The organism is Roseomonas acroporae, assembly GCF_023223525.1.
In the GTDB taxonomy this organism is placed as follows: Bacteria; Pseudomonadota; Alphaproteobacteria; order Acetobacterales; family Acetobacteraceae; genus Roseomonas_E; species Roseomonas_E acroporae.
In genome coordinates, this window is record NZ_JALPRX010000103.1 from 1 (window position 1) to 56,879 (window position 56,879).

General features: G+C 74.0%; 47 protein-coding genes and 1 pseudogene (1 of these 48 running past the window's edge). 23 read left to right on the plus strand and 25 right to left on the minus strand.

Annotated features, from left to right (window positions below; all coding sequences use genetic code 11):
• Positions 1-53 precede the first annotated feature (53 nt).
• Genes M0638_RS21685 through acnA form a run of 3 tightly spaced genes read right to left on the minus strand, consistent with a single transcriptional unit; the run spans position 54 to position 6,146 of the window.
• The gene (locus tag M0638_RS21685; protein ID WP_248669045.1) at positions 54-1,025 is read right to left on the minus strand and encodes a tripartite tricarboxylate transporter substrate-binding protein; all 972 of its coding nucleotides are present in this window, start codon (positions 1,023-1,025) and stop codon (positions 54-56) included.
• 26 nt (positions 1,026-1,051) lie between these two features.
• Positions 1,052-3,451 (minus strand): transketolase, encoded by a 2,400-nt coding sequence (locus M0638_RS21690; protein ID WP_248669046.1) that lies wholly within the window; start codon positions 3,449-3,451, stop codon positions 1,052-1,054.
• Positions 3,452-3,491: 40 nt separating this feature from the next.
• Positions 3,492-6,146, minus strand: a complete 2,655-nt coding sequence (gene acnA / locus M0638_RS21695; protein ID WP_248669047.1) for an aconitate hydratase AcnA — start codon at positions 6,144-6,146, stop codon at positions 3,492-3,494.
• An 86-nt stretch (positions 6,147-6,232) separates the two neighbouring features.
• On the opposite strand from acnA, the gene M0638_RS21700 reads away from it, so the two are divergent.
• On the plus strand, positions 6,233-6,919 hold the full coding sequence (locus M0638_RS21700) for a GntR family transcriptional regulator (protein ID WP_248669048.1): 687 nt from the start codon (positions 6,233-6,235) through the stop codon (positions 6,917-6,919).
• A gap of 257 nt (positions 6,920-7,176) precedes the next feature.
• On the plus strand, positions 7,177-7,590 hold the full coding sequence (locus M0638_RS21705; RefSeq protein WP_248669049.1) for a cupin domain-containing protein: 414 nt from the start codon (positions 7,177-7,179) through the stop codon (positions 7,588-7,590).
• 426 nt (positions 7,591-8,016) lie between these two features.
• Here the strand turns inward: M0638_RS21705 and M0638_RS21710 are convergent, their stop codons facing one another.
• Positions 8,017-8,352, minus strand: coding sequence for a hypothetical protein (locus M0638_RS21710; RefSeq protein WP_248669050.1), 336 nt, complete (start codon positions 8,350-8,352; stop codon positions 8,017-8,019).
• A 1,145-nt stretch (positions 8,353-9,497) separates the two neighbouring features.
• On the opposite strand from M0638_RS21710, the gene M0638_RS21715 reads away from it, so the two are divergent.
• From M0638_RS21715 to M0638_RS21740, 6 genes are all read left to right on the plus strand, one after another.
• Positions 9,498-9,764: a hypothetical protein gene (locus M0638_RS21715; protein ID WP_248669051.1), complete on the plus strand. Its 267-nt coding sequence runs from the start codon at positions 9,498-9,500 to the stop codon at positions 9,762-9,764.
• Entirely contained in the window at positions 9,761-10,549 is a 789-nt protein-coding gene (locus M0638_RS21720) for an ABC transporter ATP-binding protein (RefSeq protein WP_248669052.1), read from the plus strand. Before M0638_RS21715 ends, M0638_RS21720 begins: the two co-directional genes overlap by 4 nt.
• An 88-nt stretch (positions 10,550-10,637) precedes the next feature.
• Positions 10,638-11,729, plus strand: coding sequence for an ABC transporter substrate-binding protein (locus M0638_RS21725; protein WP_248669053.1), 1,092 nt, complete (start codon positions 10,638-10,640; stop codon positions 11,727-11,729).
• Positions 11,726-12,574: an ABC transporter permease gene (locus M0638_RS21730; protein ID WP_248669054.1), complete on the plus strand. Its 849-nt coding sequence runs from the start codon at positions 11,726-11,728 to the stop codon at positions 12,572-12,574. The genes M0638_RS21725 and M0638_RS21730 overlap by 4 nt, the downstream gene beginning before the upstream one ends.
• On the plus strand, positions 12,571-13,365 hold the full coding sequence (locus M0638_RS21735) for an ABC transporter permease (protein ID WP_248669055.1): 795 nt from the start codon (positions 12,571-12,573) through the stop codon (positions 13,363-13,365). Before M0638_RS21730 ends, M0638_RS21735 begins: the two co-directional genes overlap by 4 nt.
• 33 nt (positions 13,366-13,398) lie before the next feature.
• On the plus strand, positions 13,399-14,229 hold the full coding sequence (locus M0638_RS21740) for a TauD/TfdA dioxygenase family protein (RefSeq protein ID WP_248669056.1): 831 nt from the start codon (positions 13,399-13,401) through the stop codon (positions 14,227-14,229).
• Positions 14,230-14,398: 169 nt separating this feature from the next.
• Here M0638_RS21740 and M0638_RS21745 read toward each other — a convergent pair whose 3' ends face one another.
• From M0638_RS21745 to M0638_RS21785, 9 genes are all read right to left on the minus strand, one after another.
• Positions 14,399-15,883 (minus strand): FAD/NAD(P)-binding protein, encoded by a 1,485-nt coding sequence (locus M0638_RS21745; protein ID WP_248669057.1) that lies wholly within the window; start codon positions 15,881-15,883, stop codon positions 14,399-14,401.
• A gap of 340 nt (positions 15,884-16,223) precedes the next feature.
• Positions 16,224-17,105: an HpcH/HpaI aldolase/citrate lyase family protein gene (locus M0638_RS21750; RefSeq protein ID WP_248669058.1), complete on the minus strand. Its 882-nt coding sequence runs from the start codon at positions 17,103-17,105 to the stop codon at positions 16,224-16,226.
• A 214-nt stretch (positions 17,106-17,319) separates the two neighbouring features.
• The gene (gene prpC, locus M0638_RS21755; protein ID WP_248669059.1) at positions 17,320-18,477 is read right to left on the minus strand and encodes a bifunctional 2-methylcitrate synthase/citrate synthase; all 1,158 of its coding nucleotides are present in this window, start codon (positions 18,475-18,477) and stop codon (positions 17,320-17,322) included.
• 170 nt (positions 18,478-18,647) lie between these two features.
• Positions 18,648-20,162, minus strand: coding sequence for an MmgE/PrpD family protein (locus M0638_RS21760; protein WP_248669060.1), 1,515 nt, complete (start codon positions 20,160-20,162; stop codon positions 18,648-18,650).
• A gap of 381 nt (positions 20,163-20,543) precedes the next feature.
• Positions 20,544-21,785, minus strand: a complete 1,242-nt coding sequence (locus tag M0638_RS21765; protein WP_248669061.1) for an ABC transporter substrate-binding protein — start codon at positions 21,783-21,785, stop codon at positions 20,544-20,546.
• 255 nt (positions 21,786-22,040) lie between these two features.
• Entirely contained in the window at positions 22,041-23,390 is a 1,350-nt protein-coding gene (locus M0638_RS21770) for a dipeptidase (protein WP_248669062.1), read from the minus strand.
• Between the two features lie 174 nt (positions 23,391-23,564).
• Positions 23,565-24,872: an aminotransferase class III-fold pyridoxal phosphate-dependent enzyme gene (locus M0638_RS21775; RefSeq protein ID WP_248669063.1), complete on the minus strand. Its 1,308-nt coding sequence runs from the start codon at positions 24,870-24,872 to the stop codon at positions 23,565-23,567.
• Positions 24,873-24,894: 22 nt separating this feature from the next.
• Positions 24,895-26,595 (minus strand): hydantoinase B/oxoprolinase family protein, encoded by a 1,701-nt coding sequence (locus tag M0638_RS21780; RefSeq protein ID WP_248669064.1) that lies wholly within the window; start codon positions 26,593-26,595, stop codon positions 24,895-24,897.
• A complete protein-coding gene (locus M0638_RS21785; RefSeq protein WP_248669065.1) occupies positions 26,592-28,628 on the minus strand; it encodes a hydantoinase/oxoprolinase family protein in 2,037 nt (678 codons plus the stop codon). Before M0638_RS21785 ends, M0638_RS21780 begins: the two co-directional genes overlap by 4 nt.
• 260 nt (positions 28,629-28,888) lie before the next feature.
• Between M0638_RS21785 and M0638_RS21790 the strand changes: the two genes are divergently transcribed.
• The 5 genes and pseudogenes from M0638_RS21790 (at position 28,889) to M0638_RS21805 (ending at position 33,222) form a co-directional block, all read left to right on the plus strand.
• Positions 28,889-29,743, plus strand: coding sequence for an NAD(P)-dependent oxidoreductase (locus tag M0638_RS21790; RefSeq protein WP_248669066.1), 855 nt, complete (start codon positions 28,889-28,891; stop codon positions 29,741-29,743).
• Positions 29,744-29,748: 5 nt separating this feature from the next.
• On the plus strand, positions 29,749-30,042 hold the full coding sequence (locus tag M0638_RS21795; protein WP_248669067.1) for a YciI family protein: 294 nt from the start codon (positions 29,749-29,751) through the stop codon (positions 30,040-30,042).
• Between the two features lie 118 nt (positions 30,043-30,160).
• Positions 30,161-31,264 carry a maleylacetate reductase gene (locus tag M0638_RS21800; protein WP_248669068.1) on the plus strand — a complete coding sequence of 368 codons (1,104 nt, stop codon included), beginning with the start codon at positions 30,161-30,163 and terminating at the stop codon, positions 31,262-31,264.
• A gap of 514 nt (positions 31,265-31,778) precedes the next feature.
• Positions 31,779-31,952, plus strand: a pseudogene (locus tag M0638_RS29270) (GntR family transcriptional regulator); the annotation flags it as partial.
• A gap of 535 nt (positions 31,953-32,487) precedes the next feature.
• Positions 32,488-33,222: an aminotransferase-like domain-containing protein gene (locus tag M0638_RS21805; RefSeq protein ID WP_248669069.1), complete on the plus strand. Its 735-nt coding sequence runs from the start codon at positions 32,488-32,490 to the stop codon at positions 33,220-33,222.
• Positions 33,223-33,294: 72 nt separating this feature from the next.
• Here the strand turns inward: M0638_RS21805 and M0638_RS21810 are convergent, their stop codons facing one another.
• The 3 genes from M0638_RS21810 to tauA form a co-directional block, all read right to left on the minus strand.
• The gene (locus M0638_RS21810) at positions 33,295-34,050 is read right to left on the minus strand and encodes an ABC transporter permease subunit (RefSeq protein ID WP_248669070.1); all 756 of its coding nucleotides are present in this window, start codon (positions 34,048-34,050) and stop codon (positions 33,295-33,297) included.
• Positions 34,051-34,317: 267 nt separating this feature from the next.
• Positions 34,318-35,103 (minus strand): taurine ABC transporter ATP-binding protein, encoded by a 786-nt coding sequence (locus M0638_RS21815; protein WP_248669071.1) that lies wholly within the window; start codon positions 35,101-35,103, stop codon positions 34,318-34,320.
• Between the two features lie 10 nt (positions 35,104-35,113).
• Positions 35,114-36,130: a taurine ABC transporter substrate-binding protein gene (gene tauA / locus M0638_RS21820; RefSeq protein WP_248669072.1), complete on the minus strand. Its 1,017-nt coding sequence runs from the start codon at positions 36,128-36,130 to the stop codon at positions 35,114-35,116.
• 309 nt (positions 36,131-36,439) lie between these two features.
• On the opposite strand from tauA, the gene M0638_RS21825 reads away from it, so the two are divergent.
• The 9 genes from M0638_RS21825 (at position 36,440) to M0638_RS21865 (ending at position 46,223) form a co-directional block, all read left to right on the plus strand.
• A complete protein-coding gene (locus M0638_RS21825; RefSeq protein WP_248669073.1) occupies positions 36,440-36,850 on the plus strand; it encodes a nuclear transport factor 2 family protein in 411 nt (136 codons plus the stop codon).
• A 24-nt stretch (positions 36,851-36,874) separates the two neighbouring features.
• Complete coding sequence (locus tag M0638_RS21830; RefSeq protein ID WP_248669074.1) at positions 36,875-38,269, plus strand: NAD(P)/FAD-dependent oxidoreductase; 1,395 nt, start codon at positions 36,875-36,877, stop codon at positions 38,267-38,269.
• Entirely contained in the window at positions 38,266-39,030 is a 765-nt protein-coding gene (locus M0638_RS21835; protein WP_248669075.1) for a sulfite exporter TauE/SafE family protein, read from the plus strand. The genes M0638_RS21830 and M0638_RS21835 overlap by 4 nt, the downstream gene beginning before the upstream one ends.
• Positions 39,031-39,118: 88 nt before the next feature.
• Entirely contained in the window at positions 39,119-39,394 is a 276-nt protein-coding gene (locus tag M0638_RS21840) for a hypothetical protein (RefSeq protein WP_248669076.1), read from the plus strand.
• 106 nt (positions 39,395-39,500) lie between these two features.
• Entirely contained in the window at positions 39,501-41,171 is a 1,671-nt protein-coding gene (locus tag M0638_RS21845) for a hydantoinase B/oxoprolinase family protein (protein WP_248669077.1), read from the plus strand.
• On the plus strand, positions 41,168-43,237 hold the full coding sequence (locus M0638_RS21850; protein WP_248669078.1) for a hydantoinase/oxoprolinase family protein: 2,070 nt from the start codon (positions 41,168-41,170) through the stop codon (positions 43,235-43,237). Before M0638_RS21845 ends, M0638_RS21850 begins: the two co-directional genes overlap by 4 nt.
• Before the next feature lie 136 nt (positions 43,238-43,373).
• A complete protein-coding gene (locus tag M0638_RS21855) occupies positions 43,374-45,218 on the plus strand; it encodes a short-chain fatty acyl-CoA regulator family protein (protein WP_248669079.1) in 1,845 nt (614 codons plus the stop codon).
• Positions 45,219-45,299: 81 nt separating this feature from the next.
• On the plus strand, positions 45,300-45,584 hold the full coding sequence (locus M0638_RS21860; protein ID WP_248669080.1) for a hypothetical protein: 285 nt from the start codon (positions 45,300-45,302) through the stop codon (positions 45,582-45,584).
• Between the two features lie 174 nt (positions 45,585-45,758).
• Positions 45,759-46,223 carry a DoxX family protein gene (locus M0638_RS21865; protein ID WP_248669081.1) on the plus strand — a complete coding sequence of 155 codons (465 nt, stop codon included), beginning with the start codon at positions 45,759-45,761 and terminating at the stop codon, positions 46,221-46,223.
• Between the two features lie 298 nt (positions 46,224-46,521).
• On the opposite strand, the gene M0638_RS21870 is transcribed toward M0638_RS21865, so the two are convergent.
• From M0638_RS21870 to M0638_RS21885, 4 genes are all read right to left on the minus strand, one after another.
• Complete coding sequence (locus M0638_RS21870; protein ID WP_248669082.1) at positions 46,522-47,064, minus strand: hypothetical protein; 543 nt, start codon at positions 47,062-47,064, stop codon at positions 46,522-46,524.
• A gap of 467 nt (positions 47,065-47,531) precedes the next feature.
• A complete protein-coding gene (locus M0638_RS21875; protein ID WP_248669083.1) occupies positions 47,532-47,843 on the minus strand; it encodes a putative quinol monooxygenase in 312 nt (103 codons plus the stop codon).
• Between the two features lie 317 nt (positions 47,844-48,160).
• Positions 48,161-49,654, minus strand: a complete 1,494-nt coding sequence (locus tag M0638_RS21880) for an ATP-binding protein (protein ID WP_248669084.1) — start codon at positions 49,652-49,654, stop codon at positions 48,161-48,163.
• A 533-nt stretch (positions 49,655-50,187) separates the two neighbouring features.
• Positions 50,188-50,370 carry a hypothetical protein gene (locus M0638_RS21885; RefSeq protein WP_248669085.1) on the minus strand — a complete coding sequence of 61 codons (183 nt, stop codon included), beginning with the start codon at positions 50,368-50,370 and terminating at the stop codon, positions 50,188-50,190.
• Here M0638_RS21885 and M0638_RS21890 point away from each other — a divergent pair.
• Positions 50,360-50,614, plus strand: a complete 255-nt coding sequence (locus M0638_RS21890) for a hypothetical protein (RefSeq protein ID WP_248669086.1) — start codon at positions 50,360-50,362, stop codon at positions 50,612-50,614. The genes M0638_RS21885 and M0638_RS21890 overlap by 11 nt on opposite strands.
• 174 nt (positions 50,615-50,788) lie before the next feature.
• Here M0638_RS21890 and M0638_RS21895 read toward each other — a convergent pair whose 3' ends face one another.
• The 5 genes from M0638_RS21895 to M0638_RS21915 form a co-directional block, all read right to left on the minus strand.
• A complete protein-coding gene (locus tag M0638_RS21895) occupies positions 50,789-52,321 on the minus strand; it encodes a UxaA family hydrolase (RefSeq protein ID WP_248669087.1) in 1,533 nt (510 codons plus the stop codon).
• Positions 52,322-52,519: 198 nt separating this feature from the next.
• Positions 52,520-53,443 (minus strand): cell envelope integrity EipB family protein, encoded by a 924-nt coding sequence (locus M0638_RS21900; RefSeq protein ID WP_248669088.1) that lies wholly within the window; start codon positions 53,441-53,443, stop codon positions 52,520-52,522.
• Positions 53,444-55,312 (minus strand): aspartate--tRNA ligase, encoded by a 1,869-nt coding sequence (gene aspS, locus M0638_RS21905; RefSeq protein WP_248669089.1) that lies wholly within the window; start codon positions 55,310-55,312, stop codon positions 53,444-53,446.
• A 214-nt stretch (positions 55,313-55,526) separates the two neighbouring features.
• Positions 55,527-56,243 carry a hypothetical protein gene (locus M0638_RS21910; RefSeq protein WP_248669090.1) on the minus strand — a complete coding sequence of 239 codons (717 nt, stop codon included), beginning with the start codon at positions 56,241-56,243 and terminating at the stop codon, positions 55,527-55,529.
• A gap of 269 nt (positions 56,244-56,512) precedes the next feature.
• A protein-coding gene (locus M0638_RS21915) for a hypothetical protein (protein WP_248669091.1) crosses the window boundary here: on the minus strand, positions 56,513-56,879 show its 3' portion. Its footprint extends 404 nt past the window's final position; the window shows 367 of its 771 coding nt (coding positions 405-771); its start codon lies beyond the right edge, outside the window; the stop codon is at positions 56,513-56,515.

Here is a 56,879-nt window from a genome sequence, read left to right on the forward strand (position 1 = left end):
CGGCCGGTTCGGTCGGCAGGTCGGATCCGATGACGTAGGGCATGCTCTCGCTCCTATTGCGCGGTGATGTGACGTTCGCGGACGACCCGCGTCCAGATCGCGGCCTGCTCCTGCAGGAAGCGGCCGAAGGCTTCCGGGGAGGAGGCCACGACGGTGCAACCCTGGCTTTCCAGCGGCTGGCGCACCGCCGGTGCCGCGAGCGCCGAGGCCAGCGCCGCGTTGAAGCGGGCGACCACGGCGTCCGGCACGCCCGACGGCGCGCAGAACCCCCAGAATGCCTCGGAGGCGACACCGGGGATGCCGGCCTCCGCGATGGTCGGGATGTCGGGCCGCATGGGCGAGCGCGTAGCGCCCGACTGCGCCAGCGGGCGCAGCGACGTGCCGACCTGCCCGCCCAGCCCCACCACGCTCGCCACGGCGAGGTCGATCTCCCCGGCCATCGCCGCCGTGCTCATCGGCCCGCCGCCGCGATAGGGGATGTGGATCATCTGCGTGCCCGTCACCTGCTGCAGCCGCTCCATGGTCAGGTGCGCCAGGCTGCCGACACCCACGGTGCCGAAGCTGATCCGGTCCGCCCCCGCCTTCGCCGCCGTCACCACCTCGGCCAGGGTGCGGTACGGCTTGGCGACGGGCGTGGTGACCAGCATCGGGGCGGTCGCCACCAGCATCACCGCCCGGAGATCCTTCTCCGGGTCGAAGCCGAGGGTCGGGTTGAGCGCGGGGTTCACGACGTGGCTGTCGAAGACCAGCACGAAGCTCTGCCCGTCCGCCGGGCCGCGCGCCACGACGGCGGTGCCGAGCGCGCCGCTGGCACCGGGACGGTTCTCGATCACGATCGGCACGCCCAGCGAGGCCTGCAGCGGCGCCTGCACCAGCCGGCAGATCAGGTCGGCGCTGCCGCCCGGCGGAAAGGGCGCGACGAGGCGGATCGGGCCGTTCGGCCAGGAAGGCTGCGCGCGCGCGATCGCCGGGGCGGCCAGCGCGGCGGCGCCGAGCACGAGGCCGCGGCGAGGGATTCCACTCATGTCGTTGCCCCCTTCATCGGCGCCGCCTACCCGGCGGCCCGCAGATGCCGCACCGGCCGGCCCGCCGAGACGGCCTGCGCGGCGCGCAGGATGGCCTGGGCATCGATCCCGTGCAGGCGGTGCAGGTCGGCGATGCTGCCGGTCTGGCCGAAATGCTCCACCCCCAGCGACCGGGTGCGGTGCCCCGCCACCGCGCCCAGCCAGCCCAGCGTCGCGGGGTGCCCGTCCAGCACGGTGCACAGGCCGCAATGGGGCGGCAGCTCCGCCATCAGCCGCTCGACATGACTGACGGCGTGCGCCGTGCCGGCCTCCCGCGCGCGCTGCGCCGCGGTCCAGCCGGCGTAGAGCCGGTCGGCGGAGGTGACGGCCAGCAGGCCGATGTCGCGCCGGTCCTCGCCCAGCAGCCCCGCCGCCTCGATCGCCTCGGGCGCCACCGCACCGGCATAGGCGATGACGGCCTGCGCGTTCGGGCCGGGCCGGCGCAGCCAGTAGGCGCCGCGGACCACGTCGGCGGCCAGCGCGGCGTCCATGTCGCGGCGCGGCTGCTCCAGCGCGCGGGTGCTGAGCCGCAGGTAGAGCGAGCCGCCGCGCCCGTCCGGCAGCCAGGTGGCGGGGTCGGGGGTGGCGTCCCCTTCCCGCTGCATGTGCGCGAAGCCCCAGCGCATGATCACGGCGAGCTCGTCGAGGAAGGCCGGCTCGAAGCTCGCCAGCCCGTCCTGGGCCATGCCGATCAGCGGCGTGGCGATGGACTGGTGCGCGCCGCCCTCGGGGGCGAGGGTGACGCCGGAGGGCGTCGCCACCAGCATGAAGCGCGCATCCTGGTAGCAGGCGTAGTTCAGCGCATCGAGGCCGCGCTCGATGAAGGGGTCGTAGAGCGTGCCGACCGGCAGCAGGCGCTCGCCGAAGAGGCTGTGCGACAGGCCGAGCGCGGAGAGCATGGTGAAGAGGTTCATCTCCGCGATGCCCAGCTCCAGGTGCTGGCCGGCGGGCGAGAAGCTCCAGTTGAAGGTCGAGGGGATGCGCTCGGCCCGGAAGGTGTCGGCCAGCTCCTCGCGCGCGAACAGGCCGCGGCGGTTCACCCAGGCGCCGAGATTGGTGGAGACGGTGACGTCGGGGCTCGTGGTGACGATGCGCGCGGCGAACTCGTCGTCGCGCCGGGAGATCCCGTGCATGATCAGCCCGAACCCGGCCTGGGTCGAGACCGCGCCGGCGCGCGGCGGCAGGTCCAGCGCCGGCGGCACCGTCACGGCCGGCGACCGGTAGCGCCGCGTCCCCCGCTGGACGAACGGCACGGCGTCGAGGAAGGCGCGCAGCGATTCCGCCGGCAGGTCCGGCCCCTCGAAGGGTTCCCATTCGTGCCCTTCGCGCACGCCCATGGCCTGCCGCAGGGTCGCCACCTGGGCCGGGTTCATCAGGCCGGCGTGGTTGTCCTTGTGCCCGGCCAGCGGCAGGCCGGAGCCCTTGATGGTGTAGGCGATGAAGCAGACCGGGCGGTCGTGCGTCCGCGCCGTCGCGAAGGCCGCCAGCAGCGAGGGCAGGTCGTGGCCGCCGAGATTGCCCATCAGCGCCGCCAGCTCCGCGTCCGAGCGGCGCTCGATAAGGGCGGAGACGGGCCCCTGGTCGCCCAGCTCCTCGGTCAGTCGCCGCCGCCAGGCGGCGCCGCCCTGGAAGGCGAGGGCGGAGTAGAGCTGGTTCGGGCAGGCCTCGATCCATTCGCGCAGCCGCTCGCCGCCCGGCTCGGCGAAGGCCGCCTGCTGCAGGACGCCGTGGCGCAGCACGACGACGTCCCAGCCGAAGTTGCGGAACATCGCCTCGAACTTCGCCCAGAGCCCTTCCCGCACCACGGCGTCCAGGCTCTGGCGGTTGTAGTCCACCACCCACCAGCAATTCCGCAGCCCGTGCTTCCAGCCTTCCAGCAGGGCCTCGAAGATGTTGCCCTCGTCCATCTCGGCGTCGCCGACCAGGGCGATCATCTTCCCCTCGGGCCGCTCCCCGCCCAGGCCGCGGGCGCGCAGGAAATCCTGCACCAGCGCCGAGAACAGCGTCTGCGCGACGCCGAGCCCGACCGAGCCGGTGGAGAAGTCCACGTCGTCCGCGTCCTTGGTGCGGGACGGGTAGGACTGCGCGCCGCCGAGGCCGCGGAAATTCTCCAGCTTCTCCCGCGTCTGCCGGCCCAGCAGGTATTGCAGCGCGTGGAAGACCGGGCTGGCGTGCGGCTTCACCGCGACGCGGTCCTCCGGCCGCAGCGCCTCGAGGTAGAGCGCCGTCAGGATCGTCGCCATGGAGGCGGAGGAGGACTGGTGGCCGCCCACCTTCAGGTCGTCGGCGGCCGGCCGCAGGTGGTTGGCGTTGTGGATCATCCAGGTGGAGAGCCAGAGCGCCTTGCGCTCCAGGGCCCGGAGAATCGCCAGCCTGTCCGGTTGCATCGGGATGTTTCCTGCCGTGGGCCCCGCGAGGGGCGGTGCGTCAGGCATGCGCCGCCTCGGTGGCGAGCGCGTGCAGGACGAAGGGTAGGATGCCGCCGTGGCGGACCCAGCCGGCCTCCCGCGCCGTGTCCACGCGGCAGCGCAGCGGCAGCGCGAAGCCGGTGCCGTCCGGCCGCCGGAGGGTGGCGGTCACGGTCGAGCCGGGCACCGGCGTATCGGGAAGGTCGGGCAGGTCCACCAGTTCCTCGCCGGTCAGGCCGAGGCTTTCCCGGGTCGTGCCGGGAAGCATCTGCAGGGGCAGCACGCCCATGCCGACGAGGTTGGAGCGGTGGATGCGCTCGAAGCTTTCGGCGATGACGGCGCGGACCCCGAGCAGGCGCGTGCCCTTGGCGGCCCAGTCGCGCGAGGAGCCGTTGCCGTAGTTGCGCCCGGCGACGACGACCAGCGGCACGCCCGCCGCCGCGTAGCGCGTGGCGGCCTCGTGCACGGTGACGGCCTCGCCCCCCGGCCAGTGCCGCGTCACGCCGCCCTCCCGCCCCGGCAGCATCAGGTTGCGCAGGCGCGTGCCGGCGAAGGTGCCGCGGATCATCACCTCGTGGTTGGCGCGGCGGGCGATGTAGCTGCTGAAGTCGCGCGGCGCGACGCCCTGCCCGATCAGGTACCGCCCCGCCGGGCCGTCGGCCGGGATGTCGCCGCCCGGGGAGATGTGGTCGGTGGTGACGTCGTCGCCCAGCAGCAGCAGGATGCGGGCGCCGGTCACGGGCCCCGTCGCCGGCGCCGCGTCGAGGAAGGGCGGCCGCCGGATGTAGCGGCTGTCGGGATCCCAGGCGAAGCGCGCGCCGTCGCCGGCGGGCAGGGCCTGCCAGCCCGCGCCGCCATCGGACGGCGCGCCGTAGCAGTCCCGGAACAGCTCCGGGCCGAGTGCCGCCATGGCGCTCTCCACCTCGTCCGGGCCGGGCCAGACGTCCCGCAGCAGGACCGGCCGGCCCGCCGCGTCGTGGCCCAGCGGCGCCTCGTCCAGCGGCCGCAGCACGCTGCCGGCCAGCGCGTAGGCCACCACCAGCGGCGGCGAGGCGAGGTAGGTGCCGCGCACCAGCGGATGCAGCCGCCCCTCGAAATTGCGGTTGCTGGAGAGCACCCCGGCCACGACCGTCCCCTGCGCCGTGATCGCCGACTCCACGGCCGGGTCGAGCGGCCCGGCATTGCCGGCGCAGCTCATGCAGCCGTAGCCGGTGACGTCGAAGCCGAGCGCCGCCAGCGGGGCCAGCAGCCCCGCCCGCGCCAGCAGGGCGGTGACGGCGCGCGAGCCGGGCGAGAGGGAGGTTTTCACCCAGTCCCGGCGTGCCAGCCCCCGCGCCAGCGCGTTGCGCGCGAGCAGCCCCGCCGCGAGCATCTGCCGCGGGTTGGCGGTGTTGGTGCAGGAGGTGATGGAGGCGATCACCACGTCGCCGTCGCGGGGATGCGCCCCCTCCCGCTCCGCCGCCCGCCCGCCGAGCAGCGCGCGGAAGCTGTCCGGCACGCCGGCGAGCGGCCGCCAGGCCTCCGGCCGGCCCGGCCCGGCCACGCCCGGCACGATGGCGCCGAGGTCGATCTCGACCAGCGCGTCGTAGTCCGGCGTCGCGTCCGGGTCGCGGAACAGGCCCTGGGCCCGGGCATAGGCCTCGACCAGCGCCACGCGCGCCGGCGGGCGGCCGGTCAGCCGCAGGAAGTCCAGCGTCCGGCCATCCACCGGGAAGAAGCTCATGGTGGCGCCGTATTCCGGGGCCATGTTGGCGATCGTCGCGCGGTTCGGCAGATCGAGCGCGTCCAGCCCGGGGCCGCAGAACTCCACCGCGGCGCCGACCAGGCCCAGCGGGCGCAGCCGGGCGGTGACGGCCAGGGCGATGTCGGCCCCCAGCAGCCCGGCCCGGGTCGCGCCCACCAGCCGGCAGCCGACGACGCGCGGCACCACGAGGCTCACCGGCTGGCCGAGCAGCGCCGTCATCGCCTCGATCCCGCCCACGCCCCAGCCGAACACGCCGAGCCCGTTCACCATCGGCGTGTGGCTGTCCGTGCCGACCAGCGAATCCGGGAAGGCCCAGCGCACGCCGTCGACCGCGGAGTCGGCCCCGGAATCGGCGACGACGCTGGCGAGGTGCTCGACATTGACCTGATGGACGATGCCGTTGCCGGGCGGCACCACGCGCAGGTTGCGGAACCGCGCCTCCGCCCAGCGCGCCAGCGCGTAGCGCTCGCGGTTGCGCTCCAGCTCGATCGCCATGTTCCGGACCACGGCGTCCGGCGTGCCCGCGTGGTCGACGGCGACGGAATGGTCGATCACCAGGTCGGCGGGGATCAGCGGGTTGACCCGCGCCGGGTCCAGCCCGCGCGCCGCCACCGCGTCCCGCATCGCCGCCAGGTCGACCAGGAGGGGGATGCCGGAGCTGTCGGGCATCAGCACGCGGACGGGATGGAAGGAGACCTCCCGCCCGGCCTCACCCGCCACGCCGCCCCGGCTGGCCAGGGCGCGGATGTCGTCCGCCGTCACCGTCTGCCCGTCCTCGTGGCGCAGCAGGTTCTCCAGCAGCACGCGCAGGCAGAGCGGCAGCCGGTGGAGCGGCGCGCCGGTCGCGGCCGCCAGGGCGGGCAGGCTGTGGAAGGCGTAGCGTTCGCCACCCACCGTCAGGCAGCGCCGTGTCCCGAAGCTGCCGGCCATCGCCGCGACTCCCCCGAACCGAAGTCAACAATTGATCTTTATTGTCTACAATGATAGGCCAATGTCAACACGCGTCGAGGGCAGCTATGGACGAGGCTTCGGCACGCGGCGGCGAGCGGGCGGCCGTGGACGACATCGTGGAGCAATTGGAGAACGAGATTCTCTCGGGCGCTCTCGGCCCGGGCGAGCGGCTGTCCGAGCAGACCCTGTCGGCACGCTTCGGCGTCAGCCGCGGCCCGCTGCGCGAGGCGGTGCGGACGCTGGAGGGGCGCCGCCTGCTGGAGCGCACGCCCTTCGCCGGCGTCCGGGTCGTCAACCCGTCCCTCGCGGACCTGGAGCATCTGCTGACGGTGCGCGAGGCGCTGGAGGGCACGGCGTGCCGCCTGGCCGCCGAGAACATGTCGCTGATCGAGACCCGCCGCCTGCGCGCCTGCCTCGGCGACTACGAGCGGCGGATCGAGACGGAGGGGCTGGGCAGCGTCTTCCGCCGCGGGTCGCGCGACAACGACTTCCACGTCCAGATCGTGCAGGGAAGTCACAATCCCTGGCTGCACGCGCTGCTCTGCCGCGACCTCTACTCCATCCTGCGCGTCGTCCGGCTGCGCTCCGTGGGCCTCGGCAGCCGGGCGCAGCGGGCGGCCGAGGAGCATCTCGCCATCCTGCAGGCCATCGAGCGGCGCGACCCGGACGCGGCCGAGCAGCTGATGCGGCGGCACATACGCGTCGGACGGGAGAATCTGCTGCGGCTCCAGGCCGCTGAAGCCGCGACGTGACCGGCGCGATGCCGGCGGCGCGGGCCGTGGCGGCCGCCGGCGGATCCGGCAGGCCGCCGGGCACGAACGCGCCATCCGGCGGCAATGCAGCCCGCCGGCTTGCAACGGAGTCCATTCCGGCCGGATCGCCGGTCGGGAGCACGGCAATGCGGACGGGCCGGCCGGCGGGCAGGCCCGTCATCGGGCCGGCCAGGCCACAGGCGGAAGCCCCGGGTCTGCCGCCCGCCGGCTCCCGCCCCGAGAACGGAGAGTGTCTCATGACGGACGCAGCCCCGAAGGGCGTGGTGCTCCACCCCGGCGAGATGAAGGCCTACGAGCGCGGCGGCGGCGCCAGGACCATCCCGCTCGTCGGCCCGAGGATCGGCGCGAGGGGTTTCCTCAACGGCATGACGATCTTCGGGCCGGGCGCCGCGATCCCGCTGCATACCCACAATTGCGAGGAGAGCGTTCTCCTCCTCGAGGGCAACGCGATCGCGGAGATCGACGGCGAGCGCCACGAGATCACGGCCGGCGACATCTCCTGGATTCCCGAGGGCGTGCCGCACCGCTTCGTCAACGCCTCGCGGACGGAAGGGATGAAGATCCTCTGGACCTATGCCCGCGTGGACGCCACCCGCACCCTCGTCGAGACGGGCGAGACGCGGCCAGTCCTGGCCGAGCACGGGGATTAGGGCATTTTCGAGCTGAGCGTACTCGCTCAGCGGCTCGGGAAATGCGCCATATCGAAGGCCAGAGCGGATCGCCGGCGGGCGGACACGCCCGGCGGCGTGAATCCGCGCCGGGAACAACGAGCGACGGCGAACCGCAGGCCCAACCGGGCAGCGGTTCGCTGTGGAGCCGTTCCCGATCCGGGCATACCCGCCCGGCGATGCGGGAATGCGCGACCGTTCGGATCGGGGAGACCGGTCCTGACAGGGAAAGGGGCGCGACGCGGTACTCCCGCGTCGCGCCCCTTCATCGAATGCGGATGCTCCCCGCGTGCGGACCGGCCGGATTGCCGGATGGCGCCGCCGACCCGGCGGGGCGCCCTGCCTGCCGATCCGCCTCCGGTCCCCGGCCGGGCCCGCGCCTGGGCGAGAACCGGCTTGCCGGAAGACTCAGTTCCGGGAACCGCGGGTGCCGGCGCTGGCCAGCGCGGCGTTGCTCGGCGCCGGAGCATAGACGATCTGCATGTTGTCGCCGCCGCCGATCATCGTCGCCACGCCGAGCGGCCGCTCGGTCCGGCGGCCTTCGACGGCCGCGCTGTACTGGGTGTTGTCGCCGCCGCCCTGGATGCTGGCATAGGCACCGCCCACCACGTTGCGGCTGGGCTGCGGGTAGACGATCTGAAGGTTGTCGCCGCCGCCGGTCATGATCGGGCCGGCATCCTGCGCCATGGCGGCGCCAACGGTGCCGAGGGCCAGGGCGGAAGCGAGGGTAAGCATACGGAACATAACTGAACGCCTTCATATTACTGGCGCTGTCCAGAGGGGGAAGCCTGTCTTCCTCGGTGGGCTGCGTCTTGTTGCTGACCGGAAGATGGGTCAGTGGGCGTTCCATGACTAATAACCAATGAGGATTGTCCCCATTCGTCTCGTGGATGGGTAGGGGGTTGCGCCGCATTCTCCCGGATGGCATCGGCCTTCGTCGCCCGGCACTGCCGGCCGGGCCACCGGCTGCCGTCGGGCAACCCGTTGCCTGCGGCCGATCCGGGGGGCGACCGGCCCACGGCAAGCGGCCCGCCGACGATCCGCTCCGGGGCGATGTCGTGCTCTCCCGTCGGATGACGTGCGACCCCCAGCCTGCCCCGGACTTCTGCTGCCCGGCCAGGGCGGATCGCCGGAGGGCGGCTATGCCCGACGGCGTGAATCCGCGCCGGGAACAACGAGCTACGGCGAACCGCAGGCCCAGCCGGACTGCGGTTCGCCGTAGTCTCGGCATCGGCACGCCAAGGAATGAGGCGCCCTGCGGATCCGCCTCCAGGCAGGTCGGTACGTCGTCGCCGGTGGCCACCGGGCGGCGGAGGCGTGCCGTCGTGGCCCTGCGGGCGATCCGCCCCCCTGTTCCCCGCCCCTTGATCGCCCTGGGGCGCCCCCTGGGGCCGCCCACTGGGACCGCCCCCCTGGCGCCGACGACGGGCCTCGTTCCGATGGCCACCGCTACGCACCGGTCCCGTGTGGCCAGGCTTCGGCATCGCTGCCGCCAGCGTGAACCCCGGACGCCACCCCGAGCCGTCGCGGCCGTGATCCGCGTCGGGCAGCCGGCGCGCGGCCTGCCGGCAGGGCGGCCATGCCGCGAGGACGACGTCCCATCCGCTGCCGGTCGACCGCGCCGCAGGGCGGTCCGGCGCGACGTGGAATTTAATCGTGAAAAATAGTGTTGATTAAATTTCCACGATTAATAACGATGATTCGGCCCGTTGCCATCCAGGACACGGCGCGCGGAAGGTGAAACCCGATGTCCCACCATCTCACCCGGGGAATCCCGGCCGGCCCCCGGCCCGGCATGCCGGCGCAGGCGATGCGCTGTCGCCGCCCCGCCGCCGGCCGGCCGCGCCCACCCCATCCCTGACCAGACCACGCCATCCCCGGAGACGGGCATGATCGCCTCCCATCCCATCGACGTCGCGGGCCATTTCGTCGGCGTCGCCATCTCGGAAGCCGGCCTCTGGCGCTTCCGGGCCATCGATCCCGCCGTGAGCGCCCTGGAGGGCAGCCGCTTTCCCTCCTTCGCCGACACCGTCCGCGCGGCGCATCAGGCCCGCATCGAGCCCGGCCTGCCGAAGGCGTCGCCTCCGGACGCCCCGGCCGCGCACCGGCGGCAGCAGGACGCGCCGCGGCACGCCCGTCCGCGGACGGGCCGATGAGCGCGCCCGGCGACGTGGCCGCGCGGGGCCGCGTCGAGCTGCGCGGCGTCGGCAAGCGCTTCCGCGTGGACGGGCGCGAGCTGACGGTGCTCGACGGCATCGACCTCGTCATCGAGCCCGGCGAGTTCGTCACGATCCTGGGCGCCAGCGGCTGCGGCAAGTCCACCCTGCTGCGCCTGCTGGCGGGGCTGGAGCATCCCGACGCCGGCGAGGTGCGCCACGACGGCCGCGCCATCGCCGGCACCGGGCTGGAGCGCGGCCTGGTGTTCCAGGAGCCGCGGCTCTTCCCCTGGCTCACCGTCGCGGAGAACGTCGCGGCGGCGCTGCTCAACGCGCCGCTCGACGCGGATGCGAAGCGGCGCGCCGTGGCCGGCCACATCGCCATGGTCGGGCTCGGCGGCTTCGAGCGCGCCTATCCGCATCAGCTCTCGGGCGGCATGGCCCAGCGCGTGGCGATCGCGCGCGGGCTCGTCAACCGGCCCGGCCTGCTGCTGCTGGACGAGCCCTTCGGCGCGCTCGACGCCTTCACGCGCGAGCAGCTGCAGGACGAGCTGCGCGCGCTGCAGGCGCGCGAGGGCTTCACCACGGTGCTGGTGACGCACGACGTGGAGGAGGCGCTGTATCTCGGCGACCGGGTCGTCGTGATGTCGCCGCGCCCGGGCCGCATCCGCGCCGTCATCGCCGTGCCGCTCGGCCAGCCGCGCGACCGCGCCGACGAGCTGCTCGGCCGCCTGCACCACGCCGCGCGCGCCGCGCTGCGGGACACGCTGCCCCTGGCCGCCTGAGCCCTGGCCGCCTGAGCCCTGGCCGCCTGAGCGCCAACCCGGGCGCCGGCCCGGGCGGCCGCCACGCCAACACGACGGGAACGCCCCCATGTCCTTCCAGACCACCCGCCGGCGCCTCGCCCGCCATGCCGCGCTGGGCGCGCTCGGCCTCGCCGCCGGGCTGCCGCGCCGGGCGCGCGCCGCCGAGCGCGTCATCCGCCTCGGCTTCGCCTCGATCGGCGCCGGCAACCGGCAGTTCACCGGCGGCTCGCCGGCCGCCCTCGCGCATGCGGAGCGCCACCTGGAGCGCGACTTCGCCGCCGACGGCGACGTCGCCATCCGGTGGCACTTCTTCGCCGGCGCGGGGCCGGCGGTGAACGAGGCGCTGGCGAACAACCAGCTCGATTTCGCCATCCAGGGCGACCTGCCCTCGGTGATCGGCCGCGCCAACGGGCTGCGGACGCGGATCGTGCTGGCCTCGGGCATCGACAACCCGATCTACCTCGCCGTGCCGCCCGACTCGCCGATCCGGGGCGTCGCGGACCTGCGCGGGCGCACCGTGGCGTGGCACCGCGGCACCAACCTGCACCTCGCCATCGCCAAGGTGCTGGCGGCGAACGGACTGAGCGAACGCGACCTCAAGGTGGTGAACATGGACTTCGCCACCGCCGACGCGGCGCTGGCCAGCCGCAACATCGAGGCGCAGTTCGGCTCGCCCACCGTGTTCTCGCTGGTGCGACAGGGGCTGGCGCGCATCGCCTACACCACGAAGGGCGACAACCCGGCCTACGGCCGCAACTCCACCCTGCTGGTCACGGAGCAGTTCGAGGCCGCGCATCCCGACTTGGTGGCGCGCGTCGTGAAGGGCATCGTCCGCGCCAGCGACTGGGCCTCGGACGAGGCGAACCGCGAGGCGCTGTTCGCGATCTGGGCGCGCTCGGGCCATCCGCTGGAGAACTACCGCGACGACTTCGCCGGACTGCCGCTCACCGCGCGCAACAACCCGCTGCTCGACGACTTCCTGGAGCGCCAGTACCAGGCGCAGGCCGAGCAGGCGCTCGAATACCGGCTGATCCGCCGGCCGGTCGGCACCCAGGGCTGGTTCGAGCGCCGCTACCAGGAGGCCGCGCTGCGCGAGCTTGGCCTGGAGGGGCGCTGGCAGCGGCGCGGCGCCGACGGCAAGGCGCAGGGGGCGGCATGAGCGGCGCCGCCTACGCCGGGGCGGCGGCACGGCCGGCGGCGCCCGGTCGCCGGGCCGGCGGCGCGGGACGGATCGCGGCCCGGCTGCGCGCCGGCATCGCCACGCTGCTCCTGCCGCTGCTCGTGCCGGCGGCGCTGCTGCTGCTCTGGTCGGTCGCGTCGGACCGGGGCTGGCTGCCGGCGCAGATCCTGCCGGCGCCCGGGCTGGTCCGGGACACCCTGCTCGACCTGTGGCGCAGCAGCGACCTGACGCGCGACGCCGGCATCAGCCTCGGGCGCGTCGCGCAGGGCTTCGCGCTCGGCGGCGCGCTCGGCCTGCTGCTCGGCGCCGCCATGGGCCTGTCGCGCACGGCCGAGGACTACCTGAAGCCGCTCCTCACCGCGCTCGCCCAGGTGCCAACCATCGGCTGGGTGCCGCTGCTGATGCTGCCGCTCGGCATCGGCGAGACGCTGAAGGTGGCGATCATCGCCAAGGCGGCGCTGGTGCCGGTGGTGCTGAACACGCTGGCCGGCATCCGCGCCGTGCCGCCCGCCCTGTTCGAGGTGGCCGCGGTGTTCCGCTACACGCGCGCGCAGCTGCTCGGCCGCGTGCTGCTGCCGGCGGCCGTGCCGCCGCTGTTCGCCGGCCTGCGCCTCGGCCTGACCAACGCCTGGAAGGCGCTGGTGGCGGTGGAGCTGCTCGCCTCGTCGGAAGGGCTCGGCTACCAGCTCGTCTGGGGGCGGCAGATGATGCAGATGGATGTCGTGATCGCCGCCATGGTGGTGATCGCGGCGTTCGGCCTGCTGCTCGATGCCGGCCTCGGCCGCGTCGAACGCCGGCTCCAGCGCTGGAGGGTGGCGGCATGAGCGCGCTGCCCAACCCCGCAGCGGGACCTACGGCGGGCCGCGCGACGGGCCCCGCGCGCCGGGCGCTGCGCGGCGTGCTGCCGCCGCTGCTGCTGCTCGCGGCGTGGCAGGCGGCGAGCACGGGCGGCCTCGCCGATCCGCGCCTGCTGCCGCCGCTGGAGCGCGTCGCGGCGGCGGCCTGGACGCAGCTCACCGCCGGCAACCTGCGCGACAGCCTGCTGCGCGACCTCGGCGGCTTCGCGCTGGGGGCGTCGGCCGGCCTCGGCCTCGGCCTGCTGCTCGGCCTGTCGCCGCTCGCGGGGCGGCTGCTGCGGCCGAGCTTCGACGCGCTGAAGGGGATCGCGGTCTTCGCCTGGATCCCGCTGATCGCGATCTGGTTCGGCTTCGGCGAGGCCTCGAAGCTGGCCTTCATCGCGCTCGCCGCCTTCACGCCGGTCGTGCTCAACGTGGACGAGGGCGTGCGCGGCGTGCCGGCGCCGCTGCGCGAGGTCGCCGCCGCCCTCGCCTGGACGCCCTGGCAGCGCCTGACGCGACTCGTCCTGCCGGCGGCGCTGCCCTCGATCCTGACCGGCCTGCAGCTCGGGCTGATCCACGCCTGGCTCGCGACGGTCGGCGCCGAGTACTTCCTGGCCAAGGGCAGCGGCCTCGGCGGCGTGCTGATCGAGGGGCGCGACCGCTTCGACATGGCGCAGGTGCTGCTCGGCGTCCTGCTGCTGGGCGGCGTCGGCTACGCGCTGAACCGCCTCGCCGACCTCGCCGCCCGCCGGCTCACCCGCTGGCGCACGGCCTGACTCCGAAACCCGAACGGGAAAGGGATGAACCGCATGTCCTACGACGCCATCACCGTCACGCCGGTCTCGCCGCATCTCGGCGCCTTCGTCGCCGGCATCGACCTCGGCAACCCGCTCAGCAACCGGCAGGTGGAGGAGGTGCACCAGGCGCTGCTCGACCACCAGGTGCTGTTCTTCCGCGACCAGAGGAACATCACGCTGGAAAGCCAGAAGGCGTTCGGCCGGCATTTCGGCGAGCTGCACGTCCACCCCAACACGCCCGGCCCCGAGGGGCATCCCGAGATCCTGCCGATCCACGCCGACGCGAATTCGAAGCGCGTCGCCGGCGAGCGCTGGCACTCCGACGTCTCCTGCGACCCGGAGCCGCCGCTCGGCAGCATCCTGCACATCCACACCGTGCCGCCGATCGGCGGCGACACGCTCTTCGCCAGCAGCGGCGCCGCCTACGACGCGCTCTCGCCGCGCCTGAAGACCTACCTGGAGGGGCTGACGGCGTTCCACTCCGGCGAGCGTTCCTACCGCCGCACCAACCGCCTGCTCGGCATCGACGACCGCGGCCGCACCTTCCCCAGCGCCAACCACCCGGTGGTGCGCACCCACCCGGAGACGGGCCGCAAGTCGCTCTTCGTCAACCGCGGCTTCACCTACCGGATCAACGAGGTCTCCGAGGAGGAGAGCGACGCGATCCTGAACTACCTCTACCAGCACCAGGAGAAGCCGGACTTCCAGGTGCGCTTCAACTGGACGCCGGATTCCGTGGCGTTCTGGGACAACCGCGCGGTGCAGCACCTGGCGCTGTGGGACTACTACCCGAACACGCGCTCGGGCTTCCGCGTCACCATCAAGGGCAGCAGGCCGGTCTGACACCGGCCCGTCTCCGGGCGGGCCTTGCGGAATCCCGGCCTCGTCCGGGGTTCCGGCATGCTCTGCGCGAGGCAGGCCGAGCGGGCGGCGCCGGCTCGGAGCGGGGCATCCGCGGGCCGCCGGTGCGCGGCCGGGGCGATCCTGCGGGCGCGCGGCCTGCGGCCTCGCCTCACGCCGAGCGTGCCGGCGGGGCGGGGCGGTGCCCGGCGGCGCCTCCCTCGCCGCCCCCCGGCAGGCCCTGCGCGACCAGCCGGGCCAGCGCGCGGGGCTGGTCGGTCATCTGCGGCAGCCCCATCAGCTCGCCATAGGTGCCGCGCGCCGGCGGGCCGGCCACGAGCAGGTCCGGCTGCGCCGCACCGGCGGCGTCGAGCGCCCGCCCGGCGCCGTCCACGGCGATGCCGAGGCCGCAGGGATCGGGCAGGATGGCGCCCGCCTCCCACAGGCTGCGCAGCGCGGGGTTGGCGGCGAGGGCCTGCCCGTGCGCCGGGCCGGTGCAGTTGACCACCGCCGACACCGTCCGCCCGATCGCCGCCGCCGCCGCCGGGGCGCCGCGCGGACGGAGCAGGAGGTGGATACCGTCCGCCTCCGGCCGCGCCTCCAGCAGGCTCCCGGCGAGCAGGAGGACGCCGCCCGCCGCGATCTCCCGCCGCAGCAGCGCGTCGATCTGCGGCGCGCTCTGGAAGCGGTGCACGTCCCACCAGGCGCGCAGGTGCCGCAGCGCACGGCGCTTCTCGGCCAGCGGCAGGGCGCCCCAGACCGCCGGCGCCTGCTCGCGCAGCGCGGCGATCACGTTCTCCCAAGGGCGGCCGGCAGCCACCTCGGCCGCGACCGCCGCGCGCACCCGGCGCAGCAGCGCGGTGGCGCCGGTGGCCGGCGCGGTGGCGAAGTCGCCGGCCGGGCCGACCGGCAGCGGGGTGCGCGGGCGCGGCAGCAGCCCGTGCCGCGACAGGGCCAGGATCCGCCCGGCATGGCCGCGCCGGCGCAGCGCCGCCACCACGTCGCAGCCGGTCAGGCCGGTGCCGAGCACCAGGACGTCGCCCGTCCCCGATACCCGGTCGAGCGCCGCCATGTCCCAGGGATCGGCCACCAGCCGTGCGTCGCCGGACAGCGTGCGCAGCGGCGCCGGCAAGGCCGGCGGCAGGTGCCCGGTGGCGAGCACCACGCACCCGGCCGGCAGCACGCCGCCGTCGTCGAGCGTGACGAGGAAGCCGCCGGGCGCCCGGCGGATCGCCGTGGCCCGGGCACGCCGGTGGCGGAACGCCATCGCCGGCGCGGCGGCGACGGCCTCGGCCAGCCGCTCGGCGACGTAGCGGCCGAACGCGGCGCGCTGCGGGAACAGGCCGCCCCCCGCCACCGTCGCCGCCGGGTCGCGCGCCGGCACGCCCTGCCGGCGCAGCCAATCGTCGAAATCGGCCGGTGCCTCGCCGAACAGCGACATGCGCGTCGCCGCGACGTTGACGCGGCTCGTCGGCTCGGCGGTGGAGTAGGCGAGGCCGGCGCCGGGCAGGGCCGCTGGCTCCAGCAGGGTCAGCCGCGCCGGCCGGTCGCCATGGTCGCGCAGCAGGTGCAGCGCGAAGGCGGCCCCTGCCAGGCCGCCGCCGACCACCACGATCCCGGGCATGCTACCGGGCACGATGCCGGGCCCGTCGGTCATCCCACGCACGCCGCCCCCGGCGCCGCGGCCGAGGCGCAGTCCCGGTGGACCTCCCGCGGGGGTCCGGGGCGGGGCGCAGCATCGCCACCCGGTCGGCCAGCATCGGCGCCTCCTCGATGTCGTGCGTCACCGGCGCCGGGGTGGGCCGCGCCGCCTCCGCGACGGCGGCGGCATGGCGAGCGCGGTTCCGTCAGCCCTGGCGAACGGGATCCGCTCTGGAGCATTTTCAAGCTGGGTGTACTCACCCAGCGACTCGGAAAATGCGAAAAGCCAAAAGGCCAGAGCATTTTCAAGCTGAGCGTCCTCGCTCAGCAGCTCGGAAAATGCGCCGGATCAAAGGCTAGAGCCGTGCCAGCAGGCGCCGCGCCCGCTCCACCACGGGCAGGTCGATCATCTGCCCCTCGAAGGCGACCGCGCCAATCCCCCGCGCCAGCGACTCCTCGAACGCCGCCACCATCCGCCGCGCGCGCGACACCTCGGCCTCGGAGGGGCCGTACTCCTCGTTGATGACCGGCACCTGCGCCGGATGCACGCAGGAGGTGCAGGCGAAGCCGAGCCCGCGCGAGCGCCGCAGCGCCGCCCGGTACCCCTCGGGATCGGAGATCCCCGCCACCGTGCCGATGAAGCCGAGCGGCAGCACCCCCGCCGCGCGCGCCGCCACCAGCCCCAGCATCTTGGGCAGGAACAGCGAGTCGGCGCTCGGCTCCGCGCCGAGATCGAGCGCCAGGTCCTCGCCGCCGACGCTCAGCGCCACCAGGCGCGGATCGGCGCGCGCGATCGCCTCCATCTGCGACAGCGCCGCGGCGCTCTCGACGATGCCGACGAAGCGCACATGCCCCGCCGGCAGCCCCTCCGCCGCCTCGCGCGCCGCGACCAGCTCGGCCAGCAGCCGCACATGGTCCGGCCCGATCAGCTTGGGCAGCACCAGCGCCGTCACCTCGCGGCACACCGCCGCCTCGATGTCGGCCACGGCGAGGTCGAGCGGCCGGTTGATCCGCACGCACACATCGGCGCCGGCACGCCCCTCGAAGGGCTGGCCCACACGCCGCGCCGCCTCGCGCAGCCCGGCGCGCGCGGCCGGCTTCTGCGGCGGCGCAACGGCGTCCTCCAGATCGAGGATGATCGCGTCGGCGCCGCGCATGTGCGCCTTGGCGACGAACTTCTCGGTGCCCGCCGGGCAGTAGAGCAGCGAACGCCAGGGCGGCAGGGTGCGGTCGGTCATGGTCGGGCGCCTCGCGGGCTAACACGTTTCGGGGAAGGCGCTGCCTTCCCCGGACCCCATCCGCCAGGAACCTCCGGTTCCTGGACCTCCGCTGGCGTTTGCGCCCGGCACGTTGCAACGCACGAGGCCTGAATCCGAACGGGGGATCCAAGGGGGCTTCGCCCCTTGGCGGGCGGGGGTGCGGGGGAGGGCCGCGCCCTCCCCCGCCCCTGGCCTACTTCCCGCGCTTCTCCAGCGGCACGAACGCCAGATCCTCCGGCCCGACATAGTTCGCCGTCGGCCGGATGATCTTGTTGTCGATGCGCTGCTCGATCACGTGCGCCGACCAGCCCGAGGTGCGCGAGATGACGAAGAGCGGCGTGAACATCGCCGTCGGCACGCCCATCATGTGGTAGGAGACGGCGCTGAACCAGTCGAGGTTCGCGAACATCTTCTTCGTCTCGGCCATCACCGCCTCGATGCGGTCGGCGATGTCGTACATCTTCCGGCTGCCCGCCTCGTCGGAGAGCCGCAGCGCCACGCCCTTGATGATCTTGTTGCGCGGATCGGCGATCGTGTAGACGGGATGGCCGAAGCCGATCACCACCTCCTTGTTCGCCACGCGCCGGCGGATGTCGTCCTCCGCCTCGTTCGGGTCGGCGTAGCGCTTCTGGATCTCGAAGGCCACCTCGTTGGCGCCGCCATGCTTGGGCCCGCGCAGCGCGCCGATGCCGCCGGTGATGGCGGAATACATGTCGGACCCCGTGCCGGCGATGACGCGGCAGGTGAAGGTCGAGGCGTTGAACTCGTGCTCGGCGTAGAGGTTGAGCGAGGTGTGCATCGCCCGCACCCAGCTCTCGGACGGCGCCTTGCCGTGCAGCAGGTGCAGGAAGTGGCCGCCGATGCTGTCGTCGTCCGTCTCCACCTCGATCCGCCTGCCGTTGTTGCTGTAGTGGTACCAGTACAGCAGCATCGAGCCGAGCGAGGCCATCAGCCGGTCGGCGATGTCGCGCGCGCCGGGGATGTTGTGGTCCTCGCGCTCCGGCAGCGCGCAGCCGAGCGCCGAGACGCCGGTGCGCATCACGTCCATCGGGTGCGAGGCGGCGGGCAGCGCCTCCAGCGCCTGCTTCACGCTCGCCGGCAGGCCGCGCCAGGAACGCAGCTTGGCCTTGTAGCCGCGCAGCTCGCTCTCGTTGGGCAGCGAACCATGCACCAGCAGGTGCGCCAGTTCCTCGAACTCGCACTGCTCGGCGATGTCGAGGATGTCGTAGCCGCGGTAGTGCAGGTCGTTGCCGGTGCGCCCCACCGTGCACAGCGCGGTGTTACCGGCGACGACGCCGGACAGCGCGACCGACTTCTTGGGCTTGTTGGCGGGCGGTGCCGTCTCGCTCATCGTTCCCGTTCCCTGTCTTCTCGTCGTCGTGGCGGCGGTCATGATGGTAGCCAGGCCACCGCCCCGCATCGTCCCGGGCGGCGCGACCGGCGCCGCCCTGCATCCCCGGCGCCGGCGGCGCCCTGCATCCACGGCGCCGGCGGCGCCGCTCGTCACGTCATGCGGCCGGCTCAGCCCTTCCAGCCGAAGATGCCGGTCCGCTCGCTCCGCGCCAGCTTGCCCGTGGGCAGCGCCACGGTCAGGCCGAACAGCTCGTCATGCTTCAGCTCCGGCAGGCGCTGCGCGACCGCGAGGAACCGCTTCGCCTCGGCCGGGTCGAGGATCCCTTCGGTCAGGATCTCGAACTTGCGCACGTAGTCGGCGCGCTTCCAGGGCGTCGCGCCCAGCGTGTGCGCGTTGGCGACCGCCATCTCCTCGTCGTGGACCGTGCCGTCCTTCATGCGGATGATGATGCGCCCGCCGAACGCCTTCACGTTCGGGTCGTCGGCGTGGTAGCGCTCGGTCCACTTCGGCACCTCGACGGTGCTGATCTTGTGCCACAGCCGCACCGTGTCCGCCCGCCGCGCCCGCTCCGGCGCGTAGGACCTCACGTGATGCCAGGCACCGTCCTGCAGCGCCACCGCCACGATGTACATGATGGAGTGGTCGAGCGTCTCGCGCGACGCCTCCGGGTCCATCTTCTGCGGGTCGTTGGCGCCGGTGCCGATCACGTAGTGGGTGTGGTGCGAGGTCTCGATCAGGATCGAGTCCACGTCGTCCCAGTTCTGGATCTTCTTGCCCATCTTGAAGGCGAGGTCGATCAGCGCCTGGGACTGGTACTCGGCCGAATGCTCCTTGGTGTAGGTGTCGAGGATGGCGCACTTGGCCTCGCCCTTGCCCGGCAGCGGCACCTTGTAGTGCGCGCCCTTGCCGTCCAGCATCCAGGCGATCACGCTGTCCTCGCCCTCGTAGATCGGGCTCGGCGCGCCCTCGCCCAGCATGGCGCGGTCCACCGCCTCGACGGCGAGCTTGCCGGCATGCGACGGCGCGAAGGCCTTCCAGGAGGAGATCTCGCCCTTGCGGCTCTGGCGCGTCGCCGTCGTCACGTGCAGCGCCTGCTGCACCGCCTGGTAGATGGTCTCGGTGTCGAGCCCGAGCAGCGTGCCGATGCCGGCCGCCGCCGAGGGGCCGAGATGCGCCACGTGGTCGATCTTGTGCTTGTGCAGGCAGATCGCCTTCACGAGGTCGACCTGGATCTCGTAGCCCGTGGCGAGGCCGCGGATCAGCGCCTTGCCGTCCGCGCCGCACTGCTGCGCGACGGCCAGGATCGGCGGGATGTTGTCGCCGGGGTGGCTGTACTCGGCGGCGAGGAAGGTGTCGTGGTAGTCGAGCTCGCGCACCGCCGTGCCGTTGGCCCAGGCGGCCCATTCGGCGTGCACGCGCACGTCCGGGCCGCAGCCGAACACGGTGGCGCCGCCCTGGCGCGGATGCGCCAGCGCCTGGGTGCGCGCCGTGGTCACGGGATGGCGGTTGATCGCGGCGATCGCCACCGAGGCGTTGTCGATCACCCGGTTGATGATCATGTCGGCCACCTCGGCCTCGACCGCCACCGGATCGGTCGCCACCTCGGCGATCTTCCAGGCGAGCTGGCTCTCGCGGGGCAGCCGGTCGGCCTCGGGGTGGACGCGGACGTCGTGAATCTGCATCGGGTCTGACGTGGCTCCCTGATTTTGCGAAGATCGCGAAGAACGTTGTCGCCGTGAAGTCCCCGCGCTGCATTTTCGGGCGAAGGCCGCCGCTGCGGCTGCGAAGGTCGCGAAGCCCGCGCGGCCTCTCACCGCCACGCCCCGCGCCCCGGCCCTTCCCGCCGGCGGGCCCTCCCGGCGCGGCGCGGAGCCTATCCGGCCGGCGCCGCCCCGGCGAGTCCGTCCCGCGCCGCCCCGGCGGGGCCCCGCCCCACGGCGGCACCGGCCGCGCGACGCGCATCCTCCCGCATCGGCGGGCGCGCACCCCGCCCACGAGCGCCCTACCCGCGCACCAGCGGGCAGCCGCTCGCCGCCGCCCTGGCGCCGCAGTCGGGCGAGGCCCTACCCGCGCACCAGCGGGCAGCCGCCCGCGCTCATCGGCCTGAAGGCCTCCTCGGCGGGGATGGTGTCGCGCACCGTCATCACGTCGCCGGGGTAGCGGCTCTCGCCCGGCTTCTTCACCTCCAGCAGATAGGCCGGGTGGATCTTGCGCCCGTCCTCGCGGATGCGGCCCGGGCCGAACACGTCGTCATCGGTCGGCATCGCCTTCATCCGCTCGATCACCGCCCGCCCCGACGCCTTGGCCCGCGCCACGCCGAGTTCCTTGACCGCCTTCAGGTAGTGCCACACCCCCGAATACGCCCCGGCATGCACGTAGTTCGGGAACACCCCCGCCGGCAGGCGCGGCCGCATGCGCGCGGTGAAGGCGCGCGTGCGTTCGTTGAGATCCCAGTAGAAGGTCTCGGACATGGTCACGCCCTGCATGGTGGGCAGCCCGACCGCGATCACGACGGTGATCGAGCCCACCATCGCCGCCAGCGACACGCCCTGCCGGATCAGCCCGAATTCCTGCGCCTGCCGCACGCAGTTCACCAGGTCGTCGCCCGCGTTGGCGAAGGCCAGCACCTTGGCGCGGCTCGCCTGCGCCTGCACCAGGAAGGCCGAGAAGTCGGTCGTCCCCGGGAAGGGATAGGCGGAGGAGCCCACCACGCGCCCGCCCGCCGCCTGGATGATCGGCGTCGCGTCGCCCTGGATCGCCTTGCCGAAGGCGTAGTCGGCGGCGATGAAGTACCAGGTGTCGCGCCCCGCCCGCGTCAGCCCGCGCCCGACCGCGTTGGCCAGGCACCAGGTGTCGTAGCTCCAGTGGATCGTGTTGGGCGAGCATTGCCGCCCCGTCAGCTCCGCCGTGCCGGCGGAGGTGTTGAGCTGGATGCGGTCCTTGTCGCGCACGATGCTGTTGAGCGCGATGGCGGCGGCGCTGTTGCCGACATCGGTGACGACGTCGACGCCGCGCCGGTCGAACCATTCGCGCGCGATGCCGACGGCGGTGTCCGGCTTGTTCAGGTGGTCGCCCGAGATCAGCTCCACCCGGATCTCCGGGTTGGCGGCGGTGAACTCGTCCACCGCCAGCTTCGCGCAGGCGACGCTGGTCGGCCCGGTCACGTCCCGGTAGGGGCCGGACAGGTCGGTCAGCACGCCGATGCGGATCACGTTGTCCGCCCCCGGGCGCTCCGACTGGGCACGGGCGGGGCGGAACGGCAGCGCGGCGGCCGCGCCGAGCACGGCGCGACGGGGTATCTGCATGGACTCTCTTCCTCGTCTGTCTCGCCGCTTCGGCGCGGCGTTGACGGGGAGCGTAGCACCGGGCGCGCGGGGCGCGGCAACGGGGAGGCCGCGGGGTCACGGCGCCGGGCGCAGGCCCGTGCCCGGGCACTGCCCCTCGGGCGCGACCCGTTCTAGAGCATTTTCAAGCTGGGCGTACTCGTCCAGCGGCTCGGAAAATGCGCTGAGTCAAAGGCTAGCGCCGTTCCAGCCTGATACAGTCAGGCTGGAACGGCGCTAGCCGCCGAGGCTGGCCGCGAACACCCGCGTGTAGTTCCCGCCCAACAGCGCCCGCAGCTCCGCCGCCGAGAAGCCACGCGCCAGCAGCGCCGCGGCCAGCGCCGGCAGGTCGCGGTAGCTGTCGAACACCGCCGGGCCGGTCAGCCCCCGCATGTCGGTGCCGAGTCCGACATGCTCGACGCCCACCACCTCCACCATAGCGGCGAAGCCGGCCGCCAGCGCTGCCATGTCCGGGAAGCGCGAGGCCGGCGGCCAGATGCCGATCACCCCGCCCGTGCCGGCCACCACCCGCGCATGGTCGGGCGAAACCAGTCGGCTGAACCGGCCCGGCGCGTCGGCGAGCGAGGTGTGCGACAGCACCAGCGGCCTGGTCGTCACCGCCGCCGCCTGCTTCACGAGGTCGTAGGTGCCGTGCGCCACGTCCACCACCACGCCGAGGCGGTTGCAGCGCCGGATCACCTCGGCGCCGACCGGCGTGAGGCCGCCATGCACCGGCGGCTCGGTCTGGATGTCGCCCAGCTCGTTGACGCGGTAGTGGGTGAGCTGGAGGTGCCGCAGCGCCCAGCGGTTCCGCGCCGCCTCGACTCCGGCCGGATCGCCTTCCAGGAAGTCGGCGCCCTCGGCCGACACCACCACCGAGGGGCGACCGGACCGCGCCGCCCGCAACGCGGCGGCGTCGGTGATCACCGCGAGCTCCTGCTCCCGCAGCAGCGCGTGCAGGCGGGCGAAGGAGGCCTCGCCATAGGCGCGCAGCTCGCCCGGGGCGGGATCGCGGAAGGGCCGGATGCGGCGGTCCGCCATCACCCGGTGCACCGGGGAGTCGGAGACGATCGCGAGGCAGATCGCGGCCATCCCGCCCGCCCGCATCGGCTCGGCCACCGGCAGGAACGGCGCCTGCCCGGCCACGCGCTGCGTGCCGATGACGTGGCCGGCATGGCTGTGGATGTCCACCGTGGCACTGTCGGCCAGGGCCTGCCGTGCCGCCGCCTCGTCGGCCGCACTGGCAGCAGGGGTACAGGCGGCGAGACAGAGGAGCGGCCCGGCCGAGAGCGCGGCGCGCCGGCCAAGCCTCGGTGGCACGGCACCGACTGGGCGATCGGCGGGGCCGGCCACCGGCCATGCCGCCTCTAGCCGGTAGCGCCACCCCGCCTCCGCTTCCTCCAGCACGCGCCAAGTGCCGCGCAGCCGCAGCGGCCCGCCCGAGGCCAGGACCGGCGCGGTGGCGATCACCTCGATCCGCCGTGCCGGGTCGCGTGGCAGGCAGCCAAGGCAGCAGCTCGGCTCCGACAACAGGGCCAGATAGTCGTGCGCCGCGCCCGGCTCGAAGCAGCAGGGCCAGCCGGTCACCTCGACCGTCTGCCCATCGTGGCGCGCCGCACTGCCACTCTCGATCCCGGTCCAGTCGAGGGACGCAATGGGGCGCGCGGCGGGGTGCGACCCGCCGGCCCCGGCGCCGGGCCGGCGAGGCGTGGCAGGGCATCGTCGCGTCGCTGCCGACACGGCCCGCGTCACGTCCATCGGTCAACCCCCGCCTGCACCCTCGTTGTGCGCACGATCGGCCACCAGCAGGCTCTCGTCCAGGATCGCCAGCAGGCGCTCGGCCTCCGCCTCGCCGATGACCAGCGGCGGGGCGAGGAACAGCGAGGTCTGCTCGCCGCTGGTCCCGATCACCGCCCCCAGCGACAGCGCCCGCGCCGCCACGCGCGAGGCGACCGGTGCCTCCGGCGTGTCCGCCAGCCAGCCGCGCCAGTCCGGCCCGTGCAGCTCGACCGTCCAGTGCAGCCCCTGCCCGGCGACGCGGCAGACGCTCGGGTGGCGTCGCGCCATCGCCACCAGCCGCCGCCGGAACAGCGTCTCCAGCGCGGCGACGCGCGCCAGCAGCGCCTCCTCCCGCAGGATGCGCAGATAGGCGGCGACGGCCGCCATGGCGATCGGGTGGCCGCGCAGCGTGCCGTAATTCTGCCAGGCGGCGCCGCGCAGCCGCTCCACCATCTCGTGCGACAGGATGATCGCCGCGACCGCCTGGGCGCCGCCGCCGAGGCCCTTGCCCAGCGTCGCCATGTCCGGCCGGCTCGTCCCGCCCTGGAAGGCGAAGGCGCGCCCCGCGCGGCCGAGCCCCGTCACCACCTCGTCGGCGATCCAGAGGCAGCCGGCCGCGCGCGCCATGCCGGCCACCGCGTCCTGGTAGGCGCCGTCGTGGTAGAAGCCGCCCTGGGTGTAGTCGAGGATCACCGCGGCCGAGTCCGCGAGCTGGCCCGGCGCCGCCGCCAGCCTTTCGGCCAGCGGCGCCGGCACCGCCCCGTCGCTCCGCCAGGCGGCGCCCTCCGGCGCCGGCAGCACGCGCACCGGCGCGCCGGGAAAGGGCCGCCGCGTCGCGCCCGGGGCCGCCAGCCCGCCATGCCAGTGCGGCTGCACCGTGACGTCGCGCGACAGCCCGACCAGCCCGTGATAGGCGCGCTCGCGCGTCGCGATCGGCTGCCGCCCGGTCAGCGCCTGCGCCAGCGAGAGGGCGATGTCGTTCGCCTCGCTGCCGCTGAGGCAGAAGCGCACCGCCCCGGCCCAGCCCTCGTCCGCGAGCCCGGTCTCGAACAGCGCCTCGGCCGCCGCGTCGCGCCCGGCCCAGCGCCAGCCCTCGCTGACCGTGGGCAGCGACACCGCCGCGCGCAGCGCCTCGGCCATGCGCGGATGGCCGTGGCCGAGCGGGCCGCCCGTGTTGCTGCCGTCCAGCACTCGCCTGCCGTCGTCGAGCAGGAAGTGCACGCCCTCGCCGCCCACCACGCGCGGCGCCTCGGTGCCGGCATTCAGGCCGGTTCGCAGCAGCCTGCCCATCCGCCCGTCCTCCTTCCGCCCGTCACGCGGGTCCGCGGGCGCCTGCCCCACGGGCATCCCCATGGGCATCCCCATGAATACCCTCCGGCGCGCCGTAGCCGCCACCGCCGCTGCCCTCCAGCGTGACGAGGTCGCCGCGCCGCAGCAGCAGGTTGGCCTTGCCCGGCAGCTCCCGCGCCTCGCCGTCGCGCTCCAGCACGATGCGGAAGGGGGCGCCCGGGGCGCCCCGCGCCAGGCCGAAGGGCGGGATGCGGGTGCGCTCCACGCAGGTGGTCAGCCACATCGTCTCCGCCAGCACGCGGTAGGCGCGGACGATGCCGTCGCCGCCGCGATGCCGCCCGGCGCCGCCGGAACCCCGCCGGACCGACTGCCGCTCGACGCGGATCGCGTAGTTCGCCTCGATCACCTCGGCCGGCGTGTTGGAGGTGTTGGTCAGGTGCACGCGCACCGCCGGACAGCCGTCGCGGTCGTGCCGCGCGCCCTCGCCGCCGGCATGCACCTCGTAGAGCATGCGCCAGCCGCCGTCCGGCAGCGGCTCGGCGAAGGCCAGCAGGCCGGAGGTGGCCGGGCCGCCCGCCGAGAGCCGCTCCGGGATCACCCGCTCCATCGCCCGGAACATCGCGTCCACCACGCGCATCGAGGTCTCGTGGTTGCCCGCCGCCACCGGCGCCTTCCACCCCGGCTCCAGCATCGAGCCGGGCCGCGTGACGATGGTCAGCGGCCGCAGCGCGCCGGCGTTCTGCTGCATCTCGCGCCCGCTCATGATCCGCGCCGCGTAGGCGGCGGCGGAACGCGCGATGAAGGGCGTGGTGTTGCAGAAATTCGTCACCCGGTCGGCGCTGCCGGAGAGGTCGATCACCGCCTCGTCGCCGCGTATCTCGATGCGCGCGTGGATGCGCGCCGGGCTGCCGTCGGCGTTGCCGTCGTCGAGGAAGTCCTCGCCCTCGTACACGCCGTCGGGGATGCCGCGGATCGCCGCGCGCATCTCGGCCTCGGAGAGGTCGTGCAGCCGCGCCATGGCGGCGACGAACACCCCGGTGCCGTGGCGCCCGCACAGCTCGCGGATGCGCCGCTCCGCCGCCCGCGTCGCCGCGATCTGCGCCAGCAGGTCGCCCTCGCAGGAGACCGGGTCGCGGACGTTGTGCAGGATGAAGTCCAGCACCGGCCGGTTCAGCTCGTCGGCCAGGGTGATCGGCACGGGCGGGATGCGGATCGCCTCCTGGAAGGTGTCCACCGCCGCGGCGAGGTAGCTGCCCGGCCAGGTGCCGCCCACGTCCGGCCAGTGCGCGAGGCTGAGCGCGAAGGCGACCAGCCGCCCCTCGACGAAGACCGGGCGCGCCACCTTCACGTCGTTCAGGTGGTTCCCGCCCAGCGCGCCGAGGTTGTAGATCAGGGAGTCCCCCTCGCGCAGCGTCGCCGCCGGGCAGACCTTCAGCAGCTCGCGCACCGTGTAGGCCATGGCGCCGAGATGCACGGGGATGTCCTTGCCCTGGCCGACCAGGCCGCCTTCCGCGTCGGTGATCGCCGAGGAGAGGTCGCCCGCCTCGCGCAGCAGCGGCGAGCGCGCCGAGCGCGTCATGACGAGGCTCATCTCCTCCGCCGCGGCGGAGAGGCCGTGCCGGATGACCTCGACCACGAACGGGTCGAGCGCCCCGGCGTCCGCGGGGGCGCCCATGGGAGCGCCCGCGGGACCGTCCAGGGGGGTGTCCGGGCGGAGGCTCATGCCGCGCTCCTCGTCAGGAAGAGGTTGCCGGCCGCGTCGCCGCGCGCCCGCCAGCCCGGCGGCACCACCACGGTGGACCAGGCGTCCTCGACGATGGCGGGGCCGGCGACGCCGCCATCCCCGTTCCCGCCTTCCGGCCCCGCGAGCCGTTCGCGCGGCAGGATGGCGGTCTCCAGGGCCCGCATCGTCGTCCCGGCGCCCGCGAACAGGCAGCGCCGCGTGCGCGCGGGGCGCGGCGGCCGCCCGGCATCGGGCCGGACGAGGCCGGTCCCGGAGGGCCTGCGCGCCTGCACCCGCACGCCCTCGATCACGCAGGGCTCGGCGGTGGCGTAGCCGTAGAGCTGCCGGTGCCGCGCGTGGAAATCCGCCGCCAGCACGGCGGGGTCGAGCGGCATGGCGAAGGGCACCGGCGTCGCCTCGCTCTGCGCGGCGTAGCGCATCAGCGCCACGTGGGCGGTCTCGATCCCCGCCGCCGGCACGCCGTTGGCGATCAGCGGCGCGGTCGCCGCCGCCTCCATCCCGGCGATGCGCGCGGCGAAGCCGGCGGCGTCCAGCCCGTCCAGCCGCAGCCGCAGCGTGCGCTGCTCCAGGAAGGCGAAGTCGGCGGTCAGGCAGCCCAGCGCCGAGAAGGCGGAGGAGGCGGCCGGCACGATCACCTCCGCCAGCCCGTAGGTGTCGGCCAGCCCCGCCGCGTGCATCGGCCCGCCGCCGCCGAAGGCGAGCAGCGCGCAGTCGCGCCCGTCCACGCCGCGCTCCACCGTCACGCGCCGGAGCGCGCGCGCCATGGCGGCGTTGGCGACGCTCAGGATGCCGAGCGCCGCCGCCTCGACGCCCATGCCGAGCGCCTCGGCGATCGGCGCGAGGGCGCGCCGCGCCGCGCCGACATCCAGGCGGATCGTGTCGCCCAGCAGCGCCTCGGGGTCGAGGTAGCCGAGCACGGCGTTGGCGTCGGTGATGGTGGGGCGCGTGCCGCCGCGCCCGTAGCAGGCCGGGCCGGGCTCGGAGCCCGCGCTCTCCGGCCCCACGCTCAGGCCCCCGGGGCCGAGCGTCACGATGGAGCCGCCGCCGGCGCCGATCGAATCCACGGCCAGCATGGGCTGGCGCAGCGGCCGGCCGCCGATCATGCGGGAATCGGTCATCGCCGCCGCGCCGTCCACGATCAGGCAGACATCGGTGGTGGTGCCGCCCATGTCGAAGGTCAGCACGCGCGGCCGCCCCAGTTCGCGCGCCAGCCGCGCCGAGGCGGAGACCCCGGCGGCCGGGCCGGAGGCCGCCATCACCAGCGGCCGCCGCTTCGCCGCCGGCACCGGCACCATGGCGCCGGCCGAGTGGAACACCTGCAAGCCGGCGCCGAGCGGCAGCCGCTCCTCCAGCTCGGTCAGGTACGCCACCGCGATCGGCATGGCGGCGGCGTTGAACACGGTGGAGGAGGCGCGCTCGTACTCGCGCGCCTCCGGGTTGATCTCGTGCGAGACGGAGACGTAGGGCACCACGGCGCGCAGACGCTCCGCCACCAGCCGCTCATGCGCCGGGTCGGCGTAGCTGTGCAGCAGCGAGACGGCGACGCTGCGCACGCCGGTATCGGCCAGCCAGGCGAGCAGCCGGTCGAGCTCGGCCTCCTCCAGAGCCTGCGAGACGCTTCCGTCATGCTCCGTCCGCTCGCGCAGGCCGAAGCAGAGCGCCGGCGGCACCAGCGGCGGCGCCTTGGGCGGCACGTCCAGCCGGTACAGCTCGCGGCGGCGGTAGCGGCCGATCTCCAGCACGTCCTCGAAGCCGGCGGTCGCCACCAGCGCCACCGCCGGCAGCCGCTCCTCCACCAGCGCGTTGGTGACGCGCGTCGTCCCGTGCACGAAGCGGCGCACCGCCGTGGGCGGCAGCCCCACCGCCGCGATCGCCTCCAGCATCGCCCGCACCGGCTCGGCGGGGCGCGAGGGCACCTTGGCGATGCGCGCCTCCCCGCTGCCCGGATGCACCGCGATGATGTCGGTGAAGGTGCCGCCGATATCGGTGCCGATGTCCCAGAGGTCCTGCAAGTCCGGCGTCTCCTGTCGGGCGGCCGGGGCCGCCGCGGAAACGGGATGCAAGATGGCGGCCAGCGGCGCCCGCCCGCCGGAGGGCGCGGCGGCCGCCGGCAGGGCCGTGCGCCCGCCCCGTGGAACCGGCCTCGCCGCCGCCGCCGTCTGTGCCATCATGGCGGCCGCGGCCCTGGCGCGCTCTCTCCGGCCGCCGGGTGGGGACACCCGGCCCGGAGAGGCGCCGGCGCCGCCGGAAAGGGGGGAAAGGTGCCGGCAAGATGAGGATCGGCTGGATCGGCCTCGGCAAGCTCGGCCTGCCGATGGCGCGGCACGCGGCGCGGGCCGGCACGCTGCGCGGGCACGACCGCGACATGGCGCGGCTCGCCGGGGAGCCCGGCATCGGACCGGCGGAGTCGGCGGCGGCGCTGGCCGGCTGGGCGGACATCCTGCTGCTGTCCCTGCCCGACGACGGCGCGCTGCGCGCGGTGGCGGCCGAACTCGCCCCGCGGCTCGGCCCGGAGACGGTGGTGGTCGATACCAGCACCGTCTCGCCGCGGGCCTGCGACGCGGTGCGCGCCCTGCTGGGCGACCGCTATCTCGCCGCCCCCGTCTCCGGCAGCACCGCGACGGCCGAGGCGGCGGCGCTGACCCTGTTCTGCTCCGGCCCGGAGGCGGCGCTGGCCAGGGCACGGCCGGTGCTGGAGACGTTCAGCCGGGCCATCCACCATCTCGGCCCGGGGGCCGAGGCGCGCTGGATGAAGCTCGCCGTCAACCACTTCGTCGGCACCACGGCGCAGGTCGCGGCCGAGGCGCTGACCCTGGCGCGGCGCGGCGGCGTGGACTGGGGCCGGGCGCTGGACGTGCTCGGCGCCTCGGTCGCGGCCTCGCCCCTGGTGGGCTACAAGCTGGCGCCGCTGCGGGCGCGGGACTTCGCGCCGGCCTTCTCGGTGGCGCAGATGGAGAAGGACATGCGCCTCGTCGCCGAGGCGGCGGCCGCGGCCGGCACGCCGGGCCGCCTCGCCGCGCTGGTGCACGGCCTCTACCGCGACCAGGCCGCGACCGACCTCGCCGCCCTCGACTTCTTCGCCGCCATCCTGGCCGCCGAGCGCGCGGCCGGCCTTCCGGAGCCCTGACCGCCATGAGCCAGCACTGGATCATCCACTGCCTCGACCATGCGGGCGCCAACCCGACGCGGCTGCGCCACTACGAGGCGCACAAGGCCTATCTCTCGGGCGCCCTGCCGGTGCGCATCCTGGTCAGCGGCCCGCTGCTCGGCGAGGATGGCGAGACGGCGATCGGCAGCCTGTTCCTGGTCGAGGCGCCGGACCGCGCCGCGGTGGAGGCGTTCCACGCCGCCGACCCGTTCCGCGCCGCCGGGATCTGGCGCGAGGTCGCGATCCACCGGTTCCTGAAGCGCCAGGACAACCGGTAGCGGCGCGGGGGGCCGGCCGGGAAAGTCGGGGCGGGGAAATCGGGCCGGGGAAATCGGGCCGGGGAAGTCGGGCCGGGGAAGTCGGGCCGGGGAAGTCGGGCCAGGGGAGTCGGGCAGCATGATCCAGCCATTCGTCTACACCGCCCAGCCGGCGCGGGTGATCTTCGGCGACGGGACCCTGGCGCGGGTGCCGGAGGAGATCGCGCGGCTCGGCCTGCGCCGCGTGCTGACCGTCTCGACGCCGCCGCAGGCCGGCAAGGCGGCGGCGCTGGCGGCGCGCTTCCCGGACCGCTCGGCCGGCGTGCTGGCGGAGGCGGTGATGCACACGCCGGTCGCGGTGACGGAGGCCGCGATGCGGGTGGTCGCGGAACGCGGCGCCGACGGGCTCCTCGCCCTCGGGGGCGGCTCGGCCATCGGCCTCTCCAAGGCGATCGCGCTGCGCACCGGGCTGCCGCAGATCGCCGTGCCGACCACCTATGCCGGCTCGGAGATGACGCCGGTCGTCGGCGAGACGCGCGACGGCGCCAAGACCACGCGCAGCGACCCGCGCATCCTGCCCACCGTGGTGATCTACGACGTCGATCTCACCATGAGCCTGCCGCCCGCCCTCTCCGGCACCAGCGGCATCAACGCCATCGCGCACGCGGTGGAGGCGCTCTACGCGCGCGACGGCAACCCGGTGATCGCGCTGCTGGCGCTGGAGGCGATCGGCGCGCTGCACCGCGCCCTGCCGCGCATCGTGGCCGACCCGGCCGACCGGGCGGCGCGCACCGAGGCGCTGTACGGCGCCTGGCTCTGCGGGCTGTGCCTCGGCTCGGTCGGCATGGCGCTGCACCACAAGCTCTGCCACACGCTGGGCGGCCGCTTCGGCCTGCCGCACGCCGAGACGCACACGGCGGTGCTGCCGCACGCGCTGGCCTACAACGCACCGGCCATCCCGGACGTGATGGCGCGGCTGAACGCGGCGCTGGGCACCGGGGACGCGCCGCTCGCCCTGTACGAGCTGGCCGGCCGGGTCGGGGCGGAGCGTTCGCTGCGCGCGCTCGGCATGCCCGGGGAGGAAGGGGAGGAGGAAGCGGGGGAGGCGACGGGGGACGTCATCGGCGGCACGGTCGCGGCGGTGCTGGCCAACCCCTACTGGAACCCGCGCCCGCTGGAAGCCCCGGCGCTGCGGGACCTGCTGTCCCGGGCCTATCGGGGCCTGCCGCCCGCCTCGTCCTGATCCGCCCACCGGGGATCGGGCGCCCCCTCCCCGCCTCGCCGCCGGCCGCGCGGCGGCAGCGCCGCGCGCGCCCCGCCGGAAGGCGCCTCCCGCAGGCGCCTCCCGAGGATGCCGTCCGCCGGGCGCGGGGCTCCCGGCCCGGCGGCAACGCATTGACCGCGGCGGCCGGCACCGGGCCTGATGGGCCCCTCTAGAGCATTTTCAAGCTGAGCGTCCTCGCTCAGCGGCTCGGAAAATGCGAAAAATCAAAAGGCTAGAGCCGTTCCGACCTAATACGGTCAGGCTGGATCGGCTCCAGAGCGGATCGCCGGCGGGCGGACACGCCCGGTGGCGTGAATCCGCGCCGGGAACAACGAGCGACAGCGAACCGCAGTCCCGACCGGACTGCGGTTCGCCGTAGGTGCGCGAGGCCATGCAGCGACCCGTCGACGACGCCACGGCAGGCCACGACGCGGCGGACGGGGCCTGGGCGAAGCTGTTCCGCCGCCTGGATCCCGACGGCCCGACGCTGCAGATGCAGATCCGCCGCACCCTCGCCTCCGCCATCGGCGGCGCCGTGCTGCCGGCCGGCACCCGCCTGCCCTCGACCCGGCGCCTGGCCGCGATGCTGGGGGTGGCGCGCAACACCGTCACCCTGGCCTACCAGCAGCTCGTCGACGACGGGCTGCTGGAGAGCCGCGCCCGCAGCGGCATCTTCGTCGCCGACGCGGCGCCGGGCGGCACGCCGCGCCGGGCCGGGGAGCCGCAGGCGCACCGGCAGGCGCCGCGCCCGGGCGTGGACTGGCCGGCGCGCTTCGCCGCCGCGCCCTCGACCTTCCTGCACATCAGCAAGCCGGCGGACTGGCTCTCCTACCCCTACCCCTTCCTGTTCGGGCAGTTCGATCCCGCCCTGTTCCCCAGCAACGACTGGCGCGAGAGCGTGCGCGCCGCCTCCAGCGTCACCGAGATGCACGGCTGGGCCGGCGACCGCATCGACGACGACGACCCCGACCTGCTGGAGCAGATCCGGCTGCAGGTGCTGCCCCAGCGCGGCATCTGGGCCGCGCCGGGGCAGGTCATGGTCACGCTGGGCGCGCAGCAGGCGCTCTACCTGCTGGTCCGGCTGCTGGTCGGGCCCGACACGCCGGCGGGGGTGGAAGGACCCCGGCTATCCCGACCTGCGCCACCTGGTCCGCCTGGCCACGAGCGCGCCGCGCCTGCTGCGCGTGGACGAGGAGGGCTGCGTGCCGGACGCCGCCTTCGCCGGCTGCCGCGTCGCCTTCCTCACCCCCGCGCATCACTGCCCCACCACCGTGACGATGCCCGTGCGCCGGCAGCGGGCGCTGCTGGCCGCGGCGCGCGCGGCGGACATGGTGATCGTGGAGGACGACTACGACGGCGGCCTGCCGCTGGACGGGCCCCGGCCGACCTCGCTCGGCGAGCTGGACGAGGATGGCCGGGTGATCCACGTCGGCAGCCTGTCGAAGATCCTCGCCCCCGGCCTGCGCCTCGGCTGGATCGCGGCGCCGCGGCCGGTGATCGAGGAGCTGCGGGTGCTGCGCCGGCTCATGCACCGCCACCCGCCGATGAACAACCAGCGCGCCGCGGCGCTGTTCCTCTCGCTCGGGCACTACCGCACCCACACCGCGCGGATCGGCCGCATGCTGCGCGAGCGCGCGGCGCTGATGGACGGGCTGATGGACGGGCTGATGGACTGGCACCTGCCGGGCTGCGCCTGGCGGCGCGCGCCGGGGGCCACCAGCTACTGGGTCACCGGCCCGCCCGGGCTGGACGGCCGCCGGCTCGCCGAGGCCGCGCGCAGCCAGGGCGTGCTGCTGGAACCGGGCGACGTGTTCTTCGCCGACCCCGCCGAGGGGCGCGCCACGCTGCGGCTGGGCTTCTCGGCGATCCGCACCGACCGGATCGCGCCCGGCCTCGCGCGGCTGGCCGGGCTGATCGCGGCGGCGCGGCCCGGATGACCGCCCCGGCCGCCGCGAGGAGGCGGGGCCGCCGCCTCGTGCGACGGGCCGGGCAGAGGCCCGCCCCGCGTCTCAGCCCCTGCCCTTCCAGGGCACCAGCACCTTCTCCAGCCGGCGCATCCCGAGCTCGAACAGCCCGGCGAAGGCGCCGATCACCAGGATGCCCATCATCACCACGTCGGTGCGCAGGAAGTTGGAGGCGTTGAGCACGAGCTGCCCGAGCCCGGCGGTCGCCGCCACCATCTCGGCCGCCACCAGCGTGGTCCAGCCCACGCCCATGCCGATGCGCAGGCCCACCAGGATGTCCGGCAGCGCCGCCGGCAGGATGACGTGCCGCACCACCTGCCGGCGCGAGGCACCGAGGGACAGCGCCGCGTTGACCTGGTCGCGCGAGGCGGCCAGCACGCCGGCGCGGGTGGCCAGCACCACGGGCGCGAAGCAGGCGAGGAAGATCAGCAGCACCTTCGAGGTCTCGCCGATGCCGAACCAGATGATCATCAGCGGCAGGTAGGCCAGCGGCGGCAGCGGCCGGTAGAACTCGACCGGCGGGTCCAGCACGGCGCGCGCCAGCCGGCTCATCCCCATCAGCAGCCCGACCGGCACGCCCACCAGCACCGCCAGCGCGAAGGCGCCGACCACGCGCAGCAGGCTGTCGCGCGCATGCACCAGCAGCGGCGCGCCGTCGAGGTCGCCGTTCCAGGCCTGCAGGAAGGCGTTGCCGATCGCCTCGGGCGAGGGGAGGAAGAGCGGCGCCACCCAGCCCATCTGCGAGGCCGTGGCCCAGAGCAGCAGCAGCAGCGCCACGCTCAGCAGGCTGATCAGCGGCATGCCGCCCGCCTCTCCGCCCGCCGGCCCGCCCGCCGGCGGCGGGGCGCGCCGCGCGGGGCGGCGGGGCGGCGGCGCGGGGGATGCGGGGGCAGGCGCGGTCGGGGCGGCCTCCGGCAGGGCCGGGGCGCGCGTCGCATCGGGGAGCATGGCACCGTCCATGGTTCAGGCCACCTTCGGGGCAGGGAGACAGGCCGCCTTCGCGGCCGGGAAGTTCAGGCCGCCTTCGCGGCCGGGGGTTCAGGCCGCCTTCGCGGCCGGGGGGTGAGTTCAGGCCGCCTTCGCGGCGGGGTCGCGGTGGTGGACCTTGTCCAGCACCGCCTCGCGCATCGCGATGAAGTCGGGCGCGGCCTTCACGGCGCGGGAATTCCGCCCCTCGACGAAGCGCCGCGCGAAGGGCAGGTCGATCACCTCGGTGATCCTGCCCGGGCGCGGGCTCATGATGACGAGGCGGGTGGCCAGGAAGATCGCCTCCTCCACGTCGTGGGTGATGAAGAAGGCCATCTTGCCGGTGCGGTGCCAGACGTCGAGGATCAGCTCCTGCACCTGCTCGCGCGTGAAGGCGTCGAGCGCGCCGAGCGGCTCGTCCATCAGCAGCATGCTGGGGTCGCTGGCGAGCGCGCGGGCGATGCCGACGCGCTGCTGCATGCCGCCCGACAGCTCGTAGATCCGGCGCGCGGCCACGTCGGGCAGGCCGACCAGCGCCAGCATGCGCTGCGCCGCCGCCCGCCGCTCGGCCCTGCCCACGCCGCGCATGCGCAGCCCGAAGGCGACGTTCTCCGCGACGTCGAGCCAGGGCATCAGCGCGTGCTTCTGGAACACCACGCCGCGGTCGGCGCCGGGGCCGGCGACCGCGTGGCCGTCGAGCAGGATCTCGCCGCGCGTCGGCCGCAGGAAGCCGGCGATGGCCGAGAGCAGCGTGGTCTTGCCGCAGCCCGAGGCGCCGAGCGCCACCACGAAGTCGCCGGGCCGGATCGCCAGGCTGACGTTGGAGAGGGCGACGACGCCGTTCTCGCCCTCGCCGTAATGGACGCTGACGTTGCGGATCTCCAGCATGGCGCCCTCCTCAGCCCGCCGCCGCGGCGCGGACGTACTCGGCCGTGACGAAGCGGCCGTAGTCGGGCGCCACCGCCGGCACCCGCCCCTGCTCCTTGAGGAAGGCGGCGGTGTCGGCCAGCGCCCGCGCCGCGCCGCCGCCGAGCCAGGCGTCTGAGGCCTGCTCGGCGAGGGTCGGGAAGCGGTAGGCGGCCAGCGCCGCCGGCACGTCGGCCGCCGCCGCGCCGGTGACGCGCGCCACCGCCTGCACCTCGGGCGATTCCGGCGTCCAGGCGGCCGGGCCGGCGCGGTAGGCCGCGTCCCGCGCCGCGATGGCCTTCACCAGAGCCGCCATGAAGGGCCGGTTGGCCTCGGCCCAGCGGCGCTGCACCACGATGCCGTCGAAGGTCGGCCGGCCCTGCCGCGCGATGTCGCCGGCCGAGACCAGCACGCGCCCGTCCTGCTTCAGCCGCGCCAGCACCGGGTCCCAGACGAAGGCGGCGTCGATGTCGCCGCGCGTCCAGGCGGCGGCGATCTCGGGCGGGCGCATGTTGAGCAGGCGCAGGTCGCGCGGGCGCAGCCCGGCCTTCTCCAGCACGTAGGCGAGCTGGTAGTGCGCGGTGGAGACGAAGGGCACCGCCACCGTCCTGCCGCGCAGTCCGGCGACGTCGGCGATGCCGCTGGCGTTGCGGGCGACGAGCTGCTCGGCATCGGCGATGTCGTCGAGGATCCAGAAGAGCTGCACGTCCATCCCCTGCGAGGCGGCGGTCGCGATCGGGCTCGACCCCATCTCGCCGATCTGCACGTCGCCCGAGGCCATGGCGCGCAGCACGTCGGCGCCGCCGGCGAATTTGCGCCAGGCGATCTCGGCGCCGGCGGCGCGGGCCAGGCTGCCATCGGCGATGCCGGCGCGCATCGGCGTCACCATGTCCTGGTGCGCGAAGGTGATGGCGGCGGCGCGGGCGCGGCGCAGCGCCGGGGTGGCCAGGGGCGCGGCCAGCAGCGTGGCCAGGCCGGCACGCAGGAGGGGCCGTCTCGTCGTCGGCATCGTCGCTTGTCCTTCTTCCTTCGGCGTCTTCCGGTGGGCTTCGGGGAGGCGGGGGCGGCCTCTGCGTGGCGACAATGGAGCCGGGAATGGCCGGCCGATGATAGGTCCAGTTGCCGGCATTCTTGCCCATGATTGGACCACAGCCGGCCGATACGTTTAAGAAAAGCCCATTTCCCGGGCTTTTTGCCCACGAACGATGCGGAAAATGCGTTCGCTTGACCGCCCGGAGGGCGGAAAGGCCCATCTGGCAGGATGTCCGGGGTCCATCTGGACCTATGGCCGCCCCGGCGCGCCCACTAGCCTCGGCCCATGAGCGAACCCCAGACCGAGGCGAGGCAGGCACTGCTGGTCCGCCTGTTCGAGGCCTTCAACCGTCACGACGCCGACGGCGTGATGGCCTGCTTCACGCCGGACATCGTGTTCCACGCGGCGGCCGGCCCCGAGGCGAACGGCCGCCGCCTCGCCGGCGCCGAGGCCGTGCGCGCCGCCTTCGTCGCGACCTGGACCGCCATGCCGGACGTGAGCTGGCAGGTCCGCCGCCACGCCGTGTTCGGCGACCGCGCCGTGAGCGAGTGGCTGTTCCGCGCCACCGCACCCGACGGCGGCCGGATCGAGGCCGAGGGGCTCGACCTGTTCGAGTTCGCGGGCCCGCTGATCGCCGCCAAGAGCGCCTTCCGCAAGGACCGCCCCCCGATCCCCCCGGTGCAGCCGGCCGCCTGAGCGCCGCGCAGGACATCCGCCGCCATGAACCAGATCGCGCCCGTCGCCCCGACGGCACAGCCCTACGACCCCCGCTACGACCCGCTGGTCGACGCGACGCCCGGCCGCAACCGCGCCTACGCCCCGACCTACTGGGTGGCGACGGCGGGCACGCCGCCGGCCGATGACGGGCCGGTGGACCGGGACATGGACGTGGACGTGGCGATCGTCGGCTCCGGCTTCACCGGCCTGAGCTGCGCCCTGTTCCTAGCACGCGAGCACGGCATCCGGGCGACGGTGCTGGAGGCGAACCGCGTCGCCTGGGGCTGCTCCACCCGCAATGGCGGGCAGGGGCAGAACGCCTCGGGCCGCCTCACCCGCACGCAATGGATCGCGCGCTGGGGCGAGGACGTCGCGAAGTCGCTGCACGCCGAGATCCTGGAGGGGTTCGAGACCTTCGCCGCCCTGACGCGCGAGATCGACTGCGACCCGCAGCCGGGCGGGCATCTCTACATCGCCCATCGCCGGCGCACGCTGGAGAAGCTGCGCGCGCAGTCCGAGGTGGACAACCGCGTCTTCGGCTACGCCACCCGCGTCATGGACGCCGACGAGCTGCGCCGGGACTGGGTGGACGAGGCCGGCGCGGCGGGCGCGCTGCACGAGCCGCTGGGCATCGGCGTTCACCCCGCGAAGCTCGCCTTCGGCTACCTCGCGGCGGCGCGGGCGGCGGGGGCGCGGGTGCACACGGCGAGCCCGGTGGTGGAGGTGACGCGCGAGGGCGCCGGCTTCCGGCTGCGCACGCCCGGCGGCACGGTGCGGGCGCGGGCCGTGGCCTTCGCGACGGGCGGCTACACCGGCCAGGGCCTGCATCCGCGCCTGCGCTCGCGCATCATGCCGATCCTGTCCAACTCCGTCGTCACGCGGAAGCTGACGGCCGACGAGATCGGGGCGCTGAACTTCCGCACGCGCCAGGTCATCACCGACACCCGGACGCTGCGCTACTACTACCGCCTGCTGCCCGACGACCGCCTGCAGATCGGCAGCCGCAGCGCCATCACCGGCGCCGACGCGGAGAACGCGACGCATCTGCGCGTGCTGACGGACGGGCTGGCCGCCAAGTTCCCGCCGCTGCGCGGCATCCGGCTCGACCATTCCTGGTGGGGCTGGGTCGATGTCAGCCACGACATGATGCCGCGCATCGTGCGGCCCGACCCCGCCGCGCCGCTGTTCTACGCCATGGGCTACGGCGGCAACGGCGTCAGCTACTCCGCCCAGGCCGGGCGGCGGCTGGCGGCGCTGGTGGCGGGCCGGCCGCTGCCCGAGCGCGTGCCGATCTTCCGGGGCGAGCTGCCGGGGCATCCCTTCGCGCCCTTCCGCCGGATCGGCCAGCGCATTCTCTACCGGGTGTACCAGCGCCGCGACGAACGGCCCGATCCGTGATCGCCGGCGCCGCCCTGCCGCCCGCCGCGCTGCTCGGCACCGGCTTCGCCATGGTGTTCCTGGCGGGGCTGATCCGCGGCTTCACCGGCTTCGGCTTCAGCATCGCGGCGGTGCCGCTGCTGAGCCTGGTGATGCCGCCCGCCGAGGCGGTGCCGATCGTGCTGCTGCTGCAGCTCTGCGTCAGCCTGAACGGGCTGGGCGAGGCGACGCGGCTCTGCGACTGGGGTTCGATCCGCATGCTGGCGCTGGGCGCGGCGGTGGCGACGCCGGTGGGCATCTGGGGCCTCGCGCAATTGCCGGCGACGCCGGTGCGGCTGGTGATCGCGGCGATCGTGCTGGCCGCGGTGCTGCTGCTCGGGCGCGGGCTGCGCCTGGCCGCCCTGCCGCGCGGCGCCGGGGTGCTGCCCTTCGGCATGCTGTCGGGGCTGTTCAACGGGCTCGCGGGCATGCCGGGGCCGCCGGTGATCGCCTTCTACCTCGCCTCGCCGCTCGGCACCGGGGCGGCGCGGGCCTCCATGATCGTGTTCTTCCTGGCCACCTCGGTGTTCGGGCTGGTGCCGCTGGCGCTGCTGCGCATGCTGAGCTGGCCGATCGCGCTCGCCGCGCTGCTGGGCTTCCCGGCGGTGTGGTTCGGCTCCTGGCTGGGCGCGCTTCTCTACCGGCGGAGCCCGGAAGGGCATTACCGCGTGGTGGCGCTGACGCTGCTCACCGTCACCGCCCTGCTCGCGGCGACGCGGGCGCTGCTCGACCTTGTCGCCTGACATCCGGAGATGACGATGCCCCGACCGGTCACGGTCTTCACCGCGAAGCGCGTGCTGACGATGAACCCGTCGCAGCCGGAGGCGACGCATGTGGCGGTGCGCGAGGGCCGCATCCTGGCCGTGGGCGGACCGGCGGACACCGGTCGATCCGCCGCCCGGCTGCCGCTTCGCCAGCCAGTGCCCCTTCGCCGAGCCGCGCTGCCGCGCGGAGACGCCGGGGCTGCGCGCCGTCGGCCCCGGCCATCTCTCGGCCTGCCTGCGGCAGGAGGCGCTGCCCGTGCCGGACTTCGCCGCGGGCATGGCGCCCTCGCCGGAGTCGGGGGACGTGCCGGCGCGCCCGGAGGCTGCCGCGAGCGCGCGCTGACCGGGATGCGCCGGCCGGAGGCGGCGTCGCGGCGGGCAGCCGCGCGGCGGCGCCATCGACGGATCGGCCGTGCCGGGCGACAGTCCGCGCCATCGAAGGAAACCGCATGACCGATCCGACCACGCCCGATCCCGTCACGCCCGATCCCGTCACCCTGGCGGTGCTGCAGGCCCGCTTCACCGCCATCGTCGAGGAGATGGGCGAGGCGCTGCTGCGCACCGCCTACTCGCAGATCCTCAACGCCTCGCGCGACTTCTCGATCGCCCTGTGCGACGCCGGGGCGCGGCTGGTGGCGCAGGCGGACCACCTGCCGGTGCACGTGGGCGCCATGCCCTACGCCGTGCGGGCGGTGCTCGACGGCGTCGGGGCCAGGCCGCGCCCGGGCGACATCTTCCTGGTCAACGACCCCTGGCACGGCGGCAGCCACCTGCCCGACATGACGGTGGTGGTGCCGGTGTTCGGCGAGGACGGCACGCTGCGCTTCTGGAGCGTGGTGCGCGCGCACATGAGCGACATCGGCGGCGCCACGCACGGCGCCTACAACGCCGCCGCCACCGACATCTGGCAGGAGGGCATCCGCGTCCCGCCGATCCGGCTGGGCGAGGACGGGGTGGTCCGCGAGGACCTGCTCGCCATGCTCGCGGCCAACACCCGCCTGCCGCGCGACTTCCGCGGCGACATGCTGGCCGCGGTGGGCGCCGCGCGCCTGGGCGGGAAGCGGCTGGGCGAGGCCTTCGCGCGCCACGGCGCGGCCCGGGTCTCGGCGGCGGGCGAGGCGATCCTGGCGCTGAGCGAGGAACGGGCGCGCGCCATCCTCGCCACCTGGCGCGAGGGAACGTGGCGCGCCGAGGCGCGGCTGGACGATGACGGGCGCGGCAACGACGACGTCACCATCCGCGCCGCCGTGACGGTGGGCGGCGGCCGCGTCGCGGTGGACCTGTCGGAGAGCGACCCGCAGGTGGCGAGCTTCGTCAACTCCTCCTACGCCAACATGCGCTCGGCCGTCGCGATCGCCTTCGCCTACCTGCTCGATCCCGACATCCCGAAGAACGACGGCGTGTTCCGCCTGCTCGACGTCACCGCGAGGCAGGGCACCGTGGCCTGGGCCGCCGAGGGCGCGCCGGTCACGCTCTGCACCAACCATTCCGGGCAGGAGATCCTGGAGGCGGTGCTGCTGGCCATGGCCAATGCCTGCCCGGAGCGGGCCATGGCCGGCTGGGGCAAGCGCTTCCGCATCGCCATCACCGGCCGCGACCCGCGCCGGGGCCGCCCCTTCGTCTGGCACCTGTTCCACGCCCGCCCCGGCGGCGGCGCCTCCCCGGCCGGCGACGGCTGGCCCTGCGCCGGCGAATGGGGCGTGGTCGGCGGCATCAAGTTCGGCAGCGTCGAGATGGCCGAGGCGCGCTTCCCGCTGTTCTTCGAGCGCCACGAGATCCACCCCGGCTCCGGCGGCGACGGCACGCATCGCGGCGGCCCGGGCGGGCTGGCGACGATCCGGGTGGAGAGCGAGGGTCCCTCGGTCGGCAACACCGCGGGCGATGGCGCCCGCCACGGCGTCACCGGCATGGCCGGCGGCGCGCCGGGCGCCCCCCACCGCTACGTGCTGCGCGCGCCGGACGGGACGGAGCGGGTGCTGCGGACCAAGGAGACCGGCATCCCCATCCCCGCCGGCGCGGTGCTCGACCTGCGGGCCGGCGGCGGCGGCGGCTGGGGGCCGCCCGAGGGCCGCGACCCGGCGGCGCGGCGGCGCGACGCCGAGGAGGGCTTCACGGCATGAGCGGCTACCTGATCGGCGTCGATGTCGGCGGCACCTTCACCGACGTGGTCGGCATCGCGCCGGACGGCGGCACCACCCTGGCCAAGGCGCCCAGCACCCCGGCCGACCAGAGCGAGGGCGTGCTGGCCGGCATCGCCCGGCTGGCCGAGATGCTCGGCCTCGGCACCGCCGACCTGCTGGCCCGCACCGGGCGGATCGTGCACGGCACCACGGTGGCGACCAACGCGCTGCTGGAGCATCGCGGCGCCCGGGTCGCGATGCTGACCACCGAGGGGCACCGCGACGTGATCGAGATGCGCGAGGGCATGAAGCCCGACCGCTACGACCTGCGCGCCGCCCCGCCCGCGCCGCTGGTGCCGCGCGCGCGCCGCCTGCCGGTGCGCGAGCGGCTGCGCGACGACGGACGGGTGGAGACGGCGCTCGATCCCGACTCCCTCGCCGCCGCCGTCGCCGCCGCGCGGGCGGCCGGCGCGGAGGCGGTGGCGGTCTGCTTCCTGCACGCCTGGCGCGACCCGACGCACGAGCGCGCGGCGGCCGAGGCGGTGCGCGCCGCCATGCCGGACGCCTTCGTCACCACCTCCGCCGAGGTGCTGCCGCAGATCAAGGAGTTCGAGCGCTTCTCGACCACGGCGGTGAACGCCTATGTCGGGCCGCTGGTCAGCCGCTACCTCGACCGGCTCGGCGGCCGGCTGGCGGCGGCGGGCTTCGCGGGGCCGCTCTTCGTCATCCTGAGCCATGGCGGCGTGGCCCCGGTGGCCGAGGCGGCGCGTCTGGCGGCCGGCACCGCCCTCTCGGGCCCGGCCGGCGGCGTCGCGGCGGCGGTGGCGATCGCGCGCTCCGGCGCCGCGCGCGACCTCGTCACCTTCGACATGGGCGGCACCTCCACCGACATCGCCCTGGTCGAGGGCGGCGAGGCGGCGCTGGGCCGCGGCCGCGCCGTGGGCGGCGAGCGGATCGCGCTGGAGAGCCTCGACATCGTCACGCTGGGCGCGGGCGGCGGCTCGATCGGCCATGTCGGGCCGGGCGGCACGCTGCAGGTGGGGCCGCGCTCGGCCGGCGCCGTGCCCGGCCCCGCCGCCTACGGCACGGGCGGCACCGAGCCGACCGTGACCGACGCCAACCTCGTGCTCGGCTACCTCGACCCGGCGCGCTTCCTGGGCGGGCGCCGCCGCCTGGACCCGGCGGCCGCGCGCGCCGCGCTGGCGCGGCTGGGCGGGGCGCTGGGGCTCTCGGCCGAGGCGACGGCGGCCGGCATGCTGCGCGTCGCCAATGCCCGCATGGCGGACGGCATCCGCATCGCCACGGTGCGCCGCGGCGTCGATCCGCGCGGCTTCGCGCTGCTGAGCTTCGGCGGCGCCGCCGGGCTGCACGCCACCGCCGTGGCGCGGGAGATCGGCATCGGCCGCGTGCTGGTGCCGCTCTTCGCCGCCGGCCTGTCCGCCTGGGGCATGCTGCACACCGACCTGCGCTACGAGCTCAGCCGCTCCGTGCTGGACGAGGGCACGCTGCGCGACGAGGCCGCCCTGCGCGCCCCCTTCGACGCGCTGGAGGCCGAGGCCCGGGACCGGCTGCGCGGCTGGTGGTCCGGCGAGGTGGCGATCCGCCGCCGCGCCGACATGCGCTACGGCGAGCAGGTCTTCGAGATCGACGTGCCGCTGGACGGGGTGGACTGGGATTCGCCCGGCCTGCCGGCGCGCGTCGCCGCCGCCTTCCATGCCCGCCACCGGGCGCTGTTCACCTACGACCTGCCGGGCGAGGCGGTGGTGCTGGTCAATGCCCGGCTGGCCGCGGTGGGCCGCCTGCCCGCCCGGCCGTCGCGGGCTGGGCGCGCCGGAGGCGGCGCGGCCGGCGGCGGGGCGGCCCCGGCGACGCGCCCGGTGCATCTGGAGGGGACGACGCGCGCGGTGCCGCTGCACGACTTCGCCGCCCTGCCGGAAGGGGCGGCCATCGCCGGCCCCGCCATCGTCGAGAGCGACACCACGACCGTCCTGCTGCTGCCGGGCGACATGGCCGTGATGGGGCCGGACGGGCTGCTCGACGTCGCCGTCGCCGGCGGGCCCGGCTGAACCTTCCGCCGGCTTCGCGCGGCGCCACGCCGGCGGCCGGTGCCGGTGCCGGTGCCGGGGCCGCGCCGGCCGCCGGCCTTCGCGCGGGCTCTCCCCTCGCCTTGCCCGATCCCGGCCCGGCCTGCGAAGCTTGCGGATGTCCCTGCGCGAACCGAAGCTCTTCGCCGGCGAGCGGCTGCGCCGGCTGCGCCTCGCGCGGCCGCTCAGCCAGGCGGCGCTGGCGCGCGCGCTCGGCCTCTCGCCCTCCTACCTGAACCAGATCGAGCGCGACCAGCGGCCGCTGCCGCGCGCCGTGCTGCACCGGCTGTGCGAGGAATTCGGCGTCGGCCTCGGCTACTTCGCCGACGGCGAGGACCTGCGCCAGGCCGGCGACCTGCGCGAGGCGACGGCCGACCCGCTCTTCGCCGCTCCCGCCGTGGCCCCCGACGAGGCGCAGGCGGCGGTGCGCGCGGCGCCGGAGCTGTCGCGCCGCTTCCTCACCCTCTACCGCGCCTATCTCGCGCTCGACGAGGAGCACCGCTCGCTGCGCGCCCGCGTCGCGGCGGACGCGGCGCTGGCGGATGCGCCGCCGCGCCTGCCCTACGACGAGGTGCGCGACTGGGTGCAGTCCCGCCGCAACCACTTCCCCGCCCTCGACGACGCCGCCGAGGCGCTGTTCGAGGAGCGCGGCTTCGCGACGGCCACGCTGCGCGACGACCTGCAGCGCCACCTGCGCGACCGCCACGGCGTCGCCGTCGCAGAGGCGCCCGGCCTGCCCGCGGCCGGCATGCTCTGGCGCCTCGACCGCCGCGCGCGCCGGCTCATCCTGGCCGACGAGATGGCGCCGGAAAGCCGCGCCTTCTGCCTCGCCCACGTGGTCGGGCTGCTGGAGCAGGGCCGCGCCATGGACCGCATCGTCGCCGATGCCGGGCTGCCGAGCGGCGAGGCGCGCTCGCTCGCCCGCGTCGGCCTCGCCAATTACTACGCCGGCGCGCTGATGCTGCCCTACCGCCGCTTCCACGCCGAGGCGCGGGCGCTGCGCCACGACATCGAGCGCCTCCAGCGCCGCTTCGGCGCCAGCTTCGAGCAGGTCTGCCACCGCCTCTCCACGCTGCAGCGGCCGGGGCTGGCGGGGGTGCCCTTCTACTTCCTCAAGACCGACATCGCCGGCAACGTCTCGAAGCGCAGCAGCGCCACGCGCTTCCACTTCGCCCGCTTCGGCGGCGCCTGCCCGCTGTGGAACGTGCACCAGGCCTTCGCGCAGCCCGGCCGCATCCTGGTCCAGCTCGCCCGCACGCCGGACGGCGCCACCTGGCTCTGCTTCGCCCGCACCGTCGGCACCGGCGGCGGCTCCTTCCTGGCCCGCCCGCGCGAGGTGGCGGTGGGGCTGGGCTGCGAGGTCGCCCATGCCGACCAGCTCGTCTACGCGGCCGGCCTCGCCCTGAACGACCCGGACGTCGCCGTGCCGATCGGTCCCGGCTGCCGGGTCTGCGAGCGCGCCGACTGCCGCCACCGCGCCATGCCGCCCATGGGCCACGCGCTGGATGTCGGCACCGCCGAGCGCGGCGTGCTGCCCTACCGCGTCGCGGCGGCCCGGGGGGCGGCCCAGGAGGGAGCTAAGGGGGCGTCCCAGGAGGGGACCCGGGGGACGGCCGAGGCGGTGGTCCGGGACGCGCATCGCGCGGCGGCGCCGGGCGCGCGACGGGAGGGGAACGGAGGGGCGGCGCGGCGGGTGCCGCCGGCGGGCGCCGCCCGGCCGCCCCTTCCGCCGCCCACGGGCACCGGCGGGAGGCCGGCGGCGCCGGGCACCGCGGCCGACCGTCGGGTGCCGCCGGCCATGCCCGCGCGGCCGGAGGGGCGCGCCGGCGCTGGCGACGCGCGGCAGGCGGGCCGCGGCGGGGCACCGGACCGTCGACAACCCCTGGCGGCGGGCGGCGGAGAGCGCCACTCTATGGCCGATGATCCTGGCAGGCCCCTCGGCAAGCCTCTCGGCGAGCCCTGACGCGCTCCGGCGACGGAGATTCCGCGACGCCCCGCGCCGCCATCCCGAACCCGCCACCCCGACATGCCGGAGGCCGCCGCGATGAGTGAGGTCGTCAGCCTCAGCCGCCTCGCCGAGGACCGCATCTGGGCGGTGATCGCCTCGATCGGCCGCACCCAGCGCATCGCCGAGGTCTACCCCAGCCGCGTCGCCGCCCTGGCCGACCGTGCCTGGCGCGAGCAGCAGGTGCGCGCCTATGCCGGCTTCCTCGGCACGGGGAAGCAGCCCCTGCCCCGCTACAGCGTGGCGCCGATCCGCCGCGCCGACCTGCCGCGCAAGTGGACCCCCCTCCCCGCCCTCGGCTTCCTGCGCGGCCGGTTCATCTGACAGCGCCCCGCACGGGTCCGGACGTGCGCGGGGCGGCACGGGCCCCGGCGCGGCCGGCGCCGCGCGCGGCATGAAGCGTTTCAGTGCGAGGCGGGATCGTTCCCGTATGATGCGGGCCATCGGTCCCCGCCCAGGCGGCGGCCGGGCCGCACGTCCACCAGGGAATCCAGCCCCATGCACGACAGCCCGCACCTCGCCGCCCAGACGACGCACACGCTCGGCCGCATCCTCCTCGGCGGCCTCTACTTCATGGCGGCCCTCAGCCACATCCCGGAATGGAGCCCGACCGTCGCCGCCATGCAGGGCCTCGGCGTGCCGGCGGCGCCGGCGATGCTCGCGGTGGCGACGCTGGTGCAGGCGGTGGGCGGGCTCGGCCTGCTGCTGGGCTGGCACGGGCGGCTCTCGGCCCTGGCGCTGGCCGGCTTCACCGTGACCGTCACCTACGTCTTCCACGCCTTCTGGACGCTGGAAGGGCCGATGGCGATCGTCGAGTTCCACGCCTTCCTGGCCAATGTCGGCCTGACCGGCGCGATGCTGATGGCGGCCGGCGCGGGCAGCGGGCCGTGGTCGGTGGACGCCTGGCTGGCGCGGCGGGCCGGGGTGCGGCCGATGGCGTTGCAGGCGGCCGGGGCCGCCTGAGGCAGGGCGCCGCGCCGAACTCGGACGGCGGGGGGCGCCGACCCGCCCCGGGCCCCGCCCCCGCATGAGCCGGCGGGCCGCATCGGCCGCGCCGGAAGGCGGATGCCGGCGGGGCCTAGAGCCGATCCAGCCTGACTGTATCAGGCCGGAACGGCTCTAGCCTTTTGATTTTTCGCATTTTCCGAGCCGCTGAGCGAGGACGCTCAGCTTGAAAATGCTCTAAAGGCGGATGCCGGCGGGGCCTACTGCCGCCCCGGCTCGGCCGGCGGGCCCGGATCGCCCCGGTGCCGCAGCCGGCCTACAGGCACTGGAACGCGGCGATCACGTAGGTCGGCACGAAGGCGAGCTGCCGGCCGTTGACGCGGAGCGCCACGCGCTGGACCTCCCCGCAGCGCCGCGCCGCCCCCTCGTACGCGGCGCGCAGCCCGTGCGCCTGGCGGCAGTACTTGGCGGCGGCGTTGGCCACCTCCTCGTCGCGCACCTGCCGGCCGATGTACCAGAACACGATGCCCCGGCGGCTCCGGTCGAGCAGCACCACGGGGGGATAGGGCGAGTCCGCGCTGAAGCGGAACTGGTCCTGCAGGCCCTCCGAGTAGAGGGCCGTGTCGTGCTGCAGGCCCTCGCGCATCAGGTCGTAGAACACCGAGGTGACGCCGCGCGCCAGGCCGTCGACCAGCGGGTCGGCGGTGTCGTTCGGGTCGCAGATGCCGTAGGGCCGGCGGGACAGGGGGCCGTAGCCGTCGCGGCCGAGACCCTGGTAGGGGGGTGGTGGCGGTTGCAGGCAGCCGGGCGCGAGCAGCGCCACCAGGCACGCCATCGTCAGGACCACCGGCTGGCGCATGTCCCTGCCTCCGGACCGGGCCGCCGCATCGTGCCCGGCATGGGCACGACCGTTGCACTTCCGATGGCGGCGGGCAAAACATTCCGGCCGAAGAGCGTTTCCGTGCCGGCCGCGCGCGCGGATGGCGGTCGGCGTAGGGCGTGCAGGTCGTCTGGATGACCCCGTGCCGGCCGCGCGCGCGGGTGGCGGGCCGGGACCTGCCGGCACAAGCCCCGCCGGCACGGGCATTGTCCGCGGTCTACGCCATGCCGGGGTCCACGCCATGCCGGCCCCCGGCACGGCGGCCGGGTTGCCCGTGATCCCCGGCGCGGCGGGCCCCCGGCCCCCCCCGGGGGCCAGCGTGCCGGCGGTGCCCGCCGGCACGGGCCCGGTCCGCAGGCCCGACGCGGCGCGGCCGGGAGCCGCATCGGCGGGGCGCGTGGGCCGACCGCCAGGGGCACCGTACCGGGGCAGGCGCGGCCCGCGGTTCAGGCGGCGGGCTGGAGGACGTGGATGACGCGGCTCGCGATCATCTCCTTCGTCTTCTCGCCATAGGCGCGCATGTGCGGCGCGGCGCCGTGGGCCTTCAGCGCGTCCATGCTCTCCCACTTCTCGATCGCCAGGAAGCTGTCCGGGCCGAAGGGGGTCTGGATCTTCCCCGCGCCCTCGGCGTCGATGGCGGGGGCGTACTCGATGCAGCCCTGCTCGGCATGGACGGCCGGCATGTTGGCGCGGAAGGCCTCCAGCACCGCGTCGCGCATGCCGGGCTTGGCGGTGATGATGGCGATGACGTGGATCATGCGGGACGTTCCTCGCTGGTCGTTGGTGCCGGGCCGGCGATGGCGCGGCGGGGACGGCGCGCAGTAGGCGGCAAGGCGACGCGGCTGGAAAGCCCCCGGAGCACGCGGAGGAGGGCAGCGCGGCGGTGCCCCGGGCGTGGCCGGGTGGCGGCGGCAGGGGGTCGCCGGCGGCGCACCGACGACCGGACAGGTGGCGCCGCCTCCGCCAGCCGCGCGGCGCGCGCCAGGGCGGCGCGCCGGAAACCCCGGCCGGGTCGGAGCGGCCGCGCGGCGAGCCGAGGCGGGCCGGCGGACCGGCGAGGCGTCGGGGCCTGGAATCAGGCGGCCTCGGCGATCGGGCCGGGGGCGGTCTCCCAGGCGAGGCCGACCAGGGCGACGCTGCGGCGCGCCGGGCCGTCCGGGCGGCAGACGATGAGGTTCTGCTCCTCCAGCCAGGTGAGCAGGCGGCGCGCGCGGCCGAGGGAGCGGGTGCCGTAGGCGGCGGCGATGGTGGCGTCGGAAGGGCACGGCTCGCGATCCAGGGCGGCGCGGGCAAGGAGGAGGAAAACGCCCTGCACGTCCTCGGGCAGCGCGTTGGCGCGGGCCTCGGCCTCGGCCCAGGAGGAGGCCCATTCGGGCGAGGCGGCGGCGGCCGCGTCGATGCCGGCGCGGGCCGTGGCGAGGCGGCGGCGGAAGGTGGGGATGTCGAGCGGCTTGCCGGGGACGGCGTGGATCCGGCAGCGCACCAGGAAGTCCTGATAGAGCACGGCGACGGGGCGGAAGCTCGCCTCGGGGTCGGAAAGCAGGTCGCGCAGGATGCCGGCGTGGGCGGAATCGCGCGCGGCGGTCTCCTCAGGCGTGAGGACGGCGGCGCGCTCGGGGGCGGGCGCCGGGCGGGCGGTGGCGAGCTGCGCGAGCTGGGCGGTGATGTCGGGCGGCGGGGCGGCCGGGGCGCGGCGCGGCGGGCGGGCGGGCTCCGGCGCGGGGGCGAGGATCAGCTCGCGCAGGGATTCGTCGGGGGCGCCGGGGAGCGGGGTGAGCTTCGGCGCGGCGCCGCGGCTTTCCGTCTCGGTGGCGCCGATGCGCAAGGGAAGCGGCTTGCGCGAGAGGGCGGGGCCGAGGGCGATGAAGTGGCCGCGGGCGAGGTCGCGGAAGGATTCGGCGGCGCGACGCTCCATGCCCAGCAGGTCGGCGGCGCGCTGCATGTCGATGTCGAGGAAGGTGCGGCCCATCAGGAAGTTGGAGGCCTCGGCGGCGACGTTCTTGGCGAGCTTGGCCAGGCGCTGCGTGGCGATGACGCCGGCCAGGCCGCGCTTGCGGCCGCGGCACATCAGGTTGGTCATGGCGCCGAGGGAGGCGCGGCGGGCCTCGTCCGTCGCCTCGCCGCCGGCGGCGGGGGCGAAGAGCTGGGCCTCGTCCACCACGACGAGGACGGGGGACCAGAGGTCGCGCTCCACCTCGAACAGCCCGCCGAGGAAGGCGGCGGCGAGGCGGAGCTGCGCGTCCTGCTCGCAGCCCTCCAGGTTGAGGACGACGGAGGCGCGGTGGGCGCGGATGCGCTCGGCGGCAGCCTGCAGGGAGCGGTCCGTGTGCGCCTCCGCGTCCAGCACGAGGTGGCCGTAGCGCTCGGCGAGGTTGGTGAAGTCCCCCTCCGGGTCGATCACCACCTGCTGCACCCAGGGGGCGGACTGCTCCAGCAGGCGGCGCAGGAGGTGGGACTTGCCGGAGCCGGAATTGCCCTGGACGAGGAGGCGGGTGGACAGCAGCTCCTCCAGGTCCAGCGTCGCGGGCGAGCCGGCGGTGGTGAGGCCGAGGTCGATCGCGATGGTCATGCCTGGGTGGGGACTCCGGTTGGGGGTGGGGAGTGTAGCGCGGTTGGAGGTGGGGCGCGCGGGTGGGGCGGGTTCGGACAAACCCCACCGTGGCGTTCGCGGACGCCGCCGGGGCGCTGCCCCGGACCCCGCGAAGGGGCGAAGCCCCCTTCGAGACCCCCGGTTTGGAAGAGGTGGTGGGTGGGGCCGGCATTCGTGTCGGGCGGGGGTGGGGCGGTTTCGGACAAATGGTGGCGGCGGGGAGCGGGCGGGGCGCTTTCGGACAAATGCGGCGCGTGGGTGCGCGGGCAGGCGGGTTCGGACAAATGGGTTGAGGCGCGCTGCGGGCGGGCGGGGAGCGGCGGCGAGGAGTGGGGTGGCATGGGCAGCTCCTCCGGCGGTTGACGCGATCGGAAATTATTCCTATAGATCGGGATGGGTGAGGTGGTCAAGGATCAGGCCGTGCTCGCTGATCAGGGCACAGATGCCGGGAAATGAGTTGGCTGGCTTGTCGACGTCAGGTGCGGCGGGAAGCGGTCGCCGCGCGCAGTGCGTCAGGTGACCGGATCGGCGCCGCGCTTCGCCGATACCGCCGCGATGCGCTCAAGCAGGCGGCGCTTGGCGACGGTGCGGCGATTGCCGCTGTTGCGCAGTAGCTCGGGCGACGGCGGGGACAGGCCCGCCTCGCGCTTGCGCTGAAGCTGGGCGGCCCGTTCATCGAGGGTGATGCGCCGCATCGCGTTGGCTTTCGAGGAAGGACAGATCGAGGTCGCCGGCGGTTTCCTGCCGGATGCGACTGTCGAGGTAGGCCGCATCCAACCCTTCGGCAAGGACGAACATGGAGAGGGCCTGATGCCGCATCTCGTCGTCGCGGCGGCGACTGGCGATCCACTGGCCGAGGCGATCCGCGATCAGGTCCTCGGTCGGGGCCATGCAGACCTCGCCGTCACCTATGGCGACGAAAATTTAGCAGGCGCTTGACCAGCTCGGATTGTTTCAAAAAATTTTGGCAATTGTCCATAGACTAGTGTCGCTTGATCCAAAAGCGCCATTGTTTTCCCTTGCAGCCTTCCATAAGCCAATCAGTTATTCTTACATATCAAAATACAACCACCATCGCAACTCGATTCGAAACCCCAAGCACCAAAGGCCTGCCTACATCGTCGCCCCGATCACCCAAGGCGCAAATTCCGCCGCCCCCGCGTCGAATTCCTCGCTCTTCGTCCGCTCCCCGCTCGCCACCCGCAGCATCGTCTGAAAAATCCGCTCGCCGCACTCCGCCACGCTTTCCTCCCCGCTCAGCACGGTGCCGCAGTTGATGTCCATGTCGTCCACCATGCGCTCGTACATCGCGGTGTTGGTGGCGAGCTTGATGCTCGGCGCTGGCTTGCAGCCGAACACGCTGCCGCGGCCGGTGGTGAAGCAGACCAGGTTGGCGCCGCCCGCCACCTGGCCGGTGGCGGCGACGGGGTCGTAGCCGGGCGTGTCCATGAAGGTGAAGCCCTTGGCGGTGACTTCCTCGGCGTAGCGGTACACCTCGGTGAGGTTGGTGGTGCCGCCCTTGGCCATGGCGCCGAGGGATTTCTCCAGGATGGTGGTCAGGCCGCCGGCCTTGTTGCCGGGGGACGGGTTGGCGTCCATCTCCGCACCTTCCCGGGCGGTGTATTCCTCCCACCAGCGCATCAGGCCGACCAGCTTCTCGCCCACCTCGCGGCTGACGGCGCGGCGGGTGAGGAGGTGCTCGGCGCCGTAGGTCTCGGGGGTCTCGGAGAGGATCACGGTGCCGCCGTGGCGGACGAGGAGGTCGCTGGCGGCGCCCAGGGCGGGGTTGGCGGAGATGCCGGAATAGCCGTCGGAGCCGCCGCATTGCAGGGCGACGCGCAGCTCGGAGGCAGGGACGGTGGTGCGGGTGGCGGCGTTGCTTTCGGCCAGCACCTCGCGGACGAAGGCCATGCCGGCCTCCACGGTCTTGCGGATGCCGCCCATCTCCTGGATGTCCATGGAGCGGAGGCGGCCGGCGAGGCGCTGCTCCTGCATCATCGGGCCGAGCTGGTTGACCTCGCAGCCGAGGCCGATGGCGATGACGTGGGAGAAATTGGCGTGGCGGGCGAAGCCGGCCAGCGTCCGGCGGAGCAGGCGCAACGGCTCGCCCATGGCCATGCCGCAGCCGGTCTTGTGGGTGAGTGCGACGACGCCGTCCACGTTGGGGAATTCGGCGAGGGGGTCGTGGCCCGTGAAGGGGTTGCGCCTGAAGGCGTCGGCGATCAGGGACGCCGTGTGGGCCGAGCAGTTCACCGAGGTGACGAGGCCGATGTAGTTGCGCGTGGCGACGCGGCCGTCGGGGCGGACGATGCCCTGGAAGGTGGCGGGCTCGGCGGCGGGTTCGGTGGGCTTCGCGTCGACGCCCCAGGCGTAGTCGCGCGAGAAGTCGCCCATGGCGAGGTTGTGGGAGTGGACGTGCTCGCCGGGGGCGATGGGTTGCGTCGCGAAGCCGATGATCTGGCCGTAGCGGCGGACGGGCTCGCCCTGCTCGTGTGGGCGCGTCGCGACCTTGTGGCCGGGCGGGATGCGGGTGGCGGCGAGGATGCCGGGGGCGACTTGGGTGCCGGGGGGGAGCGCGATGCGGGCGATGACCACGCCGTCCTCGGGGTGGAGGCGGATCACCGGCGGCTGGGTCTGGGCATCCACGGCTGCGCTTCTCCGGGCGTATTTGCCGGGGAGTCTAGCACCGTGGGTCGGGGCGGGTAGGCTCCAAACGAGGAGAGGTCCAGGAGGGCCTCGCCCTCCTGGCGGGTCCAGGGCGGCGCCCTGGCGGGAAGGTCCAGGAAGGGCAGCGCCCTTCCTGGTGGGGTCCGGGGCGAAGCCCCGAAGGGCCCCGCTGCCTGGTCAGCAGCCCGCCGGGATGGGCTGGAGCTCGATCATCTCGCCGTTCACGGTGAAGTCGCCGAAGTCCATCTTCATCTCGTCGGCGACGCCGTTCTCCCAGTAGCGCAGGCCGACCTCGTAGTCCGGGGAGCCGGTGCCGGCGGACTGGCCGCCGGGCTCGCGGTTGAAGAAGGCGACGCGCATGCGGGCGGAGCCGAGGGGGGAGAGGATGGGGAAGCGGGCGTTGTTCTGCGGGCCGGTCCAGCCGGTGATGGCGGTGGTGGTGTCCTGGGCGCCGTCGGCGGAGGTGCCGTCGAACAGGGGCGCGATCATGATGCGCTGGCCGGCGCGGGCGGCCTGGAGGGAGCGGGTGGTGTGCAGCATGGGCAGCAGCGTGCCGGGCGGCAGCGCCATCTCGCGCGCCTCGGGCGAGGTGTAGCGAACGGTGCCGGTGCCGTCGGCGTTCAGCGTGGCGTCGCCCTGGATGCGCTGGGAGACGGCGCCCTGGGAGGTCTGGGTCAGGGAGAAGCGGAGGGAGCGGCCGTCCTTCGCCTCGTAGGTGGAGTAGTCGGAGGTGGTCTCGACCTCGTTGCCGTCGCGGTCGGTCAGGGTGAGCTGGAAGCGCTGGCGGGTGGCCCAGCCGTCGCAGGCGTCGGCCTGCTCGTAGATCATGGCGCCGCGGGCGGAGACGACGTTGGAATTGTCGCGCGCGCGGTCCAGCGTCAGGCGGTAGGCGGCGCGGTGGGCCAGCATGGGCGCGAGCGGCGCCTGGGCGGGGGTGGCGCCCTGGGCGGGCGCCGGGGTGGCCGGCGCCGGGGTCGACTGGGGCGCGGGTGTGTCGCCCTTCTGGGCCATGGCCACGGTGCCGGCGCAGGCGGTGCCGAGTGCCAGGGCGAGAGCGAAGCGCAGCCGCATGCGGGCCTCCTTGGTCAACAGCCGTGACACTTAGGCGTTCTTCGGGCCGCTGGCATCAGCCGGCTGCGTTGCCTTCGCTTCACCTTTGCCGGGGGCACCGTCGGCACCGCCCTTGGGGCCGCCCTTGGCGGGGGGCAGGTCGAGGCGGATGGAGAGTTCCTTGAGGCGGGCGGCGTCCACCGGGGCGGGGGCGCCCATCATCAGGTCCTCGCCCTGCTGGTTGAGCGGGAAGAGGATGACCTCGCGGATGTTGGGCTCGTCGGCGAGCAGCATGACGATGCGGTCGATGCCCGGGGCGGAGCCGCCGTGCGGCGGGGCGCCGTAGCGGAAGGCGTTGAGCATGCCGCCGAAGCGGGCCTCGACCTCCTCGGCCTTGTAGCCCGCGATCTCGAAGGCGCGGAGCATGATGTCCGGGCGGTGGTTGCGGATGGCGCCGGAGGAGAGCTCGATGCCGTTGCAGACGATGTCGTACTGGTAGGCCTTGATGTCGAGCGGGTTCATGCCGTTCAGCGCGTCGAGGCCGCCCTGGGGCATGGAGAAGGGGTTGTGGCTGAAGTCGATCAGCCCCGTCTCCTCGTTCAGCTCGTACATCGGGAAGTCGACGATCCAGCAGAAGCGGAACTCGCCGGCGGCGATCAGGCCGAGGTCCTCGCCGAGCTTCGTGCGCACCTTGCCGGCGAATTTCGGCGCCTCGTCCTTCTTGCCGGCGGCGAAGAACACCGCGTCGCCCGGCTGCAGGCCGCAGGCGGCGCGGATGGCCTCGGTGCGGGCGGGCTCCAGGTTCTTGGCGATCGGGCCCTTGGCGCCGTCCGCCGCGAACTGGATGTAGCCGAGGCCGCCCGCGCCCTGCTCGCGGGCCCAGTCGTTGAGCTTGTCGAAGAAGCCGCGCGGGTTGCCGGCAGCGCCAGGCGCCGGGATGGCGCGGATGACGCCGCCCGAGGCCGCGATCCTCGCGAACAGGCCGAAGCCGGAGCCGGCGAAGTGCTCCGTCACGTCGGTGATGCGCAGCGGGTTGCGCAGGTCGGGCTTGTCGGAGCCGTATTCGAGCATCGCCGTCTCGTAGGCGATGCGCGGGAACGGCGCCTGCGTCACCTTCCGGCCGCCGCCGAACTCCTCGAAGATGCCCTGCATCACGGGCTCCAGCGCGGCGAAGACGTCCTCCTGCGTGACGAAGCTCATCTCGAAGTCGAGCTGGTAGAACTCGCCGGGCGAGCGGTCGGCGCGGCTCGCCTCGTCGCGGAAGCAGGGAGCGATCTGGAAGTAGCGGTCGAAGCCCGCCACCATGGCGAGCTGCTTGAACTGCTGCGGCGCCTGCGGCAGCGCGTAGAACTTGCCCGGATGGTTGCGGGCGGGGACGAGGAAGTCGCGCGCGCCCTCGGGGCTGCTGGCGGTCAGGATCGGCGTCTGGAACTCGGTGAAGCCGAGGGCGATCATGCGGCGGCGGATGCTCGCGATCACGCCCGCGCGCAGCAGCATGTTGCGGTGCTGCTTCTCGCGCCGCAGGTCGAGGAAGCGGTAGCGCAGGCGCAGGTCCTCGGGGAATTCCTGCTCGCCGGCGACCTGGATCGGCAGCACCTCGGCGGCGGACTGCACCTCCAGCTCGCGCACGCGCAGCTCGATCTCGCCGGTCGGCATCTTCGGGTTCACCGTGGCGGGCTCGCGGTTCACCACCTCGCCGGTGACGGTGACGACGCTCTCCGGGCGCAGCGCGTCGGCCGCTTCCAGGACCGGCGAGCCCTGGGCCACCACGCACTGGGTGATGCCGTAGTGGTCGCGCAGGTCGATGAACAGCACCCCGCCATGGTCGCGCTTGCGGTGCACCCAGCCCGACAGACGGACGGTCTGGCCGGCATCGGCGGCGCGGAGGGCACCACAGGTATGGGTGCGGTAGGCGTGCATGGCGGTGTCTCTGGCGCTGGGTAGAGGGCGGAGCGCGGCAGGAACCTCCGGGGGAAGGGCGCTGTCAAGCCTGCGAGTGGGTGGGCAGTGGGCCGCCGTGGTCCATTTGCTGGTTTGATCCGACTAAGGCTGATCTTCGGTTGCCCTGCTGAATACAGGAGTAAAATCGTATATTTTTCTTGCTTTGGCTTTCTTTCGAAGCACGCTCGACATGTCAGTCGAACAAATTCAAATTATGTTGCTCTAAATCCAGCGTTCGAAAGTATGCCGCGCTTAGTGGCGTTAGGATTAGTTCATCGCCCCGACCCTGAACTGTCTTCAATAAAACCTCGTAGCAATGAGAAAAATCTTCATCATTAGGCCTCAGCGAAATTTCGTGAAATAGCTCGCGACGCCCACCAATCGAAAAATCTTTCATCCTGAATGCACACACAAGGGCATCAATGCGCTCGCCGGGCGCTACTTTCTCCTGGATATTCCCATGAATGCGTTTCATTAAAGCATGAACAACTTGCGGAATCACTCCAGGGATATTATCCATGATCAAAAGAATAATTCCGTAAGCGTTAGGCACACCCAACCTTGCTCGACTCCAGGCAATCTGTTTGGGAGCTTTTTGAACTCCCCGCTTCATTCCGTCAGTGAATTTCGCTAGCAATTTTCTGTATCTTTTCTTCTCCTCAACAGACATGAGGCGCCAGAGAACATCAGGAGGCGCGCCGTACTTCTTATCTATTTCACCAAAAAAATTTTCTATTGCTTTTCCCTTCTCATTCAGCTCTCGAGATGGCCGTATTGACTTTTGTTCTATAATGCACGCCCTGGACAAAAATACGTAGTCCGCCTTTAATTTTTTGTGGACCTCTGGAAGAACTATGTCTAGGGACTCGAAGTTTGGAAGATTTCTTATCCTGTCCTCCAGAAAATCCACAAAAGGTGGATCCGTACTATTTGTTCCCATTCTGGCTTTACTCCCCACCAAACACCCCAAAAATCCTGGTGGCTATGGAACATAGCGCTGCCCATCTCGGCGCTACACGATATGATATCAAGTCGTTAGCCTTGCAGCAAGTGACAGCAGACAGATGTAGTAAGCAGTATCGATCACTGCGGTTATTCGGGACAAGATAACGAGACTTATTTCCAGCCCAAAAAGGTCGAAATCTCAATACCTCCCCAGAAGATCATTCGGAGTGACCATTAAATTGCTTCTTTAGCCTGCTGCGGCGCCACCGACCCGAACCGCGCCGCCGGATCGCCGGCGAAATCGTGCAGGCCGATATGCGTCAGCGCCCCGGCGGTGTCGAGCCAGACCTGGCCGCCGATCGCGCGCCAGCGCCGGCAGAAGGTGTAGTCCTCGCTGAGATAGGTGCCGTCCGCGTCGATGCTGCCGTCGAACAGCGCGTACTGGTGCGGGCTCGCGCCGGCCGGCGCCGGATGGGCGTGGATGGCGCGGTAGCGCGTCTCCGGATAGGCCGCGGCCATGCGCTCCAGCGCGGCGCGGCGGATCAGCATGAAGCCGGTGCCGGCATAGGTGGCGGTGACGAAGTCCCCGTCCCGCTCCAGT

Bases quoted from the DNA above. Each gene is read 5' to 3' on its own strand.
- M0638_RS21685 (WP_248669045.1), bottom strand. From the start codon at position 1,025: ATGAGTGGAATCCCTCGCCGCGGCCTCGTGCTCGGCGCCGCCGCGCTG.
- M0638_RS21690 (WP_248669046.1), bottom strand. From the start codon at position 3,451: ATGCAACCGGACAGGCTGGCGATTCTCCGGGCCCTGGAGCGCAAGGCG.
- acnA (WP_248669047.1), bottom strand. From the start codon at position 6,146: ATGGCCGGCAGCTTCGGGACACGGCGCTGCCTGACGGTGGGTGGCGAA.
- M0638_RS21700 (WP_248669048.1), top strand. From the start codon at position 6,233: ATGGACGAGGCTTCGGCACGCGGCGGCGAGCGGGCGGCCGTGGACGAC.
- M0638_RS21705 (WP_248669049.1), top strand. From the start codon at position 7,177: ATGACGGACGCAGCCCCGAAGGGCGTGGTGCTCCACCCCGGCGAGATG.
- M0638_RS21710 (WP_248669050.1), bottom strand. From the start codon at position 8,352: ATGTTCCGTATGCTTACCCTCGCTTCCGCCCTGGCCCTCGGCACCGTT.
- M0638_RS21715 (WP_248669051.1), top strand. From the start codon at position 9,498: ATGATCGCCTCCCATCCCATCGACGTCGCGGGCCATTTCGTCGGCGTC.
- M0638_RS21720 (WP_248669052.1), top strand. From the start codon at position 9,761: ATGAGCGCGCCCGGCGACGTGGCCGCGCGGGGCCGCGTCGAGCTGCGC.
- M0638_RS21725 (WP_248669053.1), top strand. From the start codon at position 10,638: ATGTCCTTCCAGACCACCCGCCGGCGCCTCGCCCGCCATGCCGCGCTG.
- M0638_RS21730 (WP_248669054.1), top strand. From the start codon at position 11,726: ATGAGCGGCGCCGCCTACGCCGGGGCGGCGGCACGGCCGGCGGCGCCC.
- M0638_RS21735 (WP_248669055.1), top strand. From the start codon at position 12,571: ATGAGCGCGCTGCCCAACCCCGCAGCGGGACCTACGGCGGGCCGCGCG.
- M0638_RS21740 (WP_248669056.1), top strand. From the start codon at position 13,399: ATGTCCTACGACGCCATCACCGTCACGCCGGTCTCGCCGCATCTCGGC.
- M0638_RS21745 (WP_248669057.1), bottom strand. From the start codon at position 15,883: ATGACCGACGGGCCCGGCATCGTGCCCGGTAGCATGCCCGGGATCGTG.
- M0638_RS21750 (WP_248669058.1), bottom strand. From the start codon at position 17,105: ATGACCGACCGCACCCTGCCGCCCTGGCGTTCGCTGCTCTACTGCCCG.
- prpC (WP_248669059.1), bottom strand. From the start codon at position 18,477: ATGAGCGAGACGGCACCGCCCGCCAACAAGCCCAAGAAGTCGGTCGCG.
- M0638_RS21760 (WP_248669060.1), bottom strand. From the start codon at position 20,162: ATGCAGATTCACGACGTCCGCGTCCACCCCGAGGCCGACCGGCTGCCC.
- M0638_RS21765 (WP_248669061.1), bottom strand. From the start codon at position 21,785: ATGCAGATACCCCGTCGCGCCGTGCTCGGCGCGGCCGCCGCGCTGCCG.
- M0638_RS21775 (WP_248669063.1), bottom strand. From the start codon at position 24,872: ATGGGCAGGCTGCTGCGAACCGGCCTGAATGCCGGCACCGAGGCGCCG.
- M0638_RS21780 (WP_248669064.1), bottom strand. From the start codon at position 26,595: ATGAGCCTCCGCCCGGACACCCCCCTGGACGGTCCCGCGGGCGCTCCC.
- M0638_RS21790 (WP_248669066.1), top strand. From the start codon at position 28,889: ATGAGGATCGGCTGGATCGGCCTCGGCAAGCTCGGCCTGCCGATGGCG.
- M0638_RS21795 (WP_248669067.1), top strand. From the start codon at position 29,749: ATGAGCCAGCACTGGATCATCCACTGCCTCGACCATGCGGGCGCCAAC.
- M0638_RS21800 (WP_248669068.1), top strand. From the start codon at position 30,161: ATGATCCAGCCATTCGTCTACACCGCCCAGCCGGCGCGGGTGATCTTC.
- M0638_RS21810 (WP_248669070.1), bottom strand. From the start codon at position 34,050: ATGCCGCTGATCAGCCTGCTGAGCGTGGCGCTGCTGCTGCTGCTCTGG.
- M0638_RS21815 (WP_248669071.1), bottom strand. From the start codon at position 35,103: ATGCTGGAGATCCGCAACGTCAGCGTCCATTACGGCGAGGGCGAGAAC.
- tauA (WP_248669072.1), bottom strand. From the start codon at position 36,130: ATGCCGACGACGAGACGGCCCCTCCTGCGTGCCGGCCTGGCCACGCTG.
- M0638_RS21825 (WP_248669073.1), top strand. From the start codon at position 36,440: ATGAGCGAACCCCAGACCGAGGCGAGGCAGGCACTGCTGGTCCGCCTG.
- M0638_RS21830 (WP_248669074.1), top strand. From the start codon at position 36,875: ATGAACCAGATCGCGCCCGTCGCCCCGACGGCACAGCCCTACGACCCC.
- M0638_RS21840 (WP_248669076.1), top strand. From the start codon at position 39,119: ATGTGGCGGTGCGCGAGGGCCGCATCCTGGCCGTGGGCGGACCGGCGG.
- M0638_RS21845 (WP_248669077.1), top strand. From the start codon at position 39,501: ATGACCGATCCGACCACGCCCGATCCCGTCACGCCCGATCCCGTCACC.
- M0638_RS21850 (WP_248669078.1), top strand. From the start codon at position 41,168: ATGAGCGGCTACCTGATCGGCGTCGATGTCGGCGGCACCTTCACCGAC.
- M0638_RS21855 (WP_248669079.1), top strand. From the start codon at position 43,374: ATGTCCCTGCGCGAACCGAAGCTCTTCGCCGGCGAGCGGCTGCGCCGG.
- M0638_RS21860 (WP_248669080.1), top strand. From the start codon at position 45,300: ATGAGTGAGGTCGTCAGCCTCAGCCGCCTCGCCGAGGACCGCATCTGG.
- M0638_RS21865 (WP_248669081.1), top strand. From the start codon at position 45,759: ATGCACGACAGCCCGCACCTCGCCGCCCAGACGACGCACACGCTCGGC.
- M0638_RS21870 (WP_248669082.1), bottom strand. From the start codon at position 47,064: ATGCGCCAGCCGGTGGTCCTGACGATGGCGTGCCTGGTGGCGCTGCTC.
- M0638_RS21875 (WP_248669083.1), bottom strand. From the start codon at position 47,843: ATGATCCACGTCATCGCCATCATCACCGCCAAGCCCGGCATGCGCGAC.
- M0638_RS21880 (WP_248669084.1), bottom strand. From the start codon at position 49,654: ATGACCATCGCGATCGACCTCGGCCTCACCACCGCCGGCTCGCCCGCG.
- M0638_RS21890 (WP_248669086.1), top strand. From the start codon at position 50,360: ATGCGCCGCATCGCGTTGGCTTTCGAGGAAGGACAGATCGAGGTCGCC.
- M0638_RS21885 (WP_248669085.1), bottom strand. From the start codon at position 50,370: ATGCGGCGCATCACCCTCGATGAACGGGCCGCCCAGCTTCAGCGCAAG.
- aspS (WP_248669089.1), bottom strand. From the start codon at position 55,312: ATGCACGCCTACCGCACCCATACCTGTGGTGCCCTCCGCGCCGCCGAT.